Origin of the sequence: Haloprofundus salilacus (genome assembly GCF_020150815.1) — an archaeon.
GTDB lineage: Archaea > Halobacteriota > Halobacteria > Halobacteriales > Haloferacaceae > Haloprofundus > Haloprofundus salilacus.
Genome location: NZ_CP083723.1, coordinates 172,018 through 229,688, shown reverse-complemented (window position 1 = coordinate 229,688; position 57,671 = coordinate 172,018). Strand labels below are relative to the sequence as shown.

Annotated in this window: 53 protein-coding genes and 1 pseudogene (2 of these 54 only partly in view); 19 read left to right on the top strand and 35 right to left on the bottom strand. The window is 52.8% G+C overall.

Going from position 1 to position 57,671, the window contains the following annotated elements; genetic code table 11:
• The 3 genes in view from LAQ58_RS01015 to LAQ58_RS01005 are tightly spaced (at most 2 nt apart) and all read left to right on the top strand, a layout consistent with a single transcriptional unit that may run on beyond the window.
• Positions 1–646 carry the 3' portion of a DUF58 domain-containing protein gene (locus LAQ58_RS01015; protein WP_224448767.1) on the top strand. 812 nt of this gene lie to the left of the window's left edge, so 646 of the gene's 1,458 nt are visible here — the last part of the coding sequence; its start codon lies off the left edge, out of view; its stop codon occupies positions 644–646.
• 2 nt (positions 647–648) lie between these two features.
• Complete coding sequence (locus LAQ58_RS19245) at positions 649–1,179, top strand: DUF8163 family membrane protein (RefSeq protein ID WP_484494506.1); 531 nt, start codon at positions 649–651, stop codon at positions 1,177–1,179.
• On the top strand, positions 1,176–2,051 hold the full coding sequence (locus tag LAQ58_RS01005) for a bZIP transcription factor (protein ID WP_224448765.1): 876 nt from the start codon (positions 1,176–1,178) through the stop codon (positions 2,049–2,051). Before LAQ58_RS19245 ends, LAQ58_RS01005 begins: the two co-directional genes overlap by 4 nt.
• Before the next feature lie 108 nt (positions 2,052–2,159).
• Here LAQ58_RS01005 and LAQ58_RS01000 read toward each other — a convergent pair whose 3' ends face one another.
• The 7 genes from LAQ58_RS01000 to LAQ58_RS00970 all read right to left on the bottom strand — a co-directional run bounded on the left by LAQ58_RS01000 (position 2,160) and on the right by LAQ58_RS00970 (position 10,554).
• The gene (locus LAQ58_RS01000; RefSeq protein WP_224448764.1) at positions 2,160–3,137 is read right to left on the bottom strand and encodes an AAA family ATPase; all 978 of its coding nucleotides are present in this window, start codon (positions 3,135–3,137) and stop codon (positions 2,160–2,162) included.
• Positions 3,130–4,149 (bottom strand): DUF4350 domain-containing protein, encoded by a 1,020-nt coding sequence (locus LAQ58_RS00995; RefSeq protein ID WP_224448763.1) that lies wholly within the window; start codon positions 4,147–4,149, stop codon positions 3,130–3,132. The genes LAQ58_RS01000 and LAQ58_RS00995 overlap by 8 nt, the downstream gene beginning before the upstream one ends.
• Positions 4,150–4,218: 69 nt before the next feature.
• Positions 4,219–4,494: a DUF8044 family membrane protein gene (locus LAQ58_RS00990; protein ID WP_224448762.1), complete on the bottom strand. Its 276-nt coding sequence runs from the start codon at positions 4,492–4,494 to the stop codon at positions 4,219–4,221.
• Positions 4,495–4,560: 66 nt separating this feature from the next.
• Positions 4,561–5,793: an ABC transporter permease gene (locus tag LAQ58_RS00985; protein ID WP_224448761.1), complete on the bottom strand. Its 1,233-nt coding sequence runs from the start codon at positions 5,791–5,793 to the stop codon at positions 4,561–4,563.
• The gene (locus tag LAQ58_RS00980) at positions 5,790–6,899 is read right to left on the bottom strand and encodes an ABC transporter permease (protein ID WP_224448760.1); all 1,110 of its coding nucleotides are present in this window, start codon (positions 6,897–6,899) and stop codon (positions 5,790–5,792) included. Before LAQ58_RS00980 ends, LAQ58_RS00985 begins: the two co-directional genes overlap by 4 nt.
• A 121-nt stretch (positions 6,900–7,020) precedes the next feature.
• Positions 7,021–7,782: an ABC transporter ATP-binding protein gene (locus LAQ58_RS00975; protein ID WP_224448759.1), complete on the bottom strand. Its 762-nt coding sequence runs from the start codon at positions 7,780–7,782 to the stop codon at positions 7,021–7,023.
• 207 nt (positions 7,783–7,989) lie between these two features.
• Entirely contained in the window at positions 7,990–10,554 is a 2,565-nt protein-coding gene (locus LAQ58_RS00970; RefSeq protein ID WP_224448758.1) for a PGF-pre-PGF domain-containing protein, read from the bottom strand.
• 175 nt (positions 10,555–10,729) lie between these two features.
• Here LAQ58_RS00970 and LAQ58_RS00965 point away from each other — a divergent pair, with 175 nt between their 5' ends.
• Positions 10,730–11,770 (top strand): FixH family protein, encoded by a 1,041-nt coding sequence (locus tag LAQ58_RS00965; protein ID WP_224448757.1) that lies wholly within the window; start codon positions 10,730–10,732, stop codon positions 11,768–11,770.
• Between the two features lie 141 nt (positions 11,771–11,911).
• Here the strand turns inward: LAQ58_RS00965 and LAQ58_RS00960 are convergent, their stop codons facing one another.
• Together LAQ58_RS00960 and LAQ58_RS00955 are read right to left on the bottom strand one after the other, a co-directional pair.
• Positions 11,912–12,598, bottom strand: a complete 687-nt coding sequence (locus tag LAQ58_RS00960) for a hypothetical protein (protein WP_224448756.1) — start codon at positions 12,596–12,598, stop codon at positions 11,912–11,914.
• Between the two features lie 213 nt (positions 12,599–12,811).
• Positions 12,812–15,073: a PAS domain-containing sensor histidine kinase gene (locus tag LAQ58_RS00955; protein WP_224448755.1), complete on the bottom strand. Its 2,262-nt coding sequence runs from the start codon at positions 15,071–15,073 to the stop codon at positions 12,812–12,814.
• A 1,403-nt stretch (positions 15,074–16,476) separates the two neighbouring features.
• On the opposite strand from LAQ58_RS00955, the gene LAQ58_RS00950 reads away from it, so the two are divergent.
• Positions 16,477–16,848: a hypothetical protein gene (locus LAQ58_RS00950; protein WP_224448754.1), complete on the top strand. Its 372-nt coding sequence runs from the start codon at positions 16,477–16,479 to the stop codon at positions 16,846–16,848.
• A 257-nt stretch (positions 16,849–17,105) separates the two neighbouring features.
• Here the strand turns inward: LAQ58_RS00950 and LAQ58_RS19035 are convergent, their stop codons facing one another.
• Entirely contained in the window at positions 17,106–17,657 is a 552-nt protein-coding gene (locus LAQ58_RS19035; protein WP_224448753.1) for a metal-dependent hydrolase, read from the bottom strand.
• Positions 17,658–18,619: 962 nt separating this feature from the next.
• Here LAQ58_RS19035 and LAQ58_RS00940 point away from each other — a divergent pair.
• Positions 18,620–19,456, top strand: a complete 837-nt coding sequence (locus tag LAQ58_RS00940) for an alpha/beta fold hydrolase (RefSeq protein ID WP_224448752.1) — start codon at positions 18,620–18,622, stop codon at positions 19,454–19,456.
• A gap of 365 nt (positions 19,457–19,821) precedes the next feature.
• On the opposite strand, the gene LAQ58_RS00935 is transcribed toward LAQ58_RS00940, so the two are convergent.
• From LAQ58_RS00935 to LAQ58_RS00925, 3 genes are all read right to left on the bottom strand, one after another.
• Positions 19,822–20,286: a hypothetical protein gene (locus LAQ58_RS00935; protein WP_224448751.1), complete on the bottom strand. Its 465-nt coding sequence runs from the start codon at positions 20,284–20,286 to the stop codon at positions 19,822–19,824.
• A gap of 298 nt (positions 20,287–20,584) precedes the next feature.
• The gene (locus LAQ58_RS00930; RefSeq protein ID WP_224448750.1) at positions 20,585–20,875 is read right to left on the bottom strand and encodes a hypothetical protein; all 291 of its coding nucleotides are present in this window, start codon (positions 20,873–20,875) and stop codon (positions 20,585–20,587) included.
• A gap of 302 nt (positions 20,876–21,177) precedes the next feature.
• Complete coding sequence (locus LAQ58_RS00925) at positions 21,178–21,477, bottom strand: hypothetical protein (protein WP_224448749.1); 300 nt, start codon at positions 21,475–21,477, stop codon at positions 21,178–21,180.
• A 408-nt stretch (positions 21,478–21,885) separates the two neighbouring features.
• On the opposite strand from LAQ58_RS00925, the gene LAQ58_RS00920 reads away from it, so the two are divergent.
• Positions 21,886–22,065, top strand: a complete 180-nt coding sequence (locus tag LAQ58_RS00920; protein WP_224448748.1) for a hypothetical protein — start codon at positions 21,886–21,888, stop codon at positions 22,063–22,065.
• Positions 22,066–22,282: 217 nt separating this feature from the next.
• Here the strand turns inward: LAQ58_RS00920 and LAQ58_RS00915 are convergent, their stop codons facing one another.
• The 3 genes from LAQ58_RS00915 to LAQ58_RS00905 all read right to left on the bottom strand — a co-directional run bounded on the left by LAQ58_RS00915 (position 22,283) and on the right by LAQ58_RS00905 (position 25,031).
• On the bottom strand, positions 22,283–22,783 hold the full coding sequence (locus LAQ58_RS00915) for a hypothetical protein (RefSeq protein WP_224448747.1): 501 nt from the start codon (positions 22,781–22,783) through the stop codon (positions 22,283–22,285).
• 255 nt (positions 22,784–23,038) lie between these two features.
• A complete protein-coding gene (aglF, locus tag LAQ58_RS00910) occupies positions 23,039–23,767 on the bottom strand; it encodes a UTP--glucose-1-phosphate uridylyltransferase AglF (protein WP_224448746.1) in 729 nt (242 codons plus the stop codon).
• A gap of 241 nt (positions 23,768–24,008) precedes the next feature.
• Entirely contained in the window at positions 24,009–25,031 is a 1,023-nt protein-coding gene (locus LAQ58_RS00905) for a nucleotidyltransferase family protein (protein WP_224448745.1), read from the bottom strand.
• 171 nt (positions 25,032–25,202) lie between these two features.
• Here LAQ58_RS00905 and LAQ58_RS00900 point away from each other — a divergent pair, with 171 nt between their 5' ends.
• Together LAQ58_RS00900 and LAQ58_RS00895 are read left to right on the top strand one after the other, a co-directional pair.
• The gene (locus LAQ58_RS00900; RefSeq protein ID WP_224448744.1) at positions 25,203–26,198 is read left to right on the top strand and encodes an ROK family protein; all 996 of its coding nucleotides are present in this window, start codon (positions 25,203–25,205) and stop codon (positions 26,196–26,198) included.
• Between the two features lie 919 nt (positions 26,199–27,117).
• Complete coding sequence (locus LAQ58_RS00895; RefSeq protein ID WP_224448743.1) at positions 27,118–28,368, top strand: glycosyltransferase family 2 protein; 1,251 nt, start codon at positions 27,118–27,120, stop codon at positions 28,366–28,368.
• A 306-nt stretch (positions 28,369–28,674) separates the two neighbouring features.
• Here the strand turns inward: LAQ58_RS00895 and LAQ58_RS00890 are convergent, their stop codons facing one another.
• The 3 genes from LAQ58_RS00890 to LAQ58_RS00880 are packed head-to-tail and all read right to left on the bottom strand — an operon-like array spanning position 28,675 to position 32,212.
• Positions 28,675–30,186 carry an oligosaccharide flippase family protein gene (locus tag LAQ58_RS00890; RefSeq protein ID WP_224448742.1) on the bottom strand — a complete coding sequence of 504 codons (1,512 nt, stop codon included), beginning with the start codon at positions 30,184–30,186 and terminating at the stop codon, positions 28,675–28,677.
• 21 nt (positions 30,187–30,207) lie between these two features.
• The gene (locus LAQ58_RS00885; protein WP_224448741.1) at positions 30,208–31,053 is read right to left on the bottom strand and encodes a UDP-N-acetylmuramate dehydrogenase; all 846 of its coding nucleotides are present in this window, start codon (positions 31,051–31,053) and stop codon (positions 30,208–30,210) included.
• A complete protein-coding gene (locus LAQ58_RS00880) occupies positions 31,037–32,212 on the bottom strand; it encodes a polysaccharide pyruvyl transferase family protein (RefSeq protein ID WP_224448740.1) in 1,176 nt (391 codons plus the stop codon). The genes LAQ58_RS00885 and LAQ58_RS00880 overlap by 17 nt, the downstream gene beginning before the upstream one ends.
• Before the next feature lie 247 nt (positions 32,213–32,459).
• Between LAQ58_RS00880 and LAQ58_RS00875 the strand changes: the two genes are divergently transcribed.
• Positions 32,460–33,560, top strand: a complete 1,101-nt coding sequence (locus tag LAQ58_RS00875) for a glycosyltransferase (protein ID WP_224448739.1) — start codon at positions 32,460–32,462, stop codon at positions 33,558–33,560.
• A 48-nt stretch (positions 33,561–33,608) separates the two neighbouring features.
• Positions 33,609–35,495 carry a hypothetical protein gene (locus tag LAQ58_RS00870; RefSeq protein ID WP_224448738.1) on the top strand — a complete coding sequence of 629 codons (1,887 nt, stop codon included), beginning with the start codon at positions 33,609–33,611 and terminating at the stop codon, positions 35,493–35,495.
• A 27-nt stretch (positions 35,496–35,522) separates the two neighbouring features.
• Here LAQ58_RS00870 and LAQ58_RS00865 read toward each other — a convergent pair whose 3' ends face one another.
• Positions 35,523–36,458, bottom strand: coding sequence for an alkaline phosphatase family protein (locus LAQ58_RS00865; RefSeq protein ID WP_224448737.1), 936 nt, complete (start codon positions 36,456–36,458; stop codon positions 35,523–35,525).
• A 113-nt stretch (positions 36,459–36,571) separates the two neighbouring features.
• Here LAQ58_RS00865 and LAQ58_RS00860 point away from each other — a divergent pair, with 113 nt between their 5' ends.
• Positions 36,572–38,212 carry an alkaline phosphatase family protein gene (locus LAQ58_RS00860; protein WP_224448736.1) on the top strand — a complete coding sequence of 547 codons (1,641 nt, stop codon included), beginning with the start codon at positions 36,572–36,574 and terminating at the stop codon, positions 38,210–38,212.
• A 13-nt stretch (positions 38,213–38,225) separates the two neighbouring features.
• Here the strand turns inward: LAQ58_RS00860 and LAQ58_RS00855 are convergent, their stop codons facing one another.
• The gene (locus LAQ58_RS00855) at positions 38,226–39,338 is read right to left on the bottom strand and encodes a glycosyltransferase family 4 protein (protein ID WP_224448735.1); all 1,113 of its coding nucleotides are present in this window, start codon (positions 39,336–39,338) and stop codon (positions 38,226–38,228) included.
• Positions 39,339–39,354: 16 nt separating this feature from the next.
• Complete coding sequence (locus tag LAQ58_RS00850; protein ID WP_224448734.1) at positions 39,355–40,620, bottom strand: sulfatase; 1,266 nt, start codon at positions 40,618–40,620, stop codon at positions 39,355–39,357.
• Positions 40,621–41,112: 492 nt separating this feature from the next.
• Between LAQ58_RS00850 and LAQ58_RS00845 the strand changes: the two genes are divergently transcribed.
• Positions 41,113–42,264, top strand: a complete 1,152-nt coding sequence (locus LAQ58_RS00845; protein WP_224448733.1) for a glycosyltransferase family 4 protein — start codon at positions 41,113–41,115, stop codon at positions 42,262–42,264.
• A 257-nt stretch (positions 42,265–42,521) separates the two neighbouring features.
• On the opposite strand, the gene LAQ58_RS00840 is transcribed toward LAQ58_RS00845, so the two are convergent.
• The 3 genes from LAQ58_RS00840 to LAQ58_RS19235 are packed head-to-tail and all read right to left on the bottom strand — an operon-like array spanning position 42,522 to position 44,031.
• The gene (locus tag LAQ58_RS00840) at positions 42,522–43,310 is read right to left on the bottom strand and encodes a hypothetical protein (protein ID WP_224448732.1); all 789 of its coding nucleotides are present in this window, start codon (positions 43,308–43,310) and stop codon (positions 42,522–42,524) included.
• Entirely contained in the window at positions 43,307–43,840 is a 534-nt protein-coding gene (locus tag LAQ58_RS19240; protein ID WP_484494505.1) for a DUF8112 family protein, read from the bottom strand. The genes LAQ58_RS00840 and LAQ58_RS19240 overlap by 4 nt, the downstream gene beginning before the upstream one ends.
• Positions 43,837–44,031, bottom strand: a complete 195-nt coding sequence (locus LAQ58_RS19235; protein WP_484494504.1) for a DUF8118 domain-containing protein — start codon at positions 44,029–44,031, stop codon at positions 43,837–43,839. The genes LAQ58_RS19240 and LAQ58_RS19235 overlap by 4 nt, the downstream gene beginning before the upstream one ends.
• Positions 44,032–44,231: 200 nt before the next feature.
• Between LAQ58_RS19235 and LAQ58_RS00835 the strand changes: the two genes are divergently transcribed.
• Complete coding sequence (locus LAQ58_RS00835) at positions 44,232–44,435, top strand: hypothetical protein (protein WP_425490680.1); 204 nt, start codon at positions 44,232–44,234, stop codon at positions 44,433–44,435.
• Positions 44,436–44,469: 34 nt separating this feature from the next.
• Here LAQ58_RS00835 and LAQ58_RS00830 read toward each other — a convergent pair whose 3' ends face one another.
• Positions 44,470–44,616, bottom strand: a complete 147-nt coding sequence (locus tag LAQ58_RS00830) for a hypothetical protein (protein WP_224448730.1) — start codon at positions 44,614–44,616, stop codon at positions 44,470–44,472.
• Between the two features lie 226 nt (positions 44,617–44,842).
• Entirely contained in the window at positions 44,843–44,980 is a 138-nt protein-coding gene (locus LAQ58_RS00825; protein WP_197407743.1) for a hypothetical protein, read from the bottom strand.
• A 53-nt stretch (positions 44,981–45,033) separates the two neighbouring features.
• Between LAQ58_RS00825 and LAQ58_RS00820 the strand changes: the two genes are divergently transcribed.
• Positions 45,034–46,365, top strand: coding sequence for an RNA-guided endonuclease InsQ/TnpB family protein (locus LAQ58_RS00820; RefSeq protein WP_224448729.1), 1,332 nt, complete (start codon positions 45,034–45,036; stop codon positions 46,363–46,365).
• 49 nt (positions 46,366–46,414) lie between these two features.
• Here the strand turns inward: LAQ58_RS00820 and LAQ58_RS00815 are convergent, their stop codons facing one another.
• Complete coding sequence (locus LAQ58_RS00815) at positions 46,415–47,275, bottom strand: NmrA/HSCARG family protein (RefSeq protein ID WP_224448728.1); 861 nt, start codon at positions 47,273–47,275, stop codon at positions 46,415–46,417.
• On the opposite strand from LAQ58_RS00815, the gene LAQ58_RS00810 reads away from it, so the two are divergent.
• The gene (locus LAQ58_RS00810; RefSeq protein ID WP_224448727.1) at positions 47,276–47,608 is read left to right on the top strand and encodes a hypothetical protein; all 333 of its coding nucleotides are present in this window, start codon (positions 47,276–47,278) and stop codon (positions 47,606–47,608) included.
• A gap of 91 nt (positions 47,609–47,699) precedes the next feature.
• Here LAQ58_RS00810 and LAQ58_RS00805 read toward each other — a convergent pair.
• A pseudogene (locus LAQ58_RS00805) lies at positions 47,700–48,522 on the bottom strand (NAD-dependent epimerase/dehydratase family protein); the annotation flags it as partial.
• A gap of 246 nt (positions 48,523–48,768) precedes the next feature.
• Positions 48,769–49,998 (bottom strand): Cdc6/Cdc18 family protein, encoded by a 1,230-nt coding sequence (locus LAQ58_RS00795; RefSeq protein ID WP_224448725.1) that lies wholly within the window; start codon positions 49,996–49,998, stop codon positions 48,769–48,771.
• A gap of 330 nt (positions 49,999–50,328) precedes the next feature.
• Between LAQ58_RS00795 and LAQ58_RS00790 the strand changes: the two genes are divergently transcribed.
• A complete protein-coding gene (locus LAQ58_RS00790) occupies positions 50,329–50,913 on the top strand; it encodes a YdcF family protein (protein ID WP_224448724.1) in 585 nt (194 codons plus the stop codon).
• A gap of 15 nt (positions 50,914–50,928) precedes the next feature.
• On the opposite strand, the gene LAQ58_RS00785 is transcribed toward LAQ58_RS00790, so the two are convergent.
• From LAQ58_RS00785 to LAQ58_RS19230, 4 genes are all read right to left on the bottom strand, one after another.
• The gene (locus LAQ58_RS00785) at positions 50,929–52,806 is read right to left on the bottom strand and encodes a hypothetical protein (protein ID WP_224448723.1); all 1,878 of its coding nucleotides are present in this window, start codon (positions 52,804–52,806) and stop codon (positions 50,929–50,931) included.
• A gap of 1 nt (position 52,807) precedes the next feature.
• On the bottom strand, positions 52,808–53,278 hold the full coding sequence (locus LAQ58_RS00780; RefSeq protein WP_224448722.1) for a hypothetical protein: 471 nt from the start codon (positions 53,276–53,278) through the stop codon (positions 52,808–52,810).
• Positions 53,279–53,416: 138 nt separating this feature from the next.
• Entirely contained in the window at positions 53,417–53,812 is a 396-nt protein-coding gene (locus LAQ58_RS00775; protein ID WP_224450200.1) for a type IV pilin domain-containing protein, read from the bottom strand.
• Between the two features lie 423 nt (positions 53,813–54,235).
• On the bottom strand, positions 54,236–54,460 hold the full coding sequence (locus LAQ58_RS19230; RefSeq protein ID WP_484494509.1) for a DUF8160 family protein: 225 nt from the start codon (positions 54,458–54,460) through the stop codon (positions 54,236–54,238).
• Between the two features lie 532 nt (positions 54,461–54,992).
• Between LAQ58_RS19230 and LAQ58_RS00770 the strand changes: the two genes are divergently transcribed.
• Together LAQ58_RS00770 and LAQ58_RS00765 are read left to right on the top strand one after the other, a co-directional pair.
• Positions 54,993–55,562 carry a helix-turn-helix domain-containing protein gene (locus LAQ58_RS00770; RefSeq protein ID WP_224448721.1) on the top strand — a complete coding sequence of 190 codons (570 nt, stop codon included), beginning with the start codon at positions 54,993–54,995 and terminating at the stop codon, positions 55,560–55,562.
• A gap of 397 nt (positions 55,563–55,959) precedes the next feature.
• Entirely contained in the window at positions 55,960–56,772 is an 813-nt protein-coding gene (locus LAQ58_RS00765) for a zinc-dependent metalloprotease family protein (RefSeq protein WP_224448720.1), read from the top strand.
• A 473-nt stretch (positions 56,773–57,245) separates the two neighbouring features.
• Here LAQ58_RS00765 and LAQ58_RS00760 read toward each other — a convergent pair whose 3' ends face one another.
• Positions 57,246–57,671: the end of a PGF-pre-PGF domain-containing protein gene (locus tag LAQ58_RS00760; RefSeq protein WP_224448719.1), read on the bottom strand. 2,139 nt of this gene lie beyond the right edge of the window; only the last 426 of its 2,565 coding nucleotides appear in the window; its start codon lies off the right edge, out of view; the stop codon is at positions 57,246–57,248.

Below are 57,671 nucleotides of genomic sequence, written 5' to 3'. Positions count from 1 at the left end.
AGGCTTCAACTCAACCGACACAGTTGGATTGTCGATTGTCGAATCAGACTCGTATCGATGGATTCGAAAACCTGCCGCTGGCGGTGACTTCTTGCGACTTCTTGGTGAAGAACTTCGGCGACTATCGAACCCACAAACGAGTGCGTCACAATCTCGACGAAAAGACGGTGGGAGTCGCTTCCGGGAAGAATCCCAGTTACTCCGGCAACGACTGTCTACAGAGACGTCGCCGTTCGAGACGACGCTCCGAAGCTATCTCCGACCAGCCAGAAATACCGTCCAAGTCCGCGAAGACTCTCTCCAAGAAGCACTCACTGAGCTCCATACGCGACGTGGGCGAAGTAACACTGGCGAAGTACTGCTGTTTACGGATGATACGAACCGCCATCGGCTCCTTGACTCGGTCTCTCAACTGAGAAGACACGGCTATACAATCGGTGTGTTTCTCACGCCATCTGTGCTCTTTGAAACGCAAGATCTCACTGCACTCGAGTCAGCGTACGATCGATATGTGTCCTTCGAGGAGTTCAGAAAACGGCTCACTCGCCTCGAGGGAGTGTCTGCGTTCGAAGTTGGGCCACGCGAGCGACTCACCACACTCCTTTCGGCGTCGCAGCCACCTGAGTCTACATCTCGGCAAGATTAACTATGCGGAGTCAGAGACTCGATTCAATGGCCGTTTCGGGAACCGAATCGCTATTTAGCGCTCGTGGCTTGCTCACCCCACAGTCACGTGGCTTGGCGATGGTTGCCATTTGTGCCGTCGTTGCTGTGTTTTGGGCTGTCAGTGGCGTACTCGGTGTGGCTGTTGGACTCTTCGTTATTGCGAGTGCCATAGTCATGAACGAACTCGTCGGGTACGCTATCGGCGCAGCCATCTTGACTGCGCTCACTTCGGACGCCTCACTTATCGCCTCTCTTGGCTTCCATACCGGATTGAGCGTCGTATTGGTGCCACTGCTGCAGCGATCAGTGCCCGGTTCGATCGGCTCAATCGGACTCCGATATGGTGTGGTCGTAGCAGTATTCGTTGGGGGTATTGTCCTTCTCAGCACATGGTATTCGTCAGTGCTTGTGGTGTCTGCAATCGTCTTTGCAAGTATCGTCCTGTGTGGGTACGGACTGCATCGGTATGAGCGGGTGAGACTCGGTCTTGCTGGAGGGGAGGAGAACGCGTGAGTACACCAACTGGAACGACAGAGATGAGCAGCGATTCAGAGTCAACGTCTGAACGTGACGAGACAGTTGAGTTGCAAGCACAGGTCGAACTGCTGCGACATGAAAACAAGCGGCTTCGCCGCGAAACACGCCGCGCAAAGCAGGTTACACACAGACGGGCCGCGATTGCACTCGCAGGAGTCGGTGTGCTAGCCGGTGGTGCTGGTCTCTTGTTGCCAACCGTCCGTGAGCTCCTGATTGCCCTCTCTGGAATTGGATTGTTTGGTGCGGTATTGACGTACTATCTTACCCCAGAGCAAGTCCTCACAGCCGATGTGAGCGAGCGTGTCTATACGGCGCTTGTTCAAAATGAACAGGCAGTCGTTTCTGAACTTGATTTGAGCGATGAGATGGTGTATCTGCCAAGCACTGAATCGGGGAACATCCGGTTGTTTGTTCCCCACTATGCGGACTACCAGCTTCCTGCACGCGAGGAACTGCGGTCGTTCTTCGTTGTTTCAGAGTCTGGCCACGAACGTGGGGTGGCGTTTACGCCAGCAGGAAAGTTACTGTTCGAGGAGTTCACAGAGACGGTCTCTGTTTCAGAGGCCTCGTTCGATGAGTACGTCTCGCAACTTACAGACGCAGCAGTGCATTCGTTTGAGCTCGCCTCCGCAATTGAATATTCATCGGATGCGTCTCAGGGTCGGCTCACAATCGAGTGTACGAATCCAGCGTATGATGGCGCGACACAGTTCGACCATCCGATTACGTCTTTTGTTGCAGTCGGCATTGCAGCTCGTCTTGGCTGTCCGGTTTCCACGACAACAACGTTCGATGCAGGCGTCTTAACTACAATTTACCTGTGGGATACCGAAATGAAAGATGAATAGTATTATATCTATATTAGATAATCTCTTTTTGTGACTGCTTTGCGAGAAGCAGGCACCACCCCATATTGATCCACCAACCGGTGGACTTCCCCCACTTCGTTTCTTGGCTCAACGAGTCTGTTGGGAGCTCTTTGCGACGTCTTCAGGAAGCGGGACGGACGCTAAGATTGTCTCGATTACCTCTTGGACAGATCGACCGCCGAGTTCTGATTCAGTACTCAAGATGAGTCGATGCTGGAGGATAGCCGGCGCTAATGCTTTGATATCATCTGGAATTACGTACTCACGGTCATGAATTGCTGCGCGGGCTTTTGCCGCGCGGAGAAATGCAATCGATGCCCGAGGAGACCCGCCGTACTCCAGGTCAGGTGTGGTCCGAGTTTCAGCGACGAGATCGAGAATGTAGTCTTTGATTTTGTCTGCGACGTACACTTGCTCGACAGCCGTACGCGCAGATTCGAGATCGGCTTTTGTGACTGCAACGTCTGCTTGCTCAGAACGGAGTTCCGAACGCTGATCGATGCGGTCGAGCAACTTATGTTCGACATCGCTCGAGGGAAGCTCGACGATGAGTTTCTGCTGGAAGCGATCACGTTGGGCTTCCGGGAGCTCGAAGGTTCCCTCCATCTCGATTGGGTTCTGGGTTGCAACGACGAGGAACGGATCCGGTAGCGAACGCGTCTCACCGTCAATACTCACCGTCCCTTCCTGCATTGCTTCCAAGAGTGCACTCTGGGTCTTCGGCGTTGCGCGATTAATTTCGTCTGCAATCACGACGTTCGAGAAGATGGGCCCTTCTCGACGTTCGAACTCACCCGTTTGAGCGCGATAGATGCTCGTTCCCGTGATGTCTGCGGGAACCATGTCCGGCGTCATCTGGATTCGCTTTACATCTAAGCCACTCGTCCGAGCAAACACGTTCGCAATCGTCGTCTTCGCAACACCAGGAACCCCCTCCAGCAAAACGTGTCCGTCCGTCAATAGCGCAATAGTGAGACGTTCGACAATCTCCGTATTGCCAATGAGAACCGTATTTGCTTCCTCTTGTACGGCTTCATAAAACGACGCCGCACTCATGCTACTCATTATCTTCTTCCTGCGCGTCATTCATTAAAACTCCTGTCATTATGCGCTGAATCCGATTTCGATCCCACTCAGGGTGTTGGCGGGTCAGATACGATTCAAGCGCACGACGGCGAGACTCGAGACTATCATCGTTCGACTCGTATGAGGGCGCTCGTCGGGTGAGTCGACGTTTCAAAGACGTCGTGAGCGACGGACGCTTCGCCCAGACCCCAATGATCCCAATCAGCCCAACACCAACCACTGCCTGTAAGAACGCGGATTGCCGAATCGTCAAGAGCGCCACGGCCAACGGTGGTTGCTGGGCTGCATTCGAGAAATCAAACAGCACGGTCTCTGTTTGGGTGAGTAGGTTCCGGCTTAGTTGCTCGTTTCCTGGGCGATTGACCATCGAATTGATGAAGATACTCGGATCGGAGACGACGATAACTCGACCCTCCCCTCGCTGTTCAGTGACGATGACTGGCCGTTCTTGCAGCGTCTCATTGTCGTCTAACTGGCCATTCGGCGTGGTATCCAAATAACTGAACTCCGAAGATCTCGCGAGGACAGTCGAGTTATTCGCCGAAATGGCCGTCCCATGGTTCAGCGTCAGTTGCTCAACGCCGGTTGTGAATGGAGACTCAGAAACGTTCGTCGCAATCGGCATCGCTGGCGACCGGTAGTATTCTTGTTCATCACGAAGGGGACGGCCGTCAATTCGGGCTGACACGCCGAGATCGGCTAACAATGGGTTGGTGTGTGTTCCGTAGTCTTCAGCCACGACGAGCGTCCCCCCTGACTCAACGAACGCCTGGACTCTGGCGGTCTGTTGAGCGCTATAGCGGGTATCTGGAGAGATAATAAATGCCGTTGTATTCGACGAGGCGGTTTCGTAATCAGTCGTGTTCAGTATGACTGTCGCTTCAGTATCAGTGTCTTCGGCGAGCGTTTGCAGTTGCGAGGTTCCATCCCACGCGCTGTTGTAAATCCCGAAGGCTGCTACGGAGGTGCTTGCAGCGAAGACTGCAGTCACACACAGACAGAGAGCGAGGGCACCGACAAGCAGTTCTGGATACGACCATTCGCGGCCACGGATACGCATTCAGAATACCCCCGATGGCAGGATTTCGAGAATTCGTTGAATGACGATGTATCCAAAGACAGCAAGTCCAAGGACGATCAGCCACCGGAGGCGGCGTCGCCACCGTGGCGTCACAGAGAAAGGCGCGGTGAGTTCGATGATGACGAGAAACCCAATGAGCGAGCAAACAAAGACGAGTTCGAGTGTGAGCGCGTCTAAGAGCGTCAGGACGAGTACGACACCGAGCATCCACGCTAATTGCGCGTTGATGAATCGTGCCCGGCGAACCGTCGTCATGTGTCTGAGACTGTAAGTGCGAACATACCAATGTGTCGTTCTATTCTGACGGACAGGTCTCGTGAGTCATGCGTCGAGATGCGAGAGGGGTGAAAGCTGGCTGAGTCGCCAGACTGCTGTGAGTGACCCAATGACGCTCATTACTGGTGCAAGTACGAGTCCTGCAAGAAGCACACGATCGGACGCTTGTACGAGACCTTCGAACCCAACGAGCTGTTCGGCGATAATATTGAGAACCGTTGCAGCCGGGATTGTGAGCCCGACGCCGACTATGCCACCCAAAATGCCCAGTATGAGCGCTTGAATGACGACGACTGTCGAGAGCGTGGCCGTCGAGCCACCGAGCGCTCGGAAGGCGGCGAACTGACGTCGCTGTTGGTACACTAACGAGAGCAGTAGATTGACCGTCAGCGCAATACCGGAAATGAGAGCCAGTCCAACGAGGCTAAGTCCACTTGCAATCACGACTGCTTGCCGTTGCAGTGTGGCTTCGAACTGCTCTTGGTTCGTCCGGATGGTGTATTCGGGATACTGTGCTTCGAGTTCAGCAGCCACTGTCTCAGGATTCGTCCCTGACGTCAACGATACAGATATCAGTGAAGATCGGTCACCACCGGTTGTCCCAGTCACTTCTTGGAGTTCACTAAGTGGCATCGTGACGGTTGGTGTGCCGAGGAAATTCGAGTAGGTAGGCGAGATTCCGACGATCGTGAACTCGTGCTGTCGTGCACTTGCGAGTGTGCCCCCAATGTAGAGTGTATCGCCGATGGAGACGTTGAGCATGGATGCGGTCTGTTCGTCGATGACCACCTCATGAATCATCGGCCCCTCGTAGGTGCCGTTTGCGTAGTGGATGTCTTTCTGCTCGATTTCCTCACCTTCGGTAATCTGTACAGAGGCACCGCGAGCAGGACCACCGACACCAACAAACGTCTGAAACTCGGACGTGTTTGTCCCGACATAAACCGTCTGAAACGCCAGTGGTTCGGCCGTTCGGACGTCTTCGCGCGATTCTAGCTCATCGGATAACTGATGGGAGTTTACGACCGGGTTTTCAATTCCTCCTGCGGTTTCTGGTGCAAATCGTGCCGTTCCACCTGTAATCCAGAGGTCGCGACCGGAAGAATCGAACTTTTCCTGTCCGGTGGTAACGACGCCTGCACCGACGCTTGCAAGGAGTGTTGCCGCAAGGACTGCTAATGCGAGCCCGACGACGGCGAGAATGGTCCGCATTCGCTCGTGTCGAAGCTGTGCGAGTGCAACGGAGAAGCCCCCGCTAAGGCGGCTCAGCCAACTCATTGTTCGAGGCCCTCCACTGGCTCGATTCGACGACTCAACCAAACGGGATATGGTGCGGCAAGTAGGCCGATAATGACCGCTACACAGAGACCATATCCGAACATCAAGGGATCAAACAGGGCGATCGACTCAACGCCAAGCAGATCCGCGCTCAGGTAGTTGACGACGGCAATCCCTCCCGCACCGAGGAGTACACCGACAAATCCGCCGATAAGGGTAACAATCACCGTTTCGGTGAGAATGAGTAGCGCCCGAGACCGATCTGAATATCCAATCGCACCAAGGAGTGCGAGAGTTGATCGGTCAGCGAGGATTTCGAGTCCCATAATCGTCCCTACCAGAAGGACCCCAGTCACGAGGGCAGTTACGAACGCTGCCAGTGCAATTGCAAGCGATAGATTCGATGTGGAGATATCACGACTGGCAAACCCGGTTTGAGTCACCACATCTGTACCGGGATATAGCGAGGAGAGCTTCGGTTTGACGCTCGGATCGGTTGTGGAAACGAGAATTTGTTGTGCTTGGTCACCACCCGTACTCCCAGATACCGCTTGCAGTTCTGCGAGATGGACGATTCCAACGGGAAGTGTTCCAGCACCCGATTGAACCCCTCCATCAGAGACATTCGCAATTGTGAGCGTCCTCGAAGTACCCTTTTCTGAGACGGTGAACTCACTGCCTGTCGAACCGTTGAGCAGCTCTGCAGTGCCGCTACTGACGACGAGATCACCGGTCCACGTGCCGTTGTAACGTCCATTTGCGTAATATGGATCTCCCGGAGTGAGCCCCGCTGTAGACAATCCTGCGACCTCTCTCCCAGAGCCGTCTGGAATCACACCGATGAGGAGAATGTATTCACGAGTGCCGTCTTCTCCAGCGACCTGTGTGATATGCGTCTGAACGGGGGTCGCATACGTTATCCGATCGTCAGCTTTCAGCCGCGTCGTTGCACCGTGAACACCACCGAGTTGCGGGCCACTGACCTCAACGGCAAGTGAGGATTGCCCTGTCTCCTCGGGGACGATCCAATAATCGACGGACTCACTCTGTATTGCTGATTGTGAGGCGAGTCCGAGAGAGACGCCAGTCACAACCGTCAAAAGCATAATTGCCAGCGCAACACCGCTGACACTGAATATAACCCGACTCGAAGCGGTTGCTAACCGCCCTCGGATTCGAGCAACTGCAAGCGTGATGAGACCGCCGATACGCTGTAGCCGACGTGACCTACGCATGCTCGGAATCGACGCGTGTGCCGTCTTGGAGTCGAATGATGCGGTCCATCCGATCAAGTGTCTGTGGGTCGTGTGAAGCGACAAGTATTGCACACTCGTCGGTCAGCTCCTCGAAGAGATCCAAGATTGATGCGCCCGTCTCTGTATCGAGTTCTCCGGTTGGCTCGTCTGCAATGAGCAGTCTCGGCTCAGTCGAAAGTGCACGTGCAATCGCGACGCGTTGCTGTTCGCCACCGCTCAGCTCACTCGGCTTATGTGACGTACGGTCGCCTAGACCAACCCGTTCGAGGAGTGTTGAGGCCCGTTCTTTGCGCCCTTGGCGACTCAATCCGAGTTCGATGAGAGGAAGTGCGACATTTGCACGTGCAGAGAGTGCTGGGAGGAGGTAGAAATGTTGAAAGACAATGCCGACATGCTGCAGTCGAAGCCTCCCTCGTGCGCGTTCACTTTTTGTCGAGATATCCTCACCGTCGATCGTAACCGTGCCCGTCGTAGGAACATCAAGGGCGGCAAGCAGATGGAGAAGCGTCGATTTCCCACTGCCGCTTGGGCCAGCAATGCCGATAAGCTCGCCACGATGGGCGGTAAGTGAGACGTCAGAAACGGCAGTAACCGTTTGGGCAGTTCTATTTCTGCCGAATACCCGTCCGGAGCCACCGCGTGTGTATGTGCGAGTGACGCTCTCACAGCGTACAACAGGTGTGTTCTCTGACGTCTGGGGGACAGTAGACGTCGTCCGATCCGCTATTCTCATTGTACGCGACTTTCAGGGCTGATACAAAAAGGTATCCGACGTGGATGTCGCATTCGGAAAGCCAATAAGAGAATTCTCATTTTTGATTTTGAATCAACTCGGCACAATGGAATTGGCGAACCACCAGATGGGTGTGCGTGATGTCGAAGAAACGCGCACTCAGAATATTCCTCTTCGGAAACCCTCGCTGTGAGCGCGAGGTGACCGTTATTTAAGCAACTCTTCGAGCTCGTCGCGCTTTACCGCAATCACAACGGAGGCTCCAATCACAATGATAATCAAGACCAATGCGAGGATAACCGGACCGCTGAGAAGGCTTCCTCCGGTATCGTCACCATCGTCACCGTCGTCACTATCGTCTCCGTCGTCGACTTCGTCGACTGGTTCATCTTGAACGGTAAGTAGTCCGAGACTCTCACCGTTGATCCCGAGATCGTATTCACCAGCTTCGTCGAACGCAACCGAGAAGCTCACATCTTTGCTCTCGCCAGCAGGAACGGTCACATCTTGCGTTTGAATGACCTCGCCGTTAGCGGTGAGTTCGACCGTATACGTCCCGGTCGCGTCACCAGTATTTTCGACACTCGCAGAGACATCCGTCGTCTGCCCGACCGTTACAGTCGAGTCTGCGAGCGACGGATTACTGAGTGCGAATGCCGGCTGGCCAGGCTCTTCATAGCCAATGGCGTAGACCGTAAATCCGGGCGATTTTGCGCGGTAATTGTCCCCGCCACGATGGGTTGTTTCGAGCGTCTGCCACTCGCCGTTGTGGAACCGGAGCAGTCGGACATCGTCAGGCGAAATTCCATCTGGAAGTTCCGAGCTGTCGAGCCGGAAATTGAATTTGACGTTGTCAATGTCGTCATCGGAGAGGCCGTGTGCGTTTACCTCGAAGAACCGAACGGCCGGGGTTGGTGGTGTTTTAACGTTGTTTGGCTGGGCGTCGAGGTCAGCGTACTCGACGTTGAATCCCTTCGCCGTATTCTTCATCGTGATGTCGAAGTTCTTGAGCGAACCGCCGTTGTCGACATCGAAACCGACCGTTTGACCGCCGAAGACCGTACCAGTACTGGCAGTCATACGATCACCGTTCTGTTTTGCCTTGATGCGGTCGGGACCGCGATCCTCATCGTCATCGCTTGGTGGACCACCGCCACCGCCACCACCGCCGCCACCGCCTACAGGGGTTGCTTTCTTCACAGTAAGTCGGAACGTTGTGGTCGCCGTACCACCGTTTCCATCATCGGCAGTAACGTCGACCATGTAGGTGCGTACGTCACCGGTTTTCGGAGCAATTGTCAGTTCGCCGTTCGAGAGGCTCACGAACTCAGGTCCGTCAACCGACAGCGAGATGTCGTCGCCATCATCGTCAGATGCAGTCACTGGGACAGTCGTTGTCTCACCCTCCGTGACCGTCTGGTTTGGTATGTCGTCGATTGTCGGCGGCGTGTTCTCACTCTCGTCGTAACAGCTCTCCTCATCGGGGCGCATACAGATTGTCCCTTGGTCGACGGAGAACTGGTCAGCAGTATCGCCAACAGCGACGTGAATCCAGACGTACTTCGTTTCGCTCCAACCGTCTTTGGTTTCGACATCGATGAACTCCGATTGGTCACCAGAAATCGCGGTCATCGACGCGTCGATTTCTTTGCCATCGCCGGCAGTTCCGTCTCCGGAAGCGAGTTCCCCTGCACTCGTGAGAGTGAGTGTCGGATTCAGTTCACCATCTCCCACAGAGTCGAACATCGTCGCGTCGTCATCAATCGAGACAACACCATTCGCCGACGTGATGTCGCTCGTTGCGGTGATTTCCTCGATTGATTCGCCGTCTGCGGTTTTCGTGACATCGATGTCGATATTGCTGTTTTCGAATACAGAGCGCTCGTAGACGACGATCATGTGTTCGGTCGAATCCGGATTAACGCCTTCAGAAGCGAATCTGGAGTCAGCATTGAACCGCAGCGTCTCACCGGGGTCTGCATAGATATCTCCGTTTTCTCCCTCAGGGATTTTCTCGTCGTTTTCGTCAACGAGATACGTGTTCGAGCGGGTGAGCTGGACGGGGACTGCTTCCATCCCAATTATTCGAGCCTCTCCCGAGAGTGAGAGTTCGCCGCCGGTCTCGCTGAAACCATCTCCGCTGGTCGGGTGTGCAAGGAAGAACGCATAATGACCAGCTTCGTCTGGCGTGTATGAGGTAGACAGTTCCCCATTCTCATCCACGGTGAGGTCCGAGATGACCTCAACAGAGGCCGCATTGTCGTTGACGGTCTGTGGGAAGTCACTATCAGTGTCCTCCGTGAGCAGCTGTTCAGCATCTTCACTGCTGAGGTCGGAGTTCAACTTTACAACGACCAACTGGGCGTCTTCACCCGCCAACGAGGAGGTATCAACAACGCCACCTCGCGTTCGGAACTCGAAATTAATCTGGTCGCCCGGTTCGTACGTAGAGACGACCCCCTTGTTTACTGGAACATCCATTCCATCGATGCTCATCGTCGTAGAGGGAACATTGACGTTGACTGCTCCTTCATACTCCCCCGTCCGCATTGAGAAGGGAGCGTACTCCCAAACACTCACACTATCTGTTATGCCTATACTCTCGTCATCCAATTCAGCGATATGTTGATCTGAACCGGAGAGTGCTGCGTCAGTCCCCAGCGAAGCGGAGTTTGGACCTCCGATTGCTGCGGCGCCTTGGACTCCCATCGTGGAAACCACCATGAGAATCGCAAGACAGACAGCACTTATTTTCCTAAAACGAACTGTCATTAAGAGCAGTATATTTTATTGGCTGATATCATTTGCGGTTAACATATAAAATCCGGTAGGTTCTTAAGTTAGATAAAGTAGCGACACCAAGGTTACTGACCGATAGAGAGTATTCTAATGTCACGAGATTAGCTAACGGAATAGTTTTCAAGCAGGTAACACAGGTATCATTTGTATGTACGCACGTGTCGGCGGTCTCTTGCTTTCTGTCCTCCTGTTACTTTCAGGAGGTGCTGTTGTCGTTGCAGACAACCCAGACTACTCAATTACCGTCCAGGACAGCGTTGATGTCCCAGAGCGGACGATCACACTCGCAGGCACAGACTACGACGTTTCTAAAATCGCACCTGTTGATCCCGGAGAACAACTTGTCGTAGACACTTTTGGACCAAGTGGTGAATCATACAAGGTCTATTTCTACAACAGTGACAAGCAGATCATCGATAAAAGTAGTGAACAATCAGGTACCAGTAGCGTCACGTTTGAGACGGATTCACTGACGCCAGGTTCGTATATCGTCGCCATCTTCGGGCCAGAAGGAGACTTTGAAAAGATTCACCCTGTCGTGATAAATGGTTACGACATCTCACTGTCTACTCCTGAATCAGCCACTGCTGGCGATGTTGTCGAGATGACTGTCGATGTTTCGCCACGGCAAAATGCCCCCGAGATGAGCGAAGTGGAGGTTGCTATTGTCGCAAAAGGGTCTGAGACACAGACAGTCACTGCGACTAAAGAAGGTGACGAGTACGTTGCCTCTCTGACACTTGACGAAAGTGGGTCCTACAACGTCTATGCGAACGTCCGTGGAACCGACACCTACAACGGGCAAAAAGAACTCCTCGCACTCACGCAGACACAAGCCCTCTCAGTGAGCGAACCGACTAACGACGATGCGGGTGGGAACGATGGAGATGGGTCATCGAACTCCCAAGACGGATCGTCAGATGATTCGGAGACAACCTCGTCTGCGACAGAGACGCCAACGGAATCGACGCAGACACCCACCGAAACGACACAGGTGCCCACGGAGTCGACGACGAGTACAACCTCTCCGACTGCAACTTCGACACAGACGATGTCCGATGTGATTACGCCGAACGAGACCTCAAGTGTGGCAAGCGAAACAACGAGTACGACGACACCAGGGTTCTCAAGTGTCCTCGCCATCGTTGCATTGCTTGGAAGCTGCGGACTGTGGCTGACGCGTCGATAGCCTTCCACAATTCTGTAGCAGTCCCTGTTTTCTCTCCCCCACAAACGTTTTTCATACTCAGTTGTTTCAGCTAAGCAAGAACGATAGTGCATCTCTTCCACCGAGGGATTCGTGCAGTTTGCAGGTGGATCAGTACACGCTTCAGCCTTTGAGGATGAATTCGCCAGTGAAGAACCACCAGACAGCGTCCGAGAGCAACACCGTCGCAACGACGAAGAGCGCGATTGTGACCGCGCGAGCGACGACAGGGCGGAGTCGTCTCCACCGCGACTGGAACTCTATTACCACTCGTTCGTGTTTCCCACAGAGAATTGCGCCGAGAAGTACGACGAGTGGGGCTTGCGAGACGACTATCCAAACCGAGTGAGCAGCAATAACCGACCACAGAGAGGTCTCCCGGCTCGCGACCACGATCAGTGAGACAAACATCGGATCGATGAACGCGGTGAGTGCGAAGAACATCCCGAGCCCGACGAGGGCTGGTAGACTCGTTCCGCGGAGCGCACGTGAGCTGAATGTTTGAGTAGCGGAGTTCTGGATGCGAATGAGTCCCCAGATCAGAAAGCCGAGTCCAAGTCCAACCTCAAGTGTAGCAGTCACTGGGTCACTCGGGACAAAGAGCGTCCAGTCGAGTTCGGCGATACGGGGGCCGAGAACGACTGACAGCACTGTTCCGGAGATGAGTGTGCCGACAATCGAGATGAGTCCATAGAGGGTTACGTCCTGTTTACGAGCCCCACCGCTAAGCGCTCCGGCAGCGACCAATGCCTTCGTGGGATCAAGTCCTGCAACTCCAAGTCCCACTGCGGTGAGTACGAGTTCGATCATTTACCCGTGGCTTTCGAATTTGTCGAACACATGTCAGCCTTCACGTAGACTGCCCAATCGGTAGTTTATAATCTTTCTGAATATGGCAGAGTGCGTATTGTTCTAATATTTTGAGTGTCTTCTATTCGGTTATGTACAACAAATCGAAGATGAAGTAGTTGTTTACCCTCAAGCTCGAGCCGTCAGGCGAGCGGTAGGGTGGGGTAGTTCACATTATTCCTCTGCTGCCGGAAGCGTAAACGAGAACGTCGTCCCCTCTCCAGGAACCGAATCAACCCAGATGTCTCCGTTGTGATGTTCGATGATGCGTTGGCAGAGCGCGAGCCCGATACCCGCTCCATCATACTCATGACGGCTGTGTAACCGATTGAAAATCGTGAATATTTGATCTTGATCTTTCGGATCAATCCCGATGCCGTTATCTCGAATCGAGAGTACCACTTCTCCTTCTCGGTGGTCAACTTCGACGTAAATCTGCGGTGGCTCGTCTCCACTGTACGTGAGTGCGTTATCTACTATATTCTGAAATACCTGCTGTAGTTGGCTTCTATCTCCCTGTACGCAGGGGAGGTCATCGCTCGTGATGTCCGCATTAGCCTGCTCTATCTGCATCCGAAGATTCTCGAGTGTGTTGTCGAGGATAATTTCGAGGTTGACCTTCTCAAGCGAGCGACGTGGCATGTCGACACGAGAATATGCGAGCAGTCCATCGATCATCTCGCTCATTCGATCAGCACCGTCAACGGCAAACTCGAGATACTCTTCTCCCTCCTCGTCGAGGACGTCCTCGTAGCGCTGCTCGAGTAGTTGCAAGTAACTCGAGACCATCCGAAGGGGCTCCTTAAGGTCGTGGCTGGCTGCATAGGCGAACTGCTCGAGTCGCTCAACTGTTTTCTCGAGTTTTCGTCTGTCCTCTTTTCGTTCGGTGATGTCTTGAGCCATCGTCATTCCGGCGAAGACATCACCCTGCCCGTCGGTGATTGGAACTGCGTGAAGAACCCATTCGCGGCCCGCGTACGAGAGTTCCACCGCTCGTTCCTCGCCATCGAGTGCGGCCTCGAATGCAGGTTCGAGGGCGTCCCACGTTTCATCAGGCCAGACAGTATCTGCCTTGTTATCTTGCAAATCGGTTGGCTCAACTGGAATGCGGTCGAATCCCTGTCCAGCCACTAACGTGTACGTCAGGTCGTCGTCGAACAGGGTTACGAGCCCGTTCGGAAAGCACTCTGCGAGCGTTCGATATCGTTGTTCGGACTTCTTGAGTTCACGTTCACGCTCTTTGTGCTCAGTAACGTCCCGAAAGTAGATTGAGAGCCCCGTTTCCGACGGGTAAACCTGTTCTTCGAACCAGCTATCATATGGTGGAAGATATTCTTCTATCGAAACCGGTTCTTGGGTTTGCATCGCTTTTCGGTACTGCTTCTCGAATTCGGTATCGGTGAACTCTGGGAAGGTGTCCCAGATGTTTCGACCAATGAGTTCGTCTTCGCTAATTCCGAGAATCTCCGCTGCGGTCTCGTTGGCATATGTAAATTCCCACTCTTCGTCCACAGCGATGACCCCGTCAGTTATGCGACCATAGATTTCATTTAGTTCCGTAGCAAGCGCTCGCTGTCGTCGTTCGAGCTGCCGTTCTCGCTTTTTGAGATCGGTGATATCTTCGCCGGTCGTTACGACGCGATCTATCTCGCCTGTTTCATCGAACAGAGGAGCAGCGTGAATCGAGAGCCAGCAGTGATCCCCGCTCGGAAGCTCAATATGGAACCGCTGATCGTACACTGGTTCACCCGTCTGTAATGTGTGTGCGAACGGATGACGAGTAGCCGGGATTCGATTTCCGCTCTCGTCGTAGACGACTCGATCCGATGGCTCATATGAGTCTTCTTTGTCGTCCGAAATCTCGAGTATTTCTTTGAGACGCTCGTTCATACGCGTGATTTCACCGTCTGAATCGAGTACTTGGATACCGATCGGACTCGTCTCGAGAATTTGGTCGGTCAGATCGCGTTCGCGTTGGAGCTGCTCGTGCTCTCTGAGCTGTTGTTTCGTGTGATTTCTGTCGGTGATCTCACGAACGATTCCGACGGTTCCATCGAAGTTCCCCTCTTCGAGAAGGACGTTTAGCCGAAGCTCACAGGGTATCGGCTCGTCATCGACCGTTCGAACAGTAAGGTCGAATGTATGGTTCAGTTCATGCTTCGTCGAAAGGCACTCAGAAATCGCCTGTCGAAGTTGTTCGATATCGGCTTCCTCAAGGACGAGAGAGACGTGCTCGCCGAGAAGGTCGTCTCGGGAGTAACCGGTCATCTCTACGATGGTATCATTAACTGCAGTGAAGCGGCCAGCCGTATCGAGTTGGTAGATACCGTCGTTGACGGTGTTGACGAGCGTGCGGAATCGTTGGAGTTCTTCGTCATCTTCAGCGTCAGCGTCAGCCCAAAACGCTCCGTCTACAGCATTCGCTCGTCTACTCATAGCTACGTGCTCGTGGCTGGCAATAATAAACCCATGCCGTCCGGTGACAATACAGTTAGAGTATTGAATCGATCTTCACTACTAGACATCTGCTTCGACAGGGTCGTCAGTACGACCGAGGTGTATGCGGCGATCGGATGGGGATTGGCGGGTTAGATTTTGACGGTATTCCGCTTGGCGACAGCCGCTTTGTCTGCTAGCGCTTCACTTCCACCGAGGTGCTGAAGTTCTCCGTCGATCGATGCATTCTCGTTCACAACGGGCGATCCGGCGAATTGCGTCACATTTCCTTGCACCATCTCCTCAACTCGCAGCTTGCCGCCGATGACGTAGACCGGACCGGATATCGCTCCGTCAGATGGCACAGTGACAGTTGCGTCCCCGACGACCAACGTGCCGTGAGGGAGTGATGCAACTCCGAGCAGATGTTCGCCTCAGAGGGAGCGCAAATGCGGTGTATCAAACCCATGGGAGCCCGCGGCGGTGTGTCAGGACCAGCGGTTTCCCATGGGGGAGCTCTGGTACTCCAGTATGTACTATGGATATTCTTACATTTAAATCTATCTTAATTTAATATTCATTGAACTTTTTGGTGTGTGTACTCATACTCGCCGGTCAACCTCAAGCGTCTACTGCTCGCCGCGACGGTCTCTTAGAGGTCACACAGAAACCTCGTCAGTAAGCGACCTTGACAAGGGTACGAAGAGGCAGCGCTAACAGTCGTCGGCAGGGCATCCTCAGGTGAAAGACTGTGCTCTGGAGGTAAGCAATAGTGCGCGTGGGCTTGATGGAGCATGGCCTCACTCGTGAACTCACTCGAGGTCAAGCCTCAGGCGCTCTACCAGGTCTTCTGTAGAAATGATACTCGAAACAATGCCTTTGTGAATCTGTCACACACCTATAGGCTTAGGAAGGTCACTAATGCATATCAAAGGATATTGTTCTATTGGCGAGTAAGCTGCACTGAGCAGATGCTCGTCTCAGAGGCATCCCAAAATGGGGTGGTGTGTCAGACCCACGGGGCCGCAGTGGTGTGTCAGAACCGACGTTTTCCCGTGGGGGAGTGCCGCTACTCCAATACGTAGTAAGTCCCTCCACCGCATATAATGCTGTCTGAGTTTCCTCTTCAGTGGCCTTTTTCTGAGTGTAATTACCAAACCGCCGAGAGCGCGCTGGTCGGACTCGTACCTACTACGTTTGCGGATACTCTATAAAATGCGTCGAGAGACTCCCTTCTTCACTTCGTCAAACGAACTGTCCCCGATCTCGCCCGCCAGACACGTCGGCCCGCGGTGTTCTGCAGTCTCATAGTATTCGTCGAAAACGTCGCTTGCAACGTTCGACCACTTTCAGTTCCACCATGCGTGGCTGAGGTATATCAACTGAGTCCCCAACCTACACGTATGAACAAGGAGCTCGTCCCAGTCGATTCTGTGGAGATTCTCGAAGAGTTCGCTATGGAAATCGAGAGACTGCGAGACTGCTCCGTCGAGGATGCAGAGGTAATGGCGAGCAACGTACTCGGGCGAGCATACAGTTCAACACACCTGGTTGGGCTCACCGACGGTGGACGTCGCGCGGTCTACTGGTGGAGTTTTACACCTGGGTTCGTGTCGATATCACCGTTCGACGTCGACGGCGTCGACGGAGAAAACGGGATCCAGATTTGGCGTGACGCTGACGAAGAGACGAACGACGACTTTGAGCAGTGGCTTTCGACGCTCACGGACGGGTTCGATTGGCTCCATCCAGAGTTCCGGGACACGTCAATGTAGACGTGGAACGGAGAACCAATTCGGGCAATGAAATCATCAAAGCTCTCCAAAAGTGGCACTTCCGTCGTATCGGTCAAACGGGGAGCTACGTCAAACTGCGCTACGTACATCCCAAGACGAACGAGAAGCAGACAGTCATCATCCACTCCACAGCGAACTCGACATCGGAACGCTCCAGAGCATCGCCAAACAAGCAGGCGAAGATGACTTCTAAGAGTTCCTTGACGCTATCGGCACGCTCCTTTAATTAGAGAGAGTTATTTTGTTTTTGGGAAGACTTGACTCAGTAGTTGTCTACCTTTCTGAAGCCCAGGATATCCATCGTAGATCCAGATGACGACGGCGATACAGAATATGAGTAGCTCGAGCATGAAGAACGAAGTCATTTCTATATTCTGGAGATGAGCGAGAAAACTTGAGTCTGACTCATACGGCGGTGGTGGATACAGTGGCCACGCTAGAAACCGTAAAAAGACGAAATCTAACTCGAGAAGTGGAACGAGTGCATCCCCGAGTAAGTGTCCCAGATAGCCAACGGCAAATGCAATTCCAAGCGGCTCACGGTTCCTTTTTCGGGTTATGTAGAGTATGATGGCGAGAACGATCGCAGCAGAAATGAGCGAATGAGTGAGCGAGCGCCCAGAGGGGATAACGCCAAACGTCCACGCAAGTGGTTTGTCGACGAGATCCGGAAACTGTGTCCCGATTGCGAGGGCGATAACAGGCCCATCCGAGAGACGCCACTCGCGCTGCCAACTACAGAGTCGATACAAGAGATATCCTAACGCTGCGTGTCCCCAAGGCCACATTGGTTGAAACTTTGGAGTCTATGACATACATCTTCTGGAACAAGTTACCAGCACCTTCTCTTCAACCCCAAAGTATCGATTGGCGCCAATTCCTGCGTTGGGTTATACGACATTTTGCATAATATTCACTCGTAGTGGCGAGTGCGAACAATTATTGAAATCGTCGTGAACCACCTACTTGGTTGTCGGCGCTTCGGAACTGATGCCTTCGCTCGGGAAATCCATCATAAGGGCATCATTCCGGTGTTGACAGCTGCGCCATATTACGAGGGATTCTCCCCTTTGCCCCTCGTTTCAATTCGGGTTGGCACTAAGGGACGCTGTACTGGGAGTGCGTGGTGTCGAGGTGGCGTTGTTAGGATGAATAGACCGCATGACGGCCACCGTCAGTGAGCCCGGCTAGATCCGTCGAGCTATCTGGACGGTCGAGTACCTTGCTTGCTACCAACTCTGCTTCTGTAACGGAGCGGTCTCGCTCACAATAGTGGCAAAGAACGACATATTCAAACAAGTTTATATCAATAGGGTGTACTCTCCACTCATAGGGAGTTATAGATATCTCCCCACGAGAAAGCGTAGGTTTTGACACACCACTGCGTTCTCTCTCTCTCAGGTCTGACACACCATTTTTTGGGGTACCTCACAAGCGAGTGATGACTCGGGGAGCGTTACTCGCCACTACAGAGTAGTCACTGTTCAAGTAATAGTGGTATGGCTAATTGTTTAGGTGTGTGAGATTTGGTAAACAACCACGTGTCGGGAGACCCATGGAACTGCTCGAACAACTCGGCCTCACCGACTAAAGTTCCTCTTTCTCGTGACGCAGAGACGAAAGTAACTCATCCGAATTATGGTTGATGATAGCATTTAACATATTAGGTGGCGTAAGGGAGGCAGCACTCGCAGCGCAGCTGCGTAGGGGTCGAAATACGTTGAGTGAGACGCTGCAAAGGAGAAGTCACATGGCTACAACCCCAGAGCCGGATGAAGAAAAAGAGATAGCGACAGTTACGTCCGCAGATGGGACTGAAATTGCGTACGAGTGGTCGGGAAGTGGGCCGCCGCTCGTCCTCGTCCACGGGGCTATGTTTGATCGTTCGATATGGGAACTCGGAGACGTCCGTTCTTCGCTCGCAGAACATACTACGGTCTACGCCATGGACCGACGGAATCACGGCGACAGCTCATCTTCTGACGATTGTAGTCCGGACGCACAGATTGCCGACGTGGTCGCAGTCGTCGAGTCGATCGACGACCCAGTCCACCTGCTTGGTCATTCCTCAGGAGCCAACTATGCTTTATGGGCGGCCCTACGAACCGATAATCTCCGTAGCGTAATCCCGCACGAGCCTGCTGCCCCGCCCGACGAGGACATTAGAGCCATTCTCAAAGAGACGATGGCAGAGACTATTGCGTTGTTAGACAAGGGACAGAACGAGCAGGCGCTCACGATGGTCGTCAGCGACTTCGCGAAATTCACGCCGGATGAACTTAACGAGCTTCGCTCATCACCGGTATGGGACGCCCACGTGGATACATTCCATCAAACCCTCCTGCCCGAGTTGGAAGTTGCCGGAGAGTTCGACTGGTGGGATCTCACACCGTTTGAAGAGCTATCCACCCCGACGTTACTGCTCGTCGGGAATGAGAGCCCCCACAAAAGCATGGCCGAACGACTCCACGAAATGATGCCGAACAGTCGGCTCGCTAACTTAGAGGGATGTGGACATGCGGTGCATCTCGTCTCACCAGACCGCTACACCGACGAGGTTCTGTCCTTCATCAACGAAGTAGACTAAGCGATAATTGTTGTCCCACACGACCCCTGTAGCGCGTTCGAGTCTTTCGAAACGTGATGTGCCATTTTTTGAGAGATAGCTGATAACCCGATTGGCGCGCCGGCAACTACGTTACCTCTCCTGAGCGATCGCCCCTTTCGTAGATTGAGCCGAATCTCGTGCTGCATTCGCGCACTGTATTCAGCACGGCTACTGAAACCTGCTCAGAAGCCGTCAGAAGATACCTACTGAATAGAGAGGCTATAGCTCCCACCAAGTCTGGCGATCAAAGAGCTATTACTCTCAAAGTTCCTGCTCTGAAGGCCCAGTTCTATATCACCGAGTTCAGATCGACCGACATCTACGTTTTCTGAAAACTCAAAACATCAACGACGATCAGCTTTGAAGTCGCTTAAATATTGACTGATAGTTGATTCGCTCACTTCTAAAGCCTCGGCGAGGAATGAATTGGGCTTCCCATGGGCTGCCAAATAGGCTGACAAAACGGCTTGGCTACCCATCTTGGCGACCAACCACGGAATACTGATTCTCTCGGCTATCTCGATATTCCTGATCGCTTGGTCGTATTTGAGTGGGAATCTATTTTCAGTATCATCCGCCCGTTCTTGCAATTTCGCCCAGTAAATCGCACGGCGTGTTGGATCACGCATTGAATCCTTGGTCCGGGTGAAGTGCTCGAGGTTTTCGTATGAGTCCTGAAGATTTTTCGGAGCTCCGGCCACCACAGACTTACTGATCTCATTCGGAAGATAGTACGATGTTTCGCCTACCTCCACAACGCGAGCATTTTCAAACTCTTCAACAACGACTGGCTCAACAAGGTCATCCATATACAATCTGTATATCTCGGACATGATGAATATACCGATTGGTATAGTGTTCTGATGACTACGTCGATCTGCTTAACAAGAAACATAGATCGGACTTCGAGAAATCACGATCCGGCAGAGTTCTTTATTGTCGGCAAGTCGACGAAGATGTCGACGAGCGGCTTGGGGGTGACTTTGAGTGAGTCAGCAACCTGATATGCGGTTACTGGCCGAGAACTTCGTCTGTCGGATAGAACAGCTCAACTGTCTCACGGTAGCGTTCATCGTCAGGGTCCGGACCAAGCGCCATTCGTCACCCTTAGTCATTCTTCATCCCCTCGAGCAGCTGGTTGCACCGTTTTAAAAGTGCTTTCCGCATCTCTTCGTCCCGACCGGACTCCTCTACGAGGACCTCACGCAGCGACTTGGTGTCGGTCCGGGCGAGGCGACCGTCGAACTTTAGGAGGTCGTCGTTGTCGACGGGTGCACAAATCGACAATTCCGCTTTCCTCGACAGGATATCGGCGTGACCAGCGACCGTGAGCACACCACCGAGCGAGATGGTTGACCGCTGCATCCCGCCGGTGTTCAACCGGACGATTCGGAGCAATTTGTGGTACGGTCGCGACGGTCCTCACAAGTGCCCTCCTCCTAGACGGGCGTGGTTGCCTGCATCACCGCATCTCCAGCTGGTCACTCGGTCGGTCCATCTTGGCGCGGTCGCCGTTGTCGAGGACCCGAACTAGTATGACCGCGATAGAATATGGAGTCATCATCAGTTCGCTCTTTGCACTCACACTCCTCGGAATAGGCGTCTCAGAATTCATTAATCGAAGATTCCAAGAGGGACGTGACCTGAATATTATCGAATCTGAGGAAGTTGGATCGGGAGAGAAGTTTAGGGCTCGTGTTTCAGAGGAAGTACGTTGTCGTCTCTTCGACTTCGACAGGAATCGTATGGCTCACTCGCTTTCCAGCGACCTCGAGCGGTACAGTCACAGCCGACGGTGTGACCTCGACGACCTCTTTGAACGGGGCTACTTGCTCAGACACGATTTCTCCGTCGTGATCGTAGACCTCCCCGATATGAATTGAGATGATAGGACCACCAACTGGATAACTGACACCGCTGCCAACATTAGAAACGCCTAGGCGTTCCAACACTACCCGTCTGACCGCTTTAAGCCCGATCGATGCGGCCTCAGTCTTCACTAATTCATCGCGATTAACCGAGGTGATTTCGCCCACTGCGATGGGTTCTGCGCCACCAGGACGTGGGCCCGAAAGGTCAGCTCCTTTTTTATATTGATCAACTGGACGCGAAAAGTCGCGTGCAGTACACCCGGCGAGCCCCCCAGAGAGTATGCCAATTGTAAGGAGAAGACCACGTCTTGTAACTCGCATGTCATTCACCATCCACTGATTACAGATAAAAATGTGTTGACTAACTAGTGCGAGAAATTGGAGCGCCATATACACCCACTTGTTCTAGTGAAATCTGCGCACTCTAGATACGATATCAGGTAAAATACGCTCTCTGCAACCCTGCGAATCAGCGATGGGCTGGGTCATGCCCGGTGACGGCATGCTTACGTCCACAAACGCTGTTCAGTTCACTATATGAGAACCCAAGACGTGCTGAGCCTCGACTTTGATGATCGTACGGGAATCGTCGGTGCGCTTGGAGCAGGTATTGGCGTCGTCTTCAGTCTGGTCGGTGACGGAAACCCTCTTTTGTGGGCATCCGTTGGCGGTGTTGTGGAACTGATGATCGGACTCCTCGTGGGTGAGTCGAGATAATGGAGAGGTCCTGTTGATCCTCAAAGTCGAGTCCAACGATTCGAGCTCACTCTTCGAAGATTGGTAGAAGCCAGTCTCAACCAACAGATACCGGGCGAGAGTTCAGGCTGTTGGTTAAGACTCAGACAATACAATTGACCTCCTTTTGTCTCTATTCACGAACACTACCATTTCAGAACTGGGTTCCAATTCGATCCGACAGCCCCTTTGAGAACCTTCACTGCCGTATCTTTCCACGTGAAAGTCGCTCTGTGAGGTCTCTTGTCCCAATCTCAGTGACGATATCCTCGATAACTGTTTGTTGTGTGGTTTCCCCCTCTTGGTTCTCTACTGCCTTTCTTCTGTTTTCGAGAACGATTCCCTCATCTACTCGCTTGAGAATGTCTGCAACGGTCTCGCCAATTTGGGCGTCGTGGTAGTATTCAAACGTAACCAACCCCCCGTGAAGGGAGATACTCCCGCTTTCAGATTTGCGTACGACTGGCTTCAGCGTGTAGTAACTTCCTCGAAGGGCGTCTTCCATCGTTTCGAACCAGAATCCATTGGTTCCGAAGCGATGCGTTCGGTATCGGGTGGTAGTGCTGTTTGAAAGGGTGACGTCTGGAACCGAAATGTGTACACTGATTTTCTCGCCAGCAGACCCCTCAGCTGTGATTTCGAGGTCAATTTCACTATTGGTTCGCGGAAGTACTTTTGTGAGATTCTCGGTTATGGCCATAGTAGTGAGATTTCAATATGATTACTCAAAACAGGGGTGATAAACCTTTGCTCGATGATTATCGGCTTTCAAATCGGGGTGGGTCGCCTCAAACTACAGAGATAGAAGTTGCAAGGTGCTACATTTGAGACATTCGCTTACTGGATTCGACGGAGTAGCCGTTAAGAACCACTACTGTGAGTGATGAGGTGGAAAACTAATTTTCTGCGGTTCAGACAGAGGTTGCGAAAGAAACAGCGCCGTTCTGCTCTCGGCTTAGTCTGCTAGTGCGGCTTCTTCCTGCAGACGGCGTTCAGCCTCATCGCGGTCTTCCGGATAGCCAACGTCGACGCGCCAGCCATCGATACGGAGTGCGTCAATCGTACGGCCACTCTGCAAGAGCAGATTGATTGCGTCGGTGATTTCGTATTCGCCACGGTCAGAGGGTTGAACGAGGTGGCAGGCGTGGAAAATCTCCGGAGAGAACGTGTAGAAGCCAGTCATCACGAGGTTCGTCGGCGGCTCATCTGGCTTCTCGATGACTTCCGTGATCTCACCGTAGTCGTTTGTGTTACAGACACCGTAGCGGCTTGCTTCCTCATATGGTACTTCTTCGACGAGGAACGCGGCGTCAGCGCGCTGTTCTTGCTGTCGTCGCATGACATCTCCGAGGTTTGCCTCGAAAATGTTGTCGCCGAGCATCAACACGAAATCGTCGTCGATGTGTTCTTCGACGGTGAGGAGTGCGTGCGCCAATCCTTTCTGTTCACGCTGGTGAGCGTACTTGATTGGGACGCCCTGGACTTCGTCGCCGTAGTAGCTGATAATCTGTTCTTTGTTGTGTCCGACGACGACGATGAACTCGTCTGCCCCGAGGTGTGCGAGTTTCTCGAAACAGTGCGTGAGAATAGGTTCCCCGTCGACTTCGACGAGACCCTTCGGCTTATCATCGGTAAGCGGCTTGAGCCTCGTTCCTTTGCCTGCTGCGAGGACGACTGCCTTCATACTCCACACCCCGAACTAATGATATGTAAGTCTTTTCACCAAGTTTGAGTGTTCACTTGTTCTATATCAATATCTGGGCCTTCTTTGGGTCCGGTCTCTACCATCTCTCCAATGCGCGTCAGTATTTTTTTAAGTTTCGTACGCTACGCTTCGCTTTCGTTTTCACTCACAGAGCGTACATAGCATGAAATCAGAAATTGTGAGTGCCTCTACGCTGTTGCCACAGTATTGATAGCGATCGCTATTTTGTCACAGCCTCTGTCTCTTGGTCGTCAGACCTCTTTTCAGTTGATTCAGTGGTGATCTGTGAGTAGGGCCCGATCACGCTCTTGGATAATTCGAGGTTCTCGATTTCCGCTTCGGTATCGATGACTGAATCGTGGATCGTCGCATTTGAGATCGTAGCCTCCGGGAACACAACCGACCTCGAGAGGGTCGAATCGGCCACTGTCGCGCCAGAAAGCACCTGTACGCTGCCTTCGAGATGCGACGATTCGACTATGGCGTCATCGGCGATGAGTGGTTCGCCGCCAAGTGCCCAGTCGACGGCTTCGAGATACCCGACTGCTGTTCCGATGTCGAACCACGCACCACTGAATGTGAACGCGTGGACGGCTTGGCGAGCCTGCAACCACTGAAGGAACCAACCAGGTTCATCTGGGTTGTTGTCGCCTGCAAGGTACTCGTCGAACTGTGAGAGGACGTCTGCGGGGAAGGCATAACAGGCAATCGAGACAAGCGTACTCTTTGGATCTTCGGGCTTTTCTTGGAAGTTGACGACACGGTCACCGTCGAGTTCGACGAGGCCGTACGCTTTCGCCTTCTCTCGGGACTCGACATCGTAGGCGACGAGCGTCGGTGCCTCGTTTTCTTTGAATTCGTCGACGAACGACGAGAGGTTGAAGCTAAAGAGGTTGTCGCCAGCAACGACGAGGAGACCTTCGTCGTTTTCGTCGAGGCCTTCACGTTCAATCAGTTGGGTGAGTGCGCCGACGACACCGAACTTCTCGTCTTCTTCAACGGTTTCCTCGACGGAGAGCTGCGGTTTCTCGAAGTCGGATTCTTCGATATGTGTCTCGAAGGTCGGTGCGAAACGTTCGTTCGTACTAATGAAGACATCAGAAACTCGCTCGTCGCCTTCGAGGTCAGCGAGTATCTCGTCGATGACCGTCGTTTCACCGACGGGAAGGAGCATCTTCGGGCGGTCTTTGGTAAGTGGCCAGAGGCGGGTTGCATACCCTCCTGCGAGTACAATTGCTTGCATATCACTGCCATGTTTTCGCTTGGGCATTTGTTTTTCTAAGTGGGCGACATTTCTCTCTATACGTCATGTGCCTGTATAGGCCCAGATCGCCGGCTGAGAGTTGACAGTTCGGCCGCTACCTGGGTGATTATGTGAGGGCTAAGCGCTTGGGACGCTTGTAGGCAACTCATAGTGATTATCGCAAACGGAGTCATCTTCTCTATGAATTTCGCGGCCGATATCGTCGCCATTGACATCGGAAGTACACGGGTTCGCTACGGTCGTGGAACTACCCATGGCCCACACGATGTCTCTGCCGAACCAACGAGAGCCGACGAGTTAGAAGCACAAGTAGTCGAGATCGTTGAGCGAGTTCGGACCGACTCTCCGAATCCCATTACTGGGGTGTCGGTGTCGACGACCGGGCTTGTGGATACAGACCAAGGGGTCATCCGTGAGTTCGACACTGCTGACGGACGGACGCTCCACGATATCGATTTGAGAGTAGCAGTCGAAAACGCCTACGGGCTTCCCTTGACCGTAAAAAACGATTGCACTGCTGCTGCGATTGGTGAATCCCAATTCGGCGATGGTCGTGGCTACTCCTGTGTGGCACACGTAACGTTTGGTACGGGGATTGGAGCAGGCGTCGTTGAGGACGGCCGCCCAGTGACAGGTGAACATGGATATGCGACCGAAGTTGGCCTCTTCCCTATCAAGGCCGATGGCACGCTTGAAAGCTCAGGTGTCAAGGGTGCGTGGGAAGCATACTGTGCTGGCCGAGGAATCCCGAACTTCGCCCAGAAAGTTCTCGAAAGTGATTCACAGCCTTCGATTCTTCGAGATGCAGATGAGTTGTCTGCCCCTGATGTCTTTGCAGCCGCAGAAAACGGAGATGAGCTTGCGATGCGATGTCTCGACCAAATCGCTCGCTATAACGCTGCAGGACTCGGTGCACTCATAAACGCGTATGACCCCGGGCTCATCACGTTGGGTGGATCTGTTGCGTTGCACAACGCCGAGTGGTTGCTTGCTGGGATTCGAGACCACATCGACGACTACGTGCTTGCTGACCCACCAACCATCGAGCTCACGCCTCTTGGTTCCGATATCGAACTGTATGGGGCGATTGCGGACTTCTCACAGACCGAATCGATCGCTCCAGCCGTCGAATCCGTCGTCGATTGACGATTATAGATATGCTTCGAGACAGTGCTCGATCCCTTTCATAGAATTGAGCGTAAACTCCCACGAGCGCTGGGTTCGTCGGTGAATTAATTCAATGCTCTGCTAGTGCCACTCTCGACGGTTGTAGCCTTGGCTTTGATCCGAGATCCAAATGGGAGACTCTGGTTCGGACTCTTCGGAGTCCCGCTGAGTGGCTTTCAATGACTGCTTCTGTTGAGGTTTTCCAGCCCACGGGTGGTCGACGACGCCAGTTCGGATGAGCCACCGATTGAACGAGAGCACGAGCCGACGTCTGATTCCCATATTCCTCTACACACCGTATACACGTATAGTAATAGCCGTGCTACCAACCCTCGCGATACCTGTGGGAGACTGTAGGATTTGCCTATCTGCAGGTTCATCGTTGGAGAAAGGGTTATATCAGAAGGGTTGAATTTCTCAGAAGTCCATGGTCAGCAATGATACCGAGGAACGCAAGACGGATTCTAAGGGGCTTCAGTGCCGAGTTTGTGGGGCGACCATCTCTCGAGCGAAAACCGGGATGCTTTCGATGTCGATTCTAACGACGTGTCCTGAATGTGGTGCAAACCTCTAACCGAGGCTTATCCCAATTCGTTCTCTTCTTGATTTCCGTGTTCAAGTCTCTGATATACCCTTGGTGAAGGTGTGGTTTTGACCACTCCTTGTCGCACATGTATATAAACTAGAGTGTGTTCATTTCGGTACTCTTAGGCGAATTTCTAATGCTAGACACTACAGACTTCTCAGAATATCATTTCGATAGCAAGTATTATGTAGGCGTGGTAACGAGAACCTCTTGAAAGCAGATAACTGAAGTGAGAGTTAATTTCGGTTTCGCTTACGCAAGTCGGTGTGTGATACGCTGTCTCACCGCCGCAGAGGGAAAAATCACGGTACAATGTCAACCGACACACCAAACAGCAACTTACTCGAAAATTCAAACGGAGCCGCACAGTACGCCTCCAACGGACGCACCGCATACGAAGGAGACCACCCAGGCGACAAATATCTCGTCGACGAAGATAGCGCCCAGCCTCCAGAGCTAACTATTGTTATGCCGACGCTCAACGAAGAGCAAGGCATTGCAGAGTGCATTCGTCGAATCAAAAACGCGCTCGTCGAGATGGAGATGACTGGCGAGATCGTCGTCAGTGATAGTTCGACTGATCGAACGCCCGAGATTGCAGAATCACTCGGCGCACGTGTCGTCGTCCCAGATAAGCCGGGATACGGCTATGCGTACATGTACGCCTTCGAGCGTGCCCGTGGCGACTACATTGCTATTGGGGATGCAGATTGTACGTACGACTTCGAGGAGTTGCCGAAGTTGTACGAACTCGTGGCGAACGGTGACGCTGATATGGCCATGGGAAGCCGTCTTGAGGGAGAGATTCTCCCTGGGTCGATGCCGAAGCTTCACCAGCATATTGGCAATCCGTTGCTGACGAAATTCCTCAATGTCTTCTATCGTGCTGGCGTCAGCGACGCCCACAGTGGAATGCGCGTCTTCTCTCGAGAAGCGCTTGAGACGATGGATCTCAAATCCACTGGCATGGAGTTTGCCTCCGAGATGATCATGGAAGCTGGTGCGAAGGACCTGACTATCGAAGAAATCCCGATTACGTACCATCCTCGTGAGGGTGAGGCAACCCTCGAGAGTTTCTCGGATGGCTGGCGGCACGTGAAGTTTATGCTCGTGAATGCCCCGGGCCATCTGTTCTCGATTCCAGGGATGGTTCTTGGAGTGGTTGGGATGCTCGTGATGGGGCTTGCATACACGAGCGTCCCGGTTGGTCCGTTCTCGTTGGGTCTCAATTCGATGATTGCCGGAAGTTTGCTGACGTTGGTTGGTTACCAGGTAGCGAGTCTCGGAGCGTTTGCGACAGTTGCAAGCGATCCAATTCAGAAGGCGAATGATCCGTTCACAACGTGGTTGACGCAGCGGGTCAGTCTCGAGCGTGGAGCTACGATTGGGCTTGGCGTCTTTGGAGTCGGTGCAGCATATGCAGCGCTCGTTATTGGGCGATGGTTTGGAAGCGGCTTTGCCACAGTGCCTGTTGCAGAAGCCAATATCGTGGCATTCACCGCGATTATCCTCGGGATTCAGGTGATCTTTGGATCGTTCTTCCTCAGTTCGGTGGCAGAATGAGTGGTTGGAAAACCTAGTTGCCTATTAATTCCTTTGTCGACGACTTCCACAAGGTGGATACTATGGTGCTTTTCTTCTCTCCCCCTGTTTTGTTGTTCTACACTTAGGTCTCTAAATGGAATTGTTGCGAATACAATCTCCCCGGCAGGGAACATCTTACTGGATGACACCGAAACAACATATCGGTTCTCAAACCTTATAGAAGAGCTTTAACAGTGGAATCAAGGTAACGAAGCCTTCCAACCAGCTTTTCAGACGTTGGTGTCCCCTGGGCCCAGCTAGTGCGCCAAACACGGCGAGCGTCGATTATGTGAGGTGGCGAACGGCCGTAATCGACCAACCCGAAAGCGGCGCGGGCGCCTGCTCGAGAAGTGAGATAGCCTCGTCGGCATCGATAACACGGGTTCGTAACGCGAGGGTTGCGTAGATTACGAATCCGACCGGTGGAACGACCACGAGCGACACAAACGTCGATTCAATCATGGTCGCGAGACCTACGATTGCGACGGCGGACAGACCAGCCGTTACTGTGAACGAAAGCAGCCGAAGGTCGCCGAAGGGATTGTATCCGATTCGGCGAGCGACGGCCCCGTGGAATATGATCATTGAGCCATAACCGACACTCGTCGCAATCGCCGCACCAGCCATTCCGTAGCGTGGGATGAGCGAGAGGTTCAAGACGAGGTTAATAATGGCGGCGGTTCCAGTTGCAAAGATGAGCACCCGGAGGTCGCCCTTGCCCTGCCCGATCGCGAAGATTGGGCGAGCGAGCGCGAATCCGAGGACACCAGGGAGTAACAACAGCAGCGGCGTGACGGCCGCGTCAAACTCTGTGCCGAAGTACAATTGCATGAACTCCTCTGCGAGTGCTGCAAGTCCGATCAGCAATAGCGTCGTAAAGACGAGCGTGTACCGGGTCGCTCGACTCGCCATCGCGGATATTTCGTCATAGCTCTGCTGAGACCACAGTTTCGAGGAGGAATGGATGAAGACGATCTGAATCGCCTGGGGGACAAGCCACAAAAATTCGGCGACGACGAGCGCGGCTTTATAGAACCCCGTCTGCTGACTGCCCACTAGTGGCTGAAGGAGCAATATATCGGTGTTATAGAGCGATATTGTCAACAGGATGAACACCGTGTTGAACGCGTTGAAGCTCAAAAGATTACGCCGTGGGAAATTGCGAGGAAGCGGCCTGAATACCGCCATCAAGTCAATGCGAGTTCGCAACAGCCACGTCGCGACGACAGCGCAAACAAATGAGGAGATCGCCGTTCCAGCGAGGACACCCACGACATCGAAGCCGATGTAAGCTAGCGAGAGGCCGAGAACTCCATACAGAAGAGTTTGTAGGACCGAGAGAGGCTCTGAATATCGCTCATAATGCAACCCCATCAGCGTATACCGAGTGACGTAGAACAACTGATCCGTCACCACCATAGCGGCAAGCAAGGCGAAGTAGACCTCGAATGCGGGACTCAATAGGCTGTTGAGCGGCTTGTACACGCCGAACAGCAGTAAACAAACACCAACAAGTACCGCGATGCCAACTGCCAAACGGGTATAGAAAGCGAACACGTGCGTATCCCAGTCTTGGCCAGGGCGGTCTTCGGCGATGTACTTGCGAATTCCAGCCGAGATACCGGAACGTGTAATGACGGTAATCACTGCGAACGCCGAAAGCAAGAACGCATATTGTCCGTATAGTTCGCCTCCGAGGACGCGGACCAACAGCGGCGTAATCGCCGCTGTGAGAAACGTCGCGCCGAATTTGCCACCCAGAACAGAGATAATTCCAGAGACGGTTCGGCTACTCATTACTCGAATTCGGTGCCGTCGTCACTTCCAAATTTCCCATTCGATCTGTGGGTCCTCAAACGGTGGAACGAGTCGATGGAACCACTTCGCGCGAGTGATCAAGCGCTCAACGTCACGACACGTCGCGTTCCCGTCGTTACAAATTCGGTTTTGTTCGACGAACCGGGCGTCGCCGACCGACAGGCCATTCGGTGGAATCTTGTGAACGGGAAACCGTGCGCCGGATTTGAATACGGATCCGGCGTTTGGCTTAGATCGTTCGCGACGCCGGACCTTCTGCATCCGTTCTCTGGCCTTCTCGCGACCTTCGTTAGATGGCTGGGTTGGAAGATCGAACGTCGCGGAGAGAATGACCCACTCGCTGTTATCGTGAAACGATGAGTACCTGTGTTCGAAGCTCATTTTGTCGGCAGAAATCTCTCGGACACTACCTTCGGCGAACACCTCAACAGAGACGAGATAGTCGGCGATGGTCATCTCGTGAGCCGGACCTCTCCCAGCGTTCATATAAATCGCACCACCAATCGTTCCGGGGACTGAGTATAGATACTCGTAACCGCCCAGATTCTTCTGGATACATGCGTTGATAAATTGTGGAACCATCACGGAGGCACCGACATCTGCATGGCTGCCGTTGAACGACAGGTTGGTACTTGCGTCCGTAATCTTGATTACCAGTTCGTCGACGCCTTTGTCGGCGACGAGCAGGTTCGACCCGTTTCCCAAGATACGGTACGGGCGACTCTCCTCGTAACACTCCGTGAGGAGGTCAACTAACTCAGATTTACTCTCCGGGATCGCGATTTCGGCCGGTCCGCCGATCTTGAGCGACGTGTGCTCGGCCAGCGGTTTAGTTATGCACTCCATGGGTGACCTGAATCTGTTCAAGGAATTCAATTCCCCGTTCCTGTTGTTCTTCTATACAGTTTTCGATGTGGTCCTCGTCAAGCGACCGTTCGAGTTTTTCGACTCGGTCAATTAGTCCGGTGTAGTTCCCGTTGACGGCGTTGATGTGGCGTTCCGAAAACGAGAAGTCTTCAAGCAGAGAGTAAGTCTTACTCTCAAGCTCAGCATAGATGCTATCCACGTCAATTGTGACGAATGGAGTTCGGTTCTTTAGACTAAAAATCGTAGAGTGGAGGCTAGTTGTAACGACCATATCGAAGTGTTCGTACATCGCGAAATATTCGAAAGGATCAACCTTTCCGACGAGTTCTAAATCCGCGTACGGCGACGTGGCGGGTGCGACGATTTGGTACCCTCGCTCTCTATAGTGCTCACAGATAGAATCGAAGGGAGACATCTCATGGCTGTGAATTCCGAGAATTGGTTTGTCGAGATCAATTCCATTTTCGGTGAGGATTGTTGCCGCATCGCCTTTCGGAAGGTCGATGAGGAGAGTCGGATCGGGCACCCGATGCACATCCTCAATTCCTAGACTATTAACTAACCTCTCCGTATGACGGTCTCGGACACTAACGAAATCATATGCTGAAATGTGAGCTTGAAGCGTATTTTTGGTTTCTGACTCAAGGCGATCGAGATCAGTTTTATTCGCAGAGGCGGCGTATGCTACCTTTGTTGCCGAGATTTCCGGGTCAAGAAGGTAGAGGTTGGGGAAAGGACGGTTCGGGAAAAAGCGGGAGAAAGCTCCACCACTTCCCTCGGAAATGACTTTCCAGACCTCGTCACTCCCTGTCACTAACACATCGTAATTTTGCTCCTCAATCCATGCTACAGCTTGTTTATGATCATCAGTAACAAGAGACTTGGTGCTCGTAGGTAATTTTGAATTTATGAAATTTTCGACAATGTGACGATCTTTGAGACGTGTCGAAATCGTCCAAGGGCGTTTATTCAGTATGAGCTTATTTCGCCGCAGTCGTTCTTTAGAAGCAGTTCGATACTCAATAATGTCTACATTTGCTGAAAGCGTCTGTTTGAGAGCGCGACAGAGAGAATAGCCCTGTAGAATCGCCCCCCGGTTCTCATTATTATGGAATGTGATAATTCCGACTTTAGTCATAGTCTGTACAGAAAGAGCAGTATATATAAATCTCGCGGCACACGCTGCAGAAAGAACAGCACATATAAATCTCACAAGACACGTGAGTCGGTATGAAATATACACGCAACCAGATAGTTCGAATGACTCATGATGAGTGGATTTTTTCATTGTTTAATATAATCCTACTAACTGTAATGAATATAACCCCATTTAAGGAATATATAAAAACTGGAACCAACCGAAGACAACCATTCCAAAGCCCGAAATGATATTTGTAGGATACTTTCCCGGTATTGATTTCACTGATCCGGATCAATTTGGGCGACGCATCCACACGAAGAAGTTCATTGAGAACTTTCCTGGTGAAGACTATGCAGAATCCCAATTCATTGTTGGAAGAGGATTCAACAACGACGACCGAGCAGTACAGAGTCTCGGATTTGGAACGTCCCTCCCCGCCAAGATCGCCCGAGATATCTATGGGCTGTTCTTACTATTCACAATTTGGCTGCGGAGCGATGAACCGGTGGTCGTGTACACCAGGGACTCGCCCTATCTATCAAAACTCATCGTGAGCGTTCTCCCCCAGGTTAACACAATCATCGAGGTGAATGGACTTCCCCAGACGGAAGCGGACCAGAACCTCGTGAGACGGCTGTACGCGGCCATCCGGACGCACAGCAGAGCGCGCGCAGAGTTGTTGATCGCCGTCTCGGACAGTATCAAAAAGACGCTAGACATAGAACGTCTAAACACACCCATCCACGTCGTCGAAAATGGAGTCGATACCAATCTGTTTGAACCGACAGGCTCTGAACAAACAGAAGATAACACACTACGAATCTGTTACGTAGGTGGACTCCAAGAGTGGCAGGGAATAGAGCGGATGATAGACGTTGTAAATCGGATCAACGCCGACGTGAAGTTCACCCTCGTGGGGGGCAGCACCGATAGACAGCAGGAAGTTCTGACACTCCTCAGGCAACGCGGAATGGACGATGAGGTGTCCGTCGTCGGGAGAGTCGACCATGCTACTGTTCCAGAGTACATTAACGACGCGGACGTCTGCTTCGGACCGTTCTGTAGCTCTCGATACGCGTCACCGATAAAAGTTTACGAGTACCTCTCCTGTGGGAAGCCCGTAATCGTCCTCAACGACGAGGGACTTGAATCTCTCGACGAGTATCCAGGTGTGGTTCGGCTTCCTTCGTCGACGTCCGACGACGAGGTCGCCAGCCACGTCGAACGTATCGCGGCGGAGGCTGCTGACAATACGGATGGACGGGTGTTAATCATGGAAAATCACTCATGGGGAGCTGTTACATCCACGATTCATGCGCACATTATGGATAAGTGTGCGTTATAACAGCGAACTGCGAATCCGCTGGTTCGGAAAGCTGATGACGGACGACATATGAAAACCGAACCGACTATAATTCTCGGTCAAGAGGGGCTTGACATGGCTTCCCATCGATGGCGTTTCGTCTGGGTCTCTCTCCTTTGCCTCCTCGCCATCACCGCGTTTGCCGGAAGCAGACTGGTCGACGCAGAGATCTTCAGCCTGCCCCTTCTCACAATCTCCATCGTAACGGTGTTATTTCTCCTCTCGCGTGCAATCACGCGTATTGCTCCCGACCGCGATCCGCACCTCCAGAACCCGAAACTGCTGGACGCGGGTATTTTCCTTTTACTGGCTTTCACAATTATTCTCGGGCGTGTCGCCAGTAGCGGTGTAAATGATTGGTACTACCCGGTTCTCATCGGAACAGCGGTACTTATAGCGTTCCGAATCGTCTCACCGCCAATCTATACGCCAATACACCTCGCACAGATCATTCTCCTTGCATTCGTGACGAGGGCGACACCCTGGTTTAGTTACCCGGTCTACGGACAGGATCGGTTTCATCAAACGGCTGTCGGACACATCGTCACGACAGGAAGCATCGTTCCGGAGTCAATTACCTATTACGCAAATTTTCCCGCTGCACACATCTTCGCCGCCACCTACACTAACATCACCGGCGTAGAGCTCAAAGTCGGCTACTTTTCTCTCGGGATTATCGTCGCTGTGAGTCTGCTTGGGGTCTACCTCCTAGCGCGGTCTGTACTCACGGACGAACGGTCAGCCCTTGTCGCGACACTGTTCGTCTCAGTTGCTGGATATCATGTGAAAGCAGGCGCCGAACCGTTCGCGCAAGCGCTGTTCACTGCCCTCATTCCGTTTATCTTGTACCTCCTGTTCCGCCGAGATCGGATCGCTCGTGAACGCGTCGTGCTCGTGATATTGGTTGTCATCGCCACAACTATTCAGAATATCGCACCTTTAGTACTTCTCGGCATTTGCGCAGTCGTTATCGGGAGTGGATGGATATTCGACTACGTACCGGTAGTGCGACGAGTAGGTAATTCAAAAGGGAAATATTCATTTCCTCTCGTGGTTCCTGCACTCGTGGGGGTTGTCGGCATTTATTACTACGTTGTGGCGGACTACCTTATTTTCCAAACGATGCGGATACTCTGGCTACTTGAACCGTTGCTCGGGCAATCTGATCCAGCGGGTCAGTCAACAATAGAGGATACGGGTGTGACCGGAATTCCAACAGTCGAACTCTTCGGACATGGACTCCCGGACGTCTTGATGTGGGCGGCACCGGTATTGACGGTTGCTGGCATCCTGATACTGGCAGGATACCAACTGCTCGACAAATTCATCGTTAAAGAGATCATTCACGAATCGGTGCAGTACGTATCGATTGCGTCGATGACGTACGCAGCTTTCGCCATCGCGTTCGTCATGGGTGGCCCTGCAAGCCGTTCACTTCCGTCGATAACCGTTCTGACGGCACCAGTAGTCGGTTGGGTAATTCTGTATTCCAATACTGATCGATGGATCGTTGGCAAAGGTATGGCGATCATCGTAATACTATGCGTAGTAACTGCTGGGATTTTGACCCCACCAGTGGCAAAAGCCGAGTTAGACGAAGACAATTTCCGTGCCTGGATGACCGCAGAGGAGGCCGCGACGGTAGAATTTTCCATGGAATATGCAGACGAAGTCCACAGCAGTTCATATTTCGCAGGTTACGAGAGCCACCTGCGGGGAATGCAGGGTTCGACAGAACATCGCACCCTAGAAGCCAGTTTGGATAGATCTGATCCGGAGAGTATTGATATTTTCACGGAGATGGGGCGGGAGGGAACAACGGAGATCCATAGTTCCTACTTCCGATTAGCGTATGGAATCGAACCTCCGGACACAAATAAAATCTACACTACAGGTGAAGTGAAAATATACACGTAATTCGCCACTACCCTTCGATCAGTAAAATCAGTCAATGTACCCTAATTGCTGGAGGCGAGATCTCACTTCATCGTCGGTTGACTCCGAGTGGTACGTTTCTCCACCCTCTTTAAGTATGTCTCGTCGTTCACCAGAAGTGTATTCGATCCACGGGACAGTCAGTAGGTTTTCGTGATGACAGCCGATACGATGTCCCACGTATTTTATTGGTATCGGACGAACACGTTCTTTCAGTAACTCCCCATGATCCGACGTGACGACGAATTTGCCGTCCAGTTCATTGAATAATTCCTCCACTTCTATGAGAGCTAGTCTTAAACTCTCCCTGTAAGCTTGCTCCCAGAGTTGCATATCCTGATTAAGTAAGATTGAATTGATAACTGGCCGAAGGAACCTTTCCCGGTACGGTTCGTCATCCGGAGCAATCACACCACCAAAATCATGTTTCTGCCCAGTGGGGCCGATAAAAGGGGGGTGAGGTTGGATAAAGTGAATTAGCAATCGTTTATTCGGATACGTTTCTGCAATGTCGATCGCTTTTTCCCTGACAATGTCTGGTTTCACCGTTTGTAGTTCCTCGTCCCATTCCGACTCCCAAAGACTTTCAACGGCATAGAAAGAAACGTTGAGTTCGTCAGCGATCCGTGCTAGTTGTGGGTTCGCATTTACGTAAACAGTGTCATCGAAGCGTTGATCCCTAAAGTTCCCTCGAAGCCATTCTCTTGTGCCTGCTCCCCGTGATTGTACAGGAGTCAATTCTCCAGGCAAGTCATACTCTTCTTCCATTATATCGTATCGAAGAGCATCCAAGACGACGAGATAATCCCAATCCTGCTCCATCACGTTCACCCCTTTTGGGTAATAATCGGTAGAACATTGCCACCAATTGATGCAGGAATTTACTTCCATGACGATCTCCCTCGGCTTTCTCAACCCTTTGTAAACCTTCGTGACCAAGTCCATAGTGAGTCAATTACCCGATTCATCAGGTACATTTATGTTTTTATATTCAATTCAACCATCTATTGATGGTCTGAAGAGCGAACATCATTAGTTCGATATAACACCAAAAGATAATGGAAGAACACAATCATAACTTAATAAATGGTGGAAGGGAGATATGTTTAATCGGCCTCGACGGTCTAGGCTGGGCCGAAATCGAACCGTGGGTCGAGAACGGCACGCTGTCGAATCTACGGGGCATTCGTGAGGACGGAACGGCGACAGACCTCACGAGCACCCATCCGCCTTGGACTCCCTGTGCTTGGCCGTCGTTCCTCAGTGGACGCAACCCGGGCGCACACGGTGTCTTCGACTTCTTCACCCGTGAGGGCTACGACAAGCGACTCGTTGAACGCCCCGATGTTGACGTTCCGTACCTGTTCGAAGCAGCCGACGCGGAAGGACTAACGCCGGTCGTCGTCAACTACCCTGTTACCCACCTGGCCCCGAAACTCGAAAACGGTGCGATCGTTCCGGGCTACCTCGCGAGCGAAGACGTCACGTTCTACCCAGATCACCTCCGGGAGGAGTACGAGGCGGAGTATGGGGAGTACGTCATCTATCCGGAGTACGGAAAGGACGACAACGCCGTTGAGGGCTACGTCGACGTCGCCCGACATCGCCGAGATATGTCTCGCTTCCTCGACGAACGATACGACTGGGACCTCCTCGCAGTCCAGTTCCAGGTTACCGATTCCATCTTCCACGATCTCGACGACCGAGACCAAATCCGACAGGTCCTTGAAAAAGTTGACCAGTTCGTCGGCGACATCATCGACCTTGGCGACGACGACCCAGACGTATTCGTCGCTTCCGATCACGGGATGGGCGACTACGAGTGGACTTTCTATGTAAACTCCTGGCTCGCCGAAAACGGGTACTGTAAGACGACCACCGGAGAGGGACAGTACTTCCGGCAAGCGAAGGCCGACCTCAAAGGTGAAACGGATAACAAGAACCCTAACGGAGTCAAATTATTCGTCGAAGCCACTACATCGGCGCTAACCCATATTGGCCTCTCCCCTCAACGGATTCACCGTGGACTCGGAGCTGTCGGACTCGACAAAGCCGTCGAACGTCTGCTTCCAGAAGATGTACTCGTCGCAGCACAGAACCAGATTGTCGATCACGAGAACTCGACCGCCTATCAACTCCTGTTCAATAGCCTTGGCGTCCACCTGAACGTTGAGGGACGAGAACCAAATGGCAAAGTCACGACTGACGAGTACGACGACATCCGCCAGAAGCTGATTGACGAGCTCTCGAAGATTCGTGACCCCGACGGAAAGCTCGTGTTCGACGATGTACTCCCGAGAGAAGAGGTATACCAGGGAAAGTACCTCGAAGATGCACCGGACATCCTCCTCGTTCCTCGCGACTACCAGTATGACGTGAGCGGCTCTATCGTCGACACGTTCCGGCGTAATCCGCACAAAAACCACAAGCCAGAAGGGATACTGCTCTCGAATCGTGAGCTTGATGTCGATCCGGAAGACGGTGCTTCGATATACGATATTGCTCCCACCGTAGCCGCCGCGCTGGGGCTTCCGCTCGACGCGAAAACCGATGGGCAAGTCCTCGGTCCGTTCGAGGAACCGGATAAAGTAGTTGATTGGGACGAACTTGCAGGAGAATACCGGGAAATGAGTGGGGCAGACGACGGGCCGACTGATTCCGTCGAAGACCGCCTCGCCGATCTTGGATACATGGAGTAATACTGACCGACGATCAGGCGATCTTCTGATACAGGTCGTGCGTGCGCTCTGCCACTCCTTTCCAAGAGTACTCCCGTTCGGCTAATTCCCTAGCGTTCCTCCCCCACTCCAGCGCTTCGGCCGGGTTTTCTAACGCGTACCGGAGGGCGTCAGCCAGCCGTTCAGGGTCCTTCGAGGGCACCAGAAGCCCCGTCTCCTCGTGGTCGACAAATTCCTCGATACCTTCGACCGACGATGCGATTACCGGCGTTCCGGCGGCCCACGCTTCGAGTAATGTCAACGGATGACCTTCCCAGACTGACGGCAATACGAAGAGACCTGCTGTGGCGTAGTGTTCTGTGACGGCTTCGTCAGAAACGCGTCCTTCGAACCGTACGCGATCATCAACGTCCAATTCTGTCGCGAGGCTGACGAGAGAATCTTTCTCTGGACCAGTTCCGACGATTACGAGGTCCGACGTAGGAAACTCGTCCTCGATGAGAGCAAACGCTCGAATAAGGTCCGAGACGCGCTTCTTTGGTGCGAGACGTCCGAGAAAGAGGATGTCATTACCCCGATCTCGGTCTTGTGAGAATCGGTCTATGTCGACTCCATTCGGAATACACGTGACGTTGGAGTGGTGTTTCGAGAGGAGTCCCACGTGTTCGTTGTTGACGGAAATGACGTGATCGTACTCAAAGTCGAGGACGAACTTCCGCTCGATACGGAGCTTGATATTCGAGAGCGCAGACGTATCTCGACCGACTCCGGACGTGATGGCCGTCCCGTGAACGGTAAAGACGGTCGAGGCATCGGTTACCTCTCGCCCTAGACGTGTTGGCATCGCAGGGAGAAACGTGTGGCCGTGGATTATGTCGTACGCTCCGCTGTAGAGGTGTGGAATCGGCGTTGCGAGCGAGGTAATACGACCGAGAGGGTTCCAGTATTCCGTACACGGTCCGAGTCGATGGAGTAATACTTTGCCTCCTGCGAATCGTTCAGTCGAGTCGTATCGTTTCCCGCCCTGACGTAGCGCGCGGGTGAAGATGTCTATCTCGTGTCCGAAGGTTTCGGCAAGAGCTATGGAGAGTTCTTTGACGTGAACTGGTCCACCGCCTGTTCGCGGCCACCAGTCGTCTTGGATCATCGCGATTCTCATAGACCTACTTGTACCCCAGCGCGCTCAACCGCCGTTCGATCTCCTCGTCCACCTCATCCGACTCCGACACCATCTCGCCGTTCTCGAACCGAACCCGTCCTTCGACGTGCACTTCCAGTTTCTCTCGAAGCGATCGACTCGAACACTCGCCGAATGTAACCGCCTCAGTCTCCCGATCACGCTCACAGAAACACGATCCGTCGAGCGTTCGTGCCGCGTACCGACGAACGTGGCTATGTTCCTTCTCCCCGCGAGCCTGGAGGAACACCGTCCGATCGCCCGAGACTTCACCGAGCAACGACGTGCCATCTGAACCGCTCTCACGCCCCAGTTCCGACTTAATCGTCGTCACGACGTCCAGTGTGCTCACTGGTGTCTCGACGATATCACTCTCCACACCGGGTGCACGAACCACCAGCGGAACGTGCGTAATCTCGTTGTGCAGATACCGCGGATGCTCGTAGTATCCGTGCTCGCCGAACGCGTCTCCGTGGTCCGCAGTGAACACCAGTAACGAGCGCTCGAACAACCCTCGATCGCGAAGTTCCTCCAAAAACTCCCCGATTCTCTCGTCGTTATAGCGAATCTCTGCGTCGTACAGATCCACCAACAACTGGCGCTCTTCGTCCGTGATCGACTTTGGATCTTTGATCGCCCGCTGGTACAGCGAGGCCGCCTCACGGTCGGAAATGCTCTCGTCTCGGTACAGCGTCGCGTACTCCCCCGGCGGTTCGTACGGGCCGTGGGTATCCATGTAGTGGTTCCAGAGGAAGAACGGCTGCTCTGAGTCCAACGAATCCACCCACTCCAGCGACCGGTCGTTGATCTCCCCGGCACGGGCGTAGTGTCTGTTCCGGAGTTTGTCAAACGCCCGCTGCGCCAATGCAATTAGTTTGTGCTGACCGAGGTGGAGGTCATCGTCGAATTTGTCAAACCCACTATCAAATCCATATGCCCGCGAGACAAAGGGGTTCGAGTGAAAGCCACCGGTTGCGAACCCCTCCTTAGAGAGCGTTGAGGCGACTGTGTCCGTCGCGAGGCGATAATCGGAGCCGATTGCGACGTCGGGGTATTTACCCGTCAGGAGTGCCGGTACCGCCTCACGCGTGTGCGAACTCACGCTATAGGCGTTCGTGAAGTGCAGCGACTCCGACGCGAGTTCGTCTAATATAGGTGATGTCTCTCGATGATATCCGTGGCAAGAGAGATGGTCAGCACGGAGAGCGTCGGCCGAAAGCAGGATAATGTTTTCTAGACGGTCCGTCGTCATCTGAGTGTATCCTATTTGCGCGGTATTTCATTCTTGCGGAACGAGGTATCAACCTGTGGGAAACTGCTGTTGTATTTCTGATTCCGGGTCTTCGACGAGTTCGTATAGATCGGTGTGAACCTTACAGACGTAGCCGTGCTCGACGAGGCGGTTGAGGCGGTTCGTCACGTTCTGTCTGCTGTCTCCAGTTCTTCGGTGCGCCGCGGATTTGCATTGCTTTGCACGGCTTTCCTGAAAACTCCGTTGCAACGCTCCAATCCCAACTCGAAACGCTGGGATACGCGAACTATACGGTGAAACAACGAGGAGTCACAAACGGCTCTGGTCTTGCAATACGTCTTAGAAACGGTGCTGCTCGGCACTTCATAGGACAGTTTAGCCCTCGAAACGTACTATCTCAGTATGACCACAAGTCCCCCACCATTGAAAAGTGAACAACGGTCTTTTTCAAGACCGAAAGAGTGTTGTTGTGGCTAATACGTTCGGCATGTAATGCGAGTCTGTTTCGTCTCGAACGTCGTCTACCCTTACGTAACTGGTGGTGCAGAGAAGCGCATCCACGAAATCGCCACCCGACTCGCTGCGAAGGGCCACGACGTCACCATCTATGGGCGTCACTTCTGGAACGGTCCTGAGGAGACAACACACGAGGGGGTCACCCTCCGGGCGGTCGCACCTGCGGCCGAACTCTATACTGACGACCGGCGCTCTATCACAGAAGCCATCGACTTCAGTGGTCGACTTGCGGTTCCACTGCACAAAGAATTGAAAGCACAGAATCACGATCTGGTTGTCGCCTCCGTGTTCCCTTTTTTCCCCGTTCTTTCCTCAAAGCTCGCTGGATTAGGTACTGGAACTCCCGTCGTAACCACATGGCATGAAGTCTGGCGCTCATACTGGAACGATTATCTTGGCCGATTAGCCCCATTTGGACAAACTATCGAGTATCTCACAGCGCGTACACCGCAATTTCCCGTCGCCGTCTCTGGGATTACTGCTGACCGCCTCGCCGAGATTGGACCGTCGCGAGACGCTATCGAAGTTGTCCCGAACGGTATCGACGTCTCTCGAATCGATGACGCACCACTACCGACAGACAACGGTCAGGACAGTTACGACATCCTCTTCGCCGGGCGACTCATCTCGGATAAGAACGTCTCACTACTCCTAGACGCATTCGACTCGATTGCTGATCGCCACGACGCCACTCTCGGCATTATCGGTGACGGCCCGGAGAGTGACCGTCTTCGCGAACAAGCTTCGAATCTCGACTGCGTGGACCAGATTTCCTTCCTTGGCTTCCTCGAGGAATACGATGACGTGCTAGGCCACATGCGAGCCGCGCGTGTATTTGCCTCGCCGTCAACTCGAGAAGGATTTGGTATCACCTTCGCTGAGGCGATGGCCGCAGATTGCACAGTAATTGCGGCAGATCACCCCGAGTCTGCAGCAAGCGAAGTCATTGAGGATGCCGGCTATCTCGTCGATCCCTCGACGGACGCCGTTGCAGACGCACTCGACCGCGCACTGCAGGGCGATCGGCCAGCACAGAATCCGCGGTCTCGAGCAGAGCAGTTTGATTGGGATAACGTCGCCAACCAAGCGGAAGCTACCTATGAGCGAGCGGTCACCGGTCGATGGTGAGGAGTTACAGCTGTTGTAATTCTCGGTTCACCAATGTCTGTTTTTTTGACTGCCGTCGACTGCCGTTCGAGTTACTAGACCAACAGCTACCGGACCAACAATCAACTGGTCCAGAACGTGAGTACCTTCCTCAGCTTCGTCTTGGAGGTAGTTATCGGCCCTGATCACCTCCGTGGTGTACGTAGCTGTACTTACAACAGCTGTTAGAAGGCCCTCCTTGTCTCGACTGGATTACTGTGCCGTTCTTCATTTGCTGTTCACCTCTCTTCGTCAAACCGTATCTCAAGGACGTACTTTCCTTCGTTGCTCGAACCTTCGCGCAGTCGAATCAGTCCGTCCGCGATGTCGACTAACTTCTGCATCGCTCGATACACCTGTGTCCACTGTAGCGTCTCGTCACGCTCCGCAGCGAGTTTCTGCTTCAAATCATCACGCTTCGAGCAGAGCCGAATTCGGCGTCCGTTTGCATCACTGATTCGTATGCCCCACTCGCCAAGGTGTAGCCCGATTTCGTGGGCGCGATAGTGGACAGGATACGGCTGGTCAACGACCGCACTTGGACCGTATCGCAGAAATCGCTCCAAGCGCGAGAGTTCGCTCGTGTCTCCTCCGCCTTCACCGATGGTGACCGCCTCGGGCGGGCTGATTCCGACTTCGTCTTCGATGGCGCTGAGCCGCCGTGCGAGGCGACCGTCTTCGCGACCCCGAAGTCGGCGTTCGTCGAGAATCCACGCTCGGTGCTGCGCGACAGCCTCGGTTTCGTCCTCAAGTAGATCAAGCCGTGCGAGAACGGAGCCCCGCTCATTAAGTATCTCGTCGAACTCATTGACGCTGTACTCGGCGTCAAACTCGCCGACGACGTACGACCGAAGCGTCGACGCAAGGCGTCGCCCGACCGCAGCATCTCGTTCGACCGCTTCGAGCTTCGTTTCGAGCGTCCGTCGTCGCTCTCGCTCGGATGCGATTTCTGTCTCTACCTCCGAGAGTTTCGCTTCGAGTTCGACGAGTGGCCGTCTTTCCGTTTCGTCAGCTCCGTCGGTACTCATCTCGCGCCTCCCGACGGCCCACACCGTACAACTCGCTCAATCTCCGACAGACAAAGTCGATGCCACTGTTGGCTCGAAATCGACAGCGTTCCGAGCCGGGCGAGCGCGAGGAGGTCCGGAAGCCCCCTCTCGTCAGTATCTTGCTGGAACTTGTGCTCCAAGGTAGGTGGACAGCGCGAACAGCACAGGTGAAGCAGTCTCCAACGTGCCTCTCGTGAGTACCACGAGACGATCGCGATGACCGACGCACCTTCTCGGAGTAGCGTTGTACAGCGAGCACACGAGACGGTCTCCGCCCGAGCTACAGGAAGTCCAGTAAGAACTTGATTTGCGGGTGCTGTGAGTATCGGATTCCATCGAGTCGACAGCCACTCTGTCTCCGAGCGACCGTCTCTCTGTTCCGCGTCTCGACGTCGTCCCTCGAGAAACGCCTCACAATCGTGTTCTTCAATTCGCTCAGGTAGTCCGACAACACCACAAACCGGACACTCCTCGAGTTCGGGACCGACCAACACCTCTTCTTTGCTCATGCGACCGGACATCCCGTGCGGTGCAGGAGGTCGATTACTCGCAGTGCCTCGTAACCGCACTCCTCACAGCGGTAGTAGGTATGGTCACGCCGACCGTACGCGTCGTAGCCGACGTGCGGTCCAGAGACCGTTTTCTGTACATCTTCGTCAGTAACACCAGCGTTTTGGTGTCGTGTTGCTTCCGTACTCATGGGTTCCTCTGCTGAGAACCCCTTGGTCGGTGTTGGCGCACCGGCCATTTCTACTAGCTACACCAGGGTGTTCTCACAAAATCGTACTCGCGCCGCCTACTTGAAGGTTCGCAAATTTGCATACTATGTATATATGATGACTAATTAGGTGAGCTAAATCAATAGTATCCTGTAGAGGGAGCGAGAAAAGACAGAGGAGAATGGCTCGTACCCGCGCCCTGATGACCAAAACGGAACGGAAAAGAATTTCCAAGGAAGAAGAGGTCGAAGATCGAAAACGATACCAAGCTATCACTGAGGTCCGTAACCGAATTCACGACGAACTCACAGAAGATATAGAGGTATTAAGAGAGCACCACCCCGAGCTCCTCGACGAACTCCGAGACATCGTCTGTGACGAATAGGACACGGTTCATAGCCCCAGAATATCTAACCGCCTCACTCCGCTTCTCCCTCTGTCCGCGTCCGTCGATGCGCCTCCATGTACGTCGATTGGGCTTCGGACACCCACTTGGAGTCGAACGTCGTCTGAATCTGGTTGATGCGCCCGCCTCGCGCGCTCGCGTGCGTTAACCCCCGTCTCAACAGAACCTCCACTCCGTTATCGGAATTCCGGAAACGACACCCATCGGCCTATTTTCCTCCCTCTATCAGTACAACTCGAAATGGCAACCGAGAGATCCACCAATTCACCGAGCGGCCAACACCCACTCTGTAACCACTGCGGTGACTACCAGAATCAAGGAGTAAGTCTCGCCCTTTAGGGGGGGGCGTGAATCCGACACCCTGCGACACAGACCACGCTCGACACTTACTCTGGGGTATCCTCCCTGACTTTCTTCTCGCCTTCGAGAAGCAATCCCTTCCACGTCAACCCACGGTGCTTCTTCAGTTCCTTCAGCCGTTCATACTGTTCCTCATCGTCAAACTCAATGCGAACTTCGACCATATAGTAACACATAAACCACATCTTTATGTGTGTTCCGATGCAACCAGTAGTCGATGAAGCGAACCAACACGTTCGACGTGATTCCACAGTCCGACGAGGACGAGGAGTTGCTTCGACGCCTGTTGGACGCTTCTGCCGCTCTCTGGAACGAAATCAACTACGAGCGCCGCGAGAACTACGCCGACCCAGACGGAGACGTATGGGACATCAGTGAGTATCGCGGTCGCTACGGCGATGTTCTCGGTGCTTCGACCGTTCAGCAAATCGAACGCAAGAACCGCGAATCGTGGAAGTCGTTTTTCGCTCTCCAAAAGAAAGGCGAAGAAAACGGCAAGCCCGGCTTCTGGGGAAACTCAGAAGACGGTCGAGAACTCCGCACGTACATCCGAAACACGTCATACTCCGTTGAATGGGATGAATATTCTCGCCTCGAAATTCTCGTCGGACAAGACCTGAAAGACGAGTACGGGTTGGGATACCGCGAACGCCTCCGGCTAGAAGTCCGAGGCGACCCCAACTGGAAGGAGTACGAGGCACAGGGTCGGTTGGAGTTGTTCTACGACGAGAACGTACAAACGTTCAGGGCCTTTCAGCCAGTCACCATCGACACTTCTCGACTGGCACAACCACTGGCTTCCGAAGAAGCCGCTTTGGACATCGGTGCGAACAACCTCGTCGCCTGCACGACCACGACCGGCCAGCAATACCTGTACGAAGGGCGCGACCTGTTCGAGAGATTCCGCAAAACAACGCGAGAAATCGCCCGCCTCCAAGCACTCTTGGAAGCCGGTCGATACAGTAGTCACCGCATCCGACGCCTGTACGATCGGCGCACCAAACGACGCGACCACGCCCAAGACGCGCTCTGCCGCGACCTCATCGAACGACTGTACGATGAAGGCGTCTCGACAGTGTACGTGGGCGACTTAACCGACGTATTGGAGAAACACTGGTCGGTTCGAGCGAACGCCAAGACGCACAACTTCTGGGCGTTCCGAGCGTTCGTGAACCGCCTAGCGTGTACCGCTGAAGAATACGGCATGTCGGTTGAGGTTCGGTCGGAAGCGTGGACTTCTCAGACGTGTCCGAACTGCGGGTCAACTACGGACACGGTTCGCCACCAAGACACGCTGACGTGTTCGTGTGGGTTCGAGGGTCACGCAGACCTCGTAGCATCGGAATCGTTCTTGAGACGTCATCAGAACTCGAAGAGTTCTGATTGGCGAACGAGACACTCCGCGTCTCGTCAACGGCAGACGACGGTAACACGGTCGATGGCACGGCCTGTATGCCTCAAGTGGGACGACCATAACTGGTCAGAGTCACCACGCTCAGTTCTCAACGAGGAACATACGAACCCGCAAGTTGCCTCCGTGGGTCGGTAAGCGATACCCCCAGCGCGAGGAAACCTCACCGTTTGCGGCGAGGAGGATGTCATTGGCCCCAACCCGCTCGTTCGAGATACTCTGTCAGTCGAGAGAAGGTGAGCCCATGCTCGGCTTGGAGGGTGTCGATTGGCGACTCATATCCGTGCTCGTTAAACCACTCAAACATCACGCGATATTCTTCGCCAGCCTGCCCCATCATTTCTTCGAGGTCGATAGGCGTGAGGTGACGTGCAGTCACATCCACACCAGTCACGTCGGCCATTCGGATCGCCGTTGCAGTAAGCGTGAGTTCGTCGCTCGCAAGTTCAAACGCCTCACCGATATAGCGGTCAGGTTCAGCAAACACCTGGACGACGAACGCTCCGAGGTCGTCGACATCGAGCATTTGTAACGGAACGCGTCGTTCCATCGCGAGCGCCAGTGTGCCGTCCATGACGTCCTCACGATTGGCCTCTAGATTCTGCATGAAGAACACGGGGCGAACGACGGTTGTGTCTATGTCAGTGTCCTCGAGGTACTGCTCGATTTCCCACTTGGAGTCGAAGTGAGAGATCTCGGTATCGCGCTCGGCCCCACCGACAGAACTGAACACGAAGTGGTCGACATCGGCGTTGACAGCGGCATCGACAGCGTTCTTACCTTGCTGGACTTCGCTGTCGTAGCCGTGTTCCCAGAAATTGGTGACACAGAAGACGCCGTCGACCGCTCCCATTACGTCCTCAAGTGCATCGGTCTCGTTGAGATTCCCCTCGATAATTTCCGCTCCGTTTTCTTCGAGAGTGCGCGCTTCGTCACTTTCCGGAGAGCGCGTAAGCGCGTACACGGTGACGTTACTTTCCAGCAGATGATTGGCGACCGCTCCTCCCTGCGTCCCTGTGGCACCGATTACGAGAACTGAGTCACTCATATGCTACTGGACGGACTCGACAGTCTAAACTCCTCTCTTGGTGACACAAACCTCTCATCAAGCAGACGGTCAGTGCACCGATATGATTCAGTACCTCAAAAGAAGGAATACCTCTCGAGAGGCGTGTACTATAGAGACGCTCTAGTCTCAGGAAACACTGCGCACGAATTATCTACGGATATGGTAGAACGCCATGTACTGCCCGGCTATCGTCTCCTTGACAATCTCCTAGTTCCGGAAGAGCGCATTGCAGCTGAGGATACAGCCAACGTCACACGCCACGACGACGAGGAATACAAGCAAATACGCGAAGCCACCATTGATGCCGCCTAGACGATGTCCCAGTTGCTGAAGTAAAGTAGTGCCATCATCGTCGCCCCGAAGGACACCGAAAGCCAATCAAAAGCGCAATGATCACCTCTCCTTACTGATACTGACGACAAACCCGCTCGATACCCTCTACAAAATCAATCTGGGGCTCCCATCCCGCATCTGATTGTATCTTCGAGATATCGGCCATCGTGTCGTGGACGTAGACGTCCTCCGAAATCGGGTTTTCGACGTACACTGGCTCCACCAAATTCCTCGTTCAGCATCTCGACGACCGTATTGAAGTCGTAGCTTTCGCACGTACCCAGGTTCTACACACCCGTCAATCGAATTCTGCGGCTACAACCAATCCATGAACGATATCATCAATATGTGTGAAATCACGTGTCTGGTTTCCGTTACCGTAGATTTTCGGCGACCGGCCGTTCACAATGTCATCTGCGAACTGCGCGATGATATTTGCATATTCACCTTTGTGTTCTTCAGCGCCTCCATAGCCTTAATAGACAGAGAAGAAATGCATTCCCGCCATTGACATCTTGTAGTGGTTCGGGAAGTACTCGGCATAGCGCTCACGGGCGAGCTTCGACACCTCATATCCCGTATTCACAGATACATCCATATCTTCGGAAGAGGGCACTGTCCGATTGCCGTAGCGAGGACGTTGAGGCATACACGATTGTGTCACATCCATCGTCTCGCGCCTGTTCAACGACGTTCACACGGGCACCCTTCGTGGGATCGTCTTCGTGCATCGCGCACGATGAGAGCACGGCGAGATGAAAGATCACGTCGACGTTGGTTGGCAGATCGTCGTCAAGAACGCTCGCGCCGACAAACTCAACTGCATCTTCGAGGTTCTTAGGCGTACCGGGATATCCATTGTCAAGGGCGAGAACTATATTCGATTCGGCGAGTTAGTTCACAATATATTGTATGGCGAAGACTCAAAGAGGTAGTATGACTAATCGGCGCGCACTCTTGACTGACCGAGAACGAAAGATTGTCTCCGGAGAGGCAGAAGTAACCGATTCTTATCGCTACCAGACAGTTAGTCGTGTCAGAAAACGATTTGAACGACTCGCGGAAGATATTGAAGCTTTAGAGGAACATGGAGACCTGGCTGATGAACTCCGTGAAATCGTCTGTAGCGAGTAGCCTATTCACTCCACGTCTTCGTTCGCCCCCGTCCGTCGATGCACCTCCATATACGTCGATCGGGCTTCAAATACCCACTCTGGGTCGAACGTCGTCTGGATCTGTTTGATGCGCCCGTCACGGCCGCGTGAGTCGACCCACGTCTCAACCAATCCCATCGTCTCTAACTCAGTCACAACCTCTCGAATCGCCCGCTCCCCAAGTTTCGATTGCGTCGGAAGGTCGAACGTCGAATAGGCCTCTTCCACCTCTTTCGTCGTTACCGGTTGGGCTGTCTCACCAGTTTCTCGGTTCTTGTATCCAGTCACCGCCCGTAATACGAGATAATGCTGTGGGGGCACTTGTGCCAATTTCTCGATCGTCGTCTCCTTCTCGGTGAGTTCGAGGTTGGCGTCGATACACGCCTCGTTGAGTACCGCTAACCCACGCTCGTTTGCAGTCTCGCCGGCTCTGCGAAACAACGTCATCGTCTTTCGCGCATCGCCCCACCGCGCCGCAGCCTGTCGAATTCCGTACTCGAATACCGACTCGGGCAACACGCCGTCTTTGAACGCCTGTTCGACGCGCGGCGCGAGCACCCGTCGCAACAGCGGCCTCGAATACGGCGGAAAGAAAATCTGCTCGCCGCTCATCGCGCTCTTGACGCGGCTGTCAAGACGGAGATCCACCTCAAGCAACTCGTTGCTGAGCAGAAACACAGACAGTTGAATGTTACGTTGGAGCCGCCCTTCCCCGCGCAGCAGTCGGTAGAAGAACTCGCTTGGATCGTAATTGGAGTCGTGGGCGATGTGGTCGATTTCGTCGAGGATGAGCACCGTCCACGCCGGATACACTTCGAGCGCCGCCCAGATACCGGCGAAGACGCCGTCGAGTCCCTCCCACGCTTGTTTTGGCTCGCCCGAAAGGACACGGAGCAACTCGTTCGCGACGCTGAAGATCGTTCGACACTCCTTGAGGTTGACGTACTCGACGGCTACCTCCTCGTGCCGTGTCGCAAACTCCTCACAGACCCGCCGCGTGGTCATCGTCTTGCCCGTCCCCGGTGGGCCGTGTACCGACACCGTCGGTGGAAGATATCCCTCGTGAATACCGTTCAGAAGCGTTGCTAGCTGGCGCTCTTGTTCGTCGCGGGCGATAATCTCTTTCGAGGGCGTCAGCGGATTCAGTGCCGCTTTGTCTGCAAATACGCTGTTCGTCGGGGCTGTTTCGGCGAAGAGGTCGTCGTAGTTGGTCATTGCATCTCACTCGGTAACTGGGTGGTGGCTCGTTGGAAACAGCCTCATTTTCCATCAGAGCTACGTGTGTCTCTATATCGACGTGAGCAACGATAACGTACGCGCTGACAAACTGAATGAATAGACGCACAGAATGACCGTCGACTCTCGCGCGTATGTGGAATAATTAAGAAAGAGTACTGAGACGGCAGTCGCAGTTAACTGTCGAATAGTGATGCAAAGTGCAGGTACGGTAAAGACTTCCCGCGAGTTGAGACTCTCCTAAACATCAACTTCCTTTAGTGTTCAATTCAACGAAGCACCTATATCCATCGACGATAGGGAAGAAGTATGGTCGTGGTCGTGCTTGGACATGAACTCCAATCTGAGGAGATTCATCCGCAACTCCAAGCACGTCTCGACGCCGGGCTCGAAGCATTCTCGAACACAGATGCGTCATATCTGCTCTTGAGTGGCGGGCAAGTGAATCCCTGCGTGGATAAAACCGAGTGTGAGGTAATGGACGCGTATGCCCGCTCACAGGGCGTCAATCCAGCGTATATCGTCACAGACCACTGTGCGTTAGATACAATCGGAAATGGCTACTTTGCACGCGTGCGCATAGACGAACTCGATCACCAAGTGGAAACGCTGTATCTCGTGACCTCGCGGTATCACGCAGAACGCGCGAAATACATCTTTGAGCAGTGTTTCGACGACTCGGTCACCATTGATCTGAGCTACTGTGTGGATTCTCATCTTGAGATACACCCAATTCGGCAGCAAACCAAACTAGAACAAGTTCGGACATTTTTCGATCAAGTTCCGATAGGGGATATCGAAGCAATTCGCCAGCGTCTTAACGAGAAACATGACCTCTATGAGATTGCAGATACAACGGTGGCACTGCCAAATTCCAGAAAGGGCTTCAGCTAAGCCCACTCAGTAAATCTACATCCAATTTAGGCGAGTACTCAACCACTCAATCGCCGGAAGTACAAATCCAGACCCAGTGGAGAAATAGACAACTCCAGAAAGCAGGAGGAAAGCAGTCGTCAACCCACAAACACAGCCAAGGACAACGGCGCCAACTGGCTGAAACCGTTGAGGCACATAAGAGTAGAGTAAAAGCCACGCAATGAGACATGTTGCAGCCGCGAGATTAATCCACGCATGAACTTGGGCTGCTTCACCGAGATTCGCTTGCAAGACGACGAGCAGAACGAGTATGAGCTGGGAACCAATCAACACTGTTCCTGCATACGAAAACCCAAGTACGCGTGGATATTGTAGTAGTTCTCTGAATGCTGCAAACCGAAACACAGCGTAGACCAAGAGAGGCATTATGGGAAGCAAATACCGGACCGTAATCATCGCATGCACAGGTAAGCGTGGTAAGTAAAATATAGTCAAAAGAACGACATACACAGCGACTAGCCAATCGACCGCAGCGATTGGCTCTCTATTCTGTGTTCGAATGCGCTTTACTAGTGTTTTAGGAAGTATCACGATTGCCCCAAAGAGCGGCATTGCTTCCAGCAGAGCAAGATTCACTGCTTGGCCGTGATCTCTACTAGCTACGTCTTCGATATATCCGCCCCGGATGAAAACCTGTGTGAGTCTTTCAGGATCGCTGAGAACTGTTACTCCCTTTGATAGAATAGAAGTAAACCGATTCATCTGCTCTATCGCTTTTAGACTCGTCGCCTCAAGTAGCGCAACTCCCTGTAACCAAATTGGAACCGAGACAGTTGAGGAGTTACTTGATGATGTGCCACTGCTTCCAGTCGTAACCGCTGCCGTCTCTGTATATCGAGGGAGCAACATTGGTGGCATGAGCGGATTGCCTGCGATAATCAGATTCGTCAGTAAGAATGGTACTAATGAAAGGCCAAACACCCCACCGATTGTTCTGAGTTCCCGTCGAGAGTTCGATGGTGCAGTCGCAAAATCGACGGTAACCAACGACACGAACAGGACAAACGCTTCGCCAGCTTGAATCCACGTTGCCAACCCGACGAAAGCGTACGACAGTGCGCGGAATTTCAATATCTTAGCGCTCTCTGTTGCTTCTCGGCTTCGATAGAAGCTGTATACGGTTGCTACCACAAGCAGTGCCATGTAGGTGTGGCGTTTCGGAATCGAAGCCCAGAAGCCGACCGGTGTTGCAATAGCGACAATTACACCTCCAATTAGTCCGACGTGAGTGGTGTGTAGTCGGGAAAGGAGACGGTAAATTATGACACTGGAGAGGGCAGCCGCAGCCATTGAGGTCAACTGGAGTGCAAGTGGTGCAAGCCATCGACTCTCAAGTTCGGTAGCGACCGAGAGATTAAGACCGAATACAGTCAGTGCGACAATGGCTGCGAGTGGCTGAATATACGATTTTTCATTAAAAATACGGCTAAGAAGCATACCCATCGCCAAAATTAAACTGCACCACACTCCGAGGAGTAGTACACGAAGGTCAGCCACCAACGCAAATCCCTTCAATATCCATAATACGGGAAGTGTAATCACGATTTGACCAACATTACGAGAGTATCTACCGTTCTCCCCGGAGACCATACCTGGCACACTACCGGAGGATGGGCCATAGATTATTTCGGTCACTTGGAGATGGCCATTAGCAGCATTGTAGAGACCGTTTGCGACCGCATAATTGTCATTGAGAAAAATCCCAACCCGCCAGTAGAGTCCAAAGAAGGAGAGTGCACTTACAAACAAAAGCAAGCCATAGCGATCTCCGAAGACGAAAGTAAACAGTTGACGTTTGAATGCCACGTATCGATTTCTTACTGCTTTAGTTAAAACAAGACTCTCAGCCATACTATCCAACAATTATGGTTATCGATTCTTGAGCAACTACTCGTGAAGCTCCGTTTTTCCGGACGACAACTTCAGCAGTTCCCTTGTATTTCATCTTTTTGAGTTGGTTTGAACTTATTATAGCATCCTCGATAGAGAATGTCAACTCGCGTGGCGAATCTTGGTTGACTACTTGCATAGATTCAGTAAGATATCCAAGTTCCGGTATCCGAATGGTGTATACTATAAGCACATTGCCTGTAACAGAGTCTATAGTAAAATTCGCGTCAGGAGCTTGGACTTTATGGACTCCAGATCCAGGAATCCCTGGCTTCAAAGAGTATCCCTGTTTGCTTATATTGGAATGTCCCGTGACATTACCTCCAATATCTCCAAATGGAGACTCATCATCGATAGCCACTGATTTTTCGGGCGTCAAATCAATTCCCGAGATAGCAGGGCCGCTCACAACTGCAATCGAGAGAAAGCACACGGTTACAAACAGGGATAAGTTTTCACAAAAATTCATAATGACTTGACAACTACTCTATTTGGTATTCTAACGTTCTGATTGTTCTTATGGCCGCTATGAAAATCTGGGAAAGGAAAGTCTAGAATTGAACTTTTAAGACTAGTTCAAATCGTAACTACCGAGGATAGATTCACCCTCTCCGCCAACATAGACTACGGAGACAGTGGTCGAGCTCTCCTCTACTGTTATAGATACCGTTTTACCGGTTTGAACGGTTCCATCGAATTGGCTGTAATCACTGACCACTCCGTCAACACGAACCTCTACATCATCCGCGTCCAAAGAAGCTCCTCCACGGTGAGTAATCGTCACGTCATTGTCATTCTGATCAAAGCCAAAACTGACTTGCGGTGCAGTTTGGACTGAATCCCCCAGCCCAAGGACGAACGTCCCGATGACAGCCGCGAGAATCACAGTAATTGCGACCATAAGGATGACCCCTATGACCGGCGATACAGCCCGTTTTTCGTTACCGAACAGATTTGGAAGTTTCATGGTGTGTGTTTGGAACACGTCCCCACTCCCCCTTGGGCAATAAGATTATCAGCAGGCATACCGTACCCGCTGTTGACGTGTGAGGGAGTGTCTGAGCCGCTTCCCCTACACCGTCGACCCGTCTTTGTTGCCCGGTACGAGTGTTTGCGTGTCTATCCAGTCGAATACAGTAGGAACACATAACTCTTTCCGTGAGCGAACGGTTTGATGATTTGTATTGTTCACGGATAAAATAAGCGTGTCAGACGCCTGTCGTACGTCTCAGATACTGAAACAGCAACTTAGCGTTCGCTAGCGAATTCTAATTCGATATCAGCCTTTCGTCGGTCCACTCGATTATACCGTAAACGGCAGTTTGGGAGACTCCCGAATGAGAGTATGAGCAGGTATTCTCATTGTTTTCGTATAATCTGACTGCTGGCATCACTTACGAGACGACAACAGGCCAAGTTCGTCGAGTCGCTTGAAGAAGGCGTCTGCGTCCATTGCCTCGACGCCTGAAACCCCGTCGACGACGACAAGTGGAAGGTAGTGTCGATGTTTGTCTGGCCGCCATCCGAACGTTTGGTTACATTCACAGACGAGACGGATGAACTCTCGATCAGCGGCTCCCCCAATAGCGTCAGGAACGGCAACGTCGTATTGCATCCACGTCTCTGAATCCCGAGAATCAGTGCAAATTCGCTGGTGGCAGACTTCGCACATTGGAACACAGTTCTCAGCCTCCGTGTTCGCTTCTATACCATCGATATAGTGGACTCGTATCTGTTCAGTTGTACCACAGACGGTACATTGCTCGTCAGATACCGCAGGATCGATCTCTTGGACTCCCCCTCGTTCCTCGTGCTTTCGCTCCTGCATGCGTTACCTCACTATACATTCTCATAACCTGTGATGAATGTATGGAATTCTAATGGATTGGCGCTCAGCTGGTATCTGATCGATCCAAAGATGGAAGGCCCAGTACATGAATAGAAAGGCCAAGACAAAGACGAGTATGAGGAATGTATGAGACTCTGAAGTTACTTGTTTAAATCCACTTTAAATCAATCCATGAGTGGAGACTCTCTGGTTCTCCCGTCAATGAAATCATTATAATTGGCTCTTATTGAAGTGCCAAGCGAGTCAATGAACAAATCACATGTCGAGCGAATTCGCAGGCGGTACCAATGTTAATCAGATGACGTACGAACTTGCCGGCTCATTTTCACCAAAAGATCTCCACCAGGTCCTCAACCAACTCGGAGAAAACGTCCAAATCAAACGATTTGAGTTAGAAATCACACCAAGCGAGAACGCACAACTCTCACTTCCCGGTATCGAACGCCAGGGCCAAAAAGCGGTAGAAAAAGAACCGGCAGACCAATCTGCGTCTACGGAGGAGACTCCCGACGTCGAACCGCAACTTGAGGAGCAAGACACAGAAACAGAGACTGAAACGGAGCACATCGACGCATCTGAAAAGCAACCGACACAGCCACCTCGATTACAGGCTGGCGGAGACCCGTATCAGCTCATGCAGATCTTGACCGAGGAAGGCGGGTGGCTTCGAACCAAGGAAATTCGTGAAGCGATTCCCGACGACTGGGACGTCTCGAAAGATACGATCGGGACTTCACTGTGGCATCTTGAAGACCGTGACCTCGTTGAGAAACGCCCTTACGAGGAAGACAAACGACAGACAGAGTATCGAGCCACGGATACCGGTAAAGAGGCTGTCGAGCGAACGCGGGCGCGCGAAGAAGAGTAACAGCGAGAAAAGTGTGGCTACAACTCCCGGTATTCGGGATATAGCCTCTCGAAACCGTCCGCTGGTGACGAGAGCTACTGTGCGAGGTCGTCGTTTGGCTCTTCGTCAGCTCCAGATGTAAATTCCGTTCTTACCGTCGAGACGCCCGCTGTGGATATCGTCAGAAAATAAGCAAGGAACTCCCGACACCTCACGAGAAGATCGGGATAATGCGGGTGTGGTACTCCCAGCTTCACGACGGGATGCAAACCCGAAGTTCCCAAATCAGCGAAGAACGTCTTCGTGGGAAGTCCCGTCAAAACCGGGTGTAAGAAGAGATGCGTCCAGTATGAACCTCAAAACAAACGGAATTAGACCCATAACAATGTTGTAAAGTCCATTTGATGTCACCAGAGAAATGCTTCAGAAACCGTTGGTGGTTCTTCTTGTTCTGCTAGTCGCATTTTCGGGATGTATACAGCAAGCGCCCACGCTCGGGATCGAATCAAACGAGGAGCCGAGCACCCCAGCTGCGACACCAACTCCCCAACCAGAATCATCCACAACAACTACAGCGACACCTCTTGGAACCACGACGCAGCCATCCACATCGGTTGGAAACAACTCAACCGCAGCGAAGTCAGACAATTCAATCGAACAACCACCGCCACTCCCTGATTATCTGACTGAGCGCTACGAGAGTGAGAAATACCCTGAGCGCAATCCACACCTCACTCGCAAGGTCACGGTCAACATCCAGACATCCGGTGAAAATACACGCAACTTCCGTCCACACGTGAAAGGAGCGTTCAGGTGGTGGCAGCAAAACGCCACAGCGTTCTTCGGCGCTGGAAACTACACCTACTCACTCACCGACAATGCATCAAATGCAACCGTCGTGGTGAAGTTCGTTCCTGAAGCCGAGAAATACTGTGGCTATGTCGAGGGCCGAAATGTTGTGGGATGTGCGCCGATTCTTGACGAGGAATACTCGATGGTGAGGCCTGCCCACGTCTACATCGAGACCGGCATGGATGACGGACCGACCGCATACACCGTCGCCCACGAACTTGGACATGTCTTCGGGAAAACCCACGACTCACACGCACCGGTGATGAAGAAAGGGACTTCGCACTCGATTCCCCTGTATAATCAGTCGTGGAATGCAAGCCGGGAGCCGGGAGACTTGAACGCAGACGAGATCATGTCAAGCTCCTCTACTCAGTGGTAGAAGGTCATACTCTGAAAATCAATATTGAGATAATGGTTTATGCGTTCTAAGAGCGGCATCTAGACCACTACTGATTATCGAAGTCATGTTGACTTTTCCAAGAATGAGTTGACCATTCTCAATGGCTCACCGTTCTATTGGGATCTTATAGACCCAGAGATACGAAACGAACCACATGAACAGAAGAGACGAAGCAGACAGGAACACAAGAGACGTGAAGTAGAGAGGAGTCATTTTCAGTTTTCTCTATCTTTAGCGTCTAAAGACGACAGTGTACACCCAGTTTCGGACATTACACTGTATCTCTCTAACCAGCAATTGGTTCCTGTTCTCGACTCTATACAAATATTGTCAATCACTAATTCTTTGACGTATTTTACTTTTATATGTCTTTTGTCACTGTGGATTGAGAAGATACGCGCAGGTCTATAGACGTGAAACAGAAGATCGACTGGAGAAAACGAAGAGACGTCTTAGTGTTGTCTTCGAGCGAAGAATGCCAGACACAACAACGCCAGTAGCGCAGTAAACGCCGTGAAGCCGGGCATCTCTTCTGCGGTTGTTCCAGGTTGCGTCGACGTCTCGTCTACAGGTGACACCTCGGTCTCCGTGTCGGTAACAGTCGACGTTTCCGTCGTCTGTTCGTCCGTTTCGGTCGAAGTCTCGCTCTCGGATTGACTCTGCGAGGAGACACCGATTGCGAACTCAGAGAAGCCTTGACTCGTCGCCTCGAACGTTCCGTCCTCAATGTGGGCAGTCTCAAGCTCTTGCCAGCTACCGTCGTGATAGCGGTACAGCGTCACATCCGCAGCGGAGACATCTTCACCCAGCAGTGTGGTATCCACGGTGAACGTGAACACAACCGCATCGAGATTCTCGGCTTCGAGATTTGTCGTCTC

Excerpts from the sequence above, each read along its gene's own strand:
- LAQ58_RS19245 (WP_484494506.1), top strand. The coding sequence starts at position 649 with ATGCGGAGTCAGAGACTCGATTCAATGGCCGTTTCGGGAACCGAATCG.
- LAQ58_RS01000 (WP_224448764.1), bottom strand. The coding sequence starts at position 3,137 with ATGAGTAGCATGAGTGCGGCGTCGTTTTATGAAGCCGTACAAGAGGAA.
- LAQ58_RS00990 (WP_224448762.1), bottom strand. The coding sequence starts at position 4,494 with ATGACGACGGTTCGCCGGGCACGATTCATCAACGCGCAATTAGCGTGG.
- LAQ58_RS00985 (WP_224448761.1), bottom strand. The coding sequence starts at position 5,793 with ATGAGTTGGCTGAGCCGCCTTAGCGGGGGCTTCTCCGTTGCACTCGCA.
- LAQ58_RS00980 (WP_224448760.1), bottom strand. The coding sequence starts at position 6,899 with ATGCTTTTGACGGTTGTGACTGGCGTCTCTCTCGGACTCGCCTCACAA.
- LAQ58_RS00975 (WP_224448759.1), bottom strand. The coding sequence starts at position 7,782 with ATGAGAATAGCGGATCGGACGACGTCTACTGTCCCCCAGACGTCAGAG.
- LAQ58_RS00970 (WP_224448758.1), bottom strand. The coding sequence starts at position 10,554 with ATGACAGTTCGTTTTAGGAAAATAAGTGCTGTCTGTCTTGCGATTCTC.
- LAQ58_RS00965 (WP_224448757.1), top strand. The coding sequence starts at position 10,730 with ATGTACGCACGTGTCGGCGGTCTCTTGCTTTCTGTCCTCCTGTTACTT.
- LAQ58_RS00960 (WP_224448756.1), bottom strand. The coding sequence starts at position 12,598 with ATGATCGAACTCGTACTCACCGCAGTGGGACTTGGAGTTGCAGGACTT.
- LAQ58_RS00955 (WP_224448755.1), bottom strand. The coding sequence starts at position 15,073 with ATGAGTAGACGAGCGAATGCTGTAGACGGAGCGTTTTGGGCTGACGCT.
- LAQ58_RS00950 (WP_224448754.1), top strand. The coding sequence starts at position 16,477 with ATGAACAAGGAGCTCGTCCCAGTCGATTCTGTGGAGATTCTCGAAGAG.
- LAQ58_RS19035 (WP_224448753.1), bottom strand. The coding sequence starts at position 17,657 with ATGTGGCCTTGGGGACACGCAGCGTTAGGATATCTCTTGTATCGACTC.
- LAQ58_RS00940 (WP_224448752.1), top strand. The coding sequence starts at position 18,620 with ATGGCTACAACCCCAGAGCCGGATGAAGAAAAAGAGATAGCGACAGTT.
- LAQ58_RS00935 (WP_224448751.1), bottom strand. The coding sequence starts at position 20,286 with ATGGATGACCTTGTTGAGCCAGTCGTTGTTGAAGAGTTTGAAAATGCT.
- LAQ58_RS00920 (WP_224448748.1), top strand. The coding sequence starts at position 21,886 with ATGAGAACCCAAGACGTGCTGAGCCTCGACTTTGATGATCGTACGGGA.
- LAQ58_RS00915 (WP_224448747.1), bottom strand. The coding sequence starts at position 22,783 with ATGGCCATAACCGAGAATCTCACAAAAGTACTTCCGCGAACCAATAGT.
- aglF (WP_224448746.1), bottom strand. The coding sequence starts at position 23,767 with ATGAAGGCAGTCGTCCTCGCAGCAGGCAAAGGAACGAGGCTCAAGCCG.
- LAQ58_RS00905 (WP_224448745.1), bottom strand. The coding sequence starts at position 25,031 with ATGCAAGCAATTGTACTCGCAGGAGGGTATGCAACCCGCCTCTGGCCA.
- LAQ58_RS00895 (WP_224448743.1), top strand. The coding sequence starts at position 27,118 with ATGTCAACCGACACACCAAACAGCAACTTACTCGAAAATTCAAACGGA.
- LAQ58_RS00890 (WP_224448742.1), bottom strand. The coding sequence starts at position 30,186 with ATGAGTAGCCGAACCGTCTCTGGAATTATCTCTGTTCTGGGTGGCAAA.
- LAQ58_RS00885 (WP_224448741.1), bottom strand. The coding sequence starts at position 31,053 with ATGGAGTGCATAACTAAACCGCTGGCCGAGCACACGTCGCTCAAGATC.
- LAQ58_RS00880 (WP_224448740.1), bottom strand. The coding sequence starts at position 32,212 with ATGACTAAAGTCGGAATTATCACATTCCATAATAATGAGAACCGGGGG.
- LAQ58_RS00875 (WP_224448739.1), top strand. The coding sequence starts at position 32,460 with ATGATATTTGTAGGATACTTTCCCGGTATTGATTTCACTGATCCGGAT.
- LAQ58_RS00870 (WP_224448738.1), top strand. The coding sequence starts at position 33,609 with ATGAAAACCGAACCGACTATAATTCTCGGTCAAGAGGGGCTTGACATG.
- LAQ58_RS00865 (WP_224448737.1), bottom strand. The coding sequence starts at position 36,458 with ATGGACTTGGTCACGAAGGTTTACAAAGGGTTGAGAAAGCCGAGGGAG.
- LAQ58_RS00860 (WP_224448736.1), top strand. The coding sequence starts at position 36,572 with ATGGAAGAACACAATCATAACTTAATAAATGGTGGAAGGGAGATATGT.
- LAQ58_RS00855 (WP_224448735.1), bottom strand. The coding sequence starts at position 39,338 with ATGATCCAAGACGACTGGTGGCCGCGAACAGGCGGTGGACCAGTTCAC.
- LAQ58_RS00850 (WP_224448734.1), bottom strand. The coding sequence starts at position 40,620 with ATGACGACGGACCGTCTAGAAAACATTATCCTGCTTTCGGCCGACGCT.
- LAQ58_RS00845 (WP_224448733.1), top strand. The coding sequence starts at position 41,113 with ATGCGAGTCTGTTTCGTCTCGAACGTCGTCTACCCTTACGTAACTGGT.
- LAQ58_RS00840 (WP_224448732.1), bottom strand. The coding sequence starts at position 43,310 with ATGAGTACCGACGGAGCTGACGAAACGGAAAGACGGCCACTCGTCGAA.
- LAQ58_RS19240 (WP_484494505.1), bottom strand. The coding sequence starts at position 43,840 with ATGAGCAAAGAAGAGGTGTTGGTCGGTCCCGAACTCGAGGAGTGTCCG.
- LAQ58_RS19235 (WP_484494504.1), bottom strand. The coding sequence starts at position 44,031 with ATGAGTACGGAAGCAACACGACACCAAAACGCTGGTGTTACTGACGAA.
- LAQ58_RS00835 (WP_425490680.1), top strand. The coding sequence starts at position 44,232 with ATGGCTCGTACCCGCGCCCTGATGACCAAAACGGAACGGAAAAGAATT.
- LAQ58_RS00825 (WP_197407743.1), bottom strand. The coding sequence starts at position 44,980 with ATGGTCGAAGTTCGCATTGAGTTTGACGATGAGGAACAGTATGAACGG.
- LAQ58_RS00820 (WP_224448729.1), top strand. The coding sequence starts at position 45,034 with ATGAAGCGAACCAACACGTTCGACGTGATTCCACAGTCCGACGAGGAC.
- LAQ58_RS00815 (WP_224448728.1), bottom strand. The coding sequence starts at position 47,275 with ATGAGTGACTCAGTTCTCGTAATCGGTGCCACAGGGACGCAGGGAGGA.
- LAQ58_RS00810 (WP_224448727.1), top strand. The coding sequence starts at position 47,276 with ATGCTACTGGACGGACTCGACAGTCTAAACTCCTCTCTTGGTGACACA.
- LAQ58_RS00795 (WP_224448725.1), bottom strand. The coding sequence starts at position 49,998 with ATGACCAACTACGACGACCTCTTCGCCGAAACAGCCCCGACGAACAGC.
- LAQ58_RS00790 (WP_224448724.1), top strand. The coding sequence starts at position 50,329 with ATGGTCGTGGTCGTGCTTGGACATGAACTCCAATCTGAGGAGATTCAT.
- LAQ58_RS00785 (WP_224448723.1), bottom strand. The coding sequence starts at position 52,806 with ATGGCTGAGAGTCTTGTTTTAACTAAAGCAGTAAGAAATCGATACGTG.
- LAQ58_RS00775 (WP_224450200.1), bottom strand. The coding sequence starts at position 53,812 with ATGAAACTTCCAAATCTGTTCGGTAACGAAAAACGGGCTGTATCGCCG.
- LAQ58_RS19230 (WP_484494509.1), bottom strand. The coding sequence starts at position 54,460 with ATGCAATACGACGTTGCCGTTCCTGACGCTATTGGGGGAGCCGCTGAT.
- LAQ58_RS00770 (WP_224448721.1), top strand. The coding sequence starts at position 54,993 with ATGACGTACGAACTTGCCGGCTCATTTTCACCAAAAGATCTCCACCAG.
- LAQ58_RS00765 (WP_224448720.1), top strand. The coding sequence starts at position 55,960 with ATGCTTCAGAAACCGTTGGTGGTTCTTCTTGTTCTGCTAGTCGCATTT.